Annotated in this window: 49 protein-coding genes, 1 riboswitch and 1 other annotated feature (1 of these 51 only partly in view); of the genes, 37 read left to right on the top strand and 12 right to left on the bottom strand. The window is 40.4% G+C overall.

The window, feature by feature from the left end; translation table 11 throughout:
* The 4 genes from VEB00_09965 to VEB00_09950 all read right to left on the bottom strand — a co-directional run.
* Positions 1-291, bottom strand: partial view of an EamA family transporter gene (locus VEB00_09965; GenBank protein HYF83338.1) — the 5' portion only. Its footprint begins 60 nt before the window's first position; the window shows 291 of its 351 coding nt (coding positions 1-291); it begins with the start codon at positions 289-291; its stop codon lies off the left edge, out of view.
* 4 nt (positions 292-295) lie between these two features.
* Positions 296-1,027, bottom strand: coding sequence for a glycosyltransferase family 2 protein (locus VEB00_09960; protein ID HYF83337.1), 732 nt, complete (start codon positions 1,025-1,027; stop codon positions 296-298).
* Between the two features lie 24 nt (positions 1,028-1,051).
* The gene (locus tag VEB00_09955) at positions 1,052-2,494 is read right to left on the bottom strand and encodes a glycosyltransferase family 39 protein (GenBank protein ID HYF83336.1); all 1,443 of its coding nucleotides are present in this window, start codon (positions 2,492-2,494) and stop codon (positions 1,052-1,054) included.
* A 145-nt stretch (positions 2,495-2,639) separates the two neighbouring features.
* Positions 2,640-2,879, bottom strand: coding sequence for a hypothetical protein (locus tag VEB00_09950; GenBank protein ID HYF83335.1), 240 nt, complete (start codon positions 2,877-2,879; stop codon positions 2,640-2,642).
* Between the two features lie 157 nt (positions 2,880-3,036).
* Here VEB00_09950 and VEB00_09945 point away from each other — a divergent pair, with 157 nt between their 5' ends.
* The 9 genes from VEB00_09945 (at position 3,037) to VEB00_09905 (ending at position 11,106) form a co-directional block, all read left to right on the top strand.
* On the top strand, positions 3,037-3,267 hold the full coding sequence (locus tag VEB00_09945) for a DUF3892 domain-containing protein (GenBank protein HYF83334.1): 231 nt from the start codon (positions 3,037-3,039) through the stop codon (positions 3,265-3,267).
* Positions 3,268-3,296: 29 nt separating this feature from the next.
* Positions 3,297-3,566 carry a hypothetical protein gene (locus VEB00_09940; GenBank protein ID HYF83333.1) on the top strand — a complete coding sequence of 90 codons (270 nt, stop codon included), beginning with the start codon at positions 3,297-3,299 and terminating at the stop codon, positions 3,564-3,566.
* Positions 3,567-3,669: 103 nt separating this feature from the next.
* Positions 3,670-4,107 (top strand): transcriptional repressor, encoded by a 438-nt coding sequence (locus VEB00_09935; GenBank protein HYF83332.1) that lies wholly within the window; start codon positions 3,670-3,672, stop codon positions 4,105-4,107.
* Positions 4,108-4,326: 219 nt separating this feature from the next.
* Positions 4,327-5,505, top strand: coding sequence for an endonuclease Q family protein (locus tag VEB00_09930; GenBank protein HYF83331.1), 1,179 nt, complete (start codon positions 4,327-4,329; stop codon positions 5,503-5,505).
* Between the two features lie 5 nt (positions 5,506-5,510).
* On the top strand, positions 5,511-6,899 hold the full coding sequence (locus VEB00_09925) for a [Fe-Fe] hydrogenase large subunit C-terminal domain-containing protein (GenBank protein ID HYF83330.1): 1,389 nt from the start codon (positions 5,511-5,513) through the stop codon (positions 6,897-6,899).
* A 111-nt stretch (positions 6,900-7,010) separates the two neighbouring features.
* On the top strand, positions 7,011-8,141 hold the full coding sequence (locus VEB00_09920; GenBank protein ID HYF83329.1) for a zinc-dependent alcohol dehydrogenase: 1,131 nt from the start codon (positions 7,011-7,013) through the stop codon (positions 8,139-8,141).
* 138 nt (positions 8,142-8,279) lie between these two features.
* A complete protein-coding gene (locus tag VEB00_09915) occupies positions 8,280-9,740 on the top strand; it encodes an aminoacyl-histidine dipeptidase (GenBank protein ID HYF83328.1) in 1,461 nt (486 codons plus the stop codon).
* 20 nt (positions 9,741-9,760) lie between these two features.
* The gene (gene rarD, locus VEB00_09910; protein HYF83327.1) at positions 9,761-10,687 is read left to right on the top strand and encodes an EamA family transporter RarD; all 927 of its coding nucleotides are present in this window, start codon (positions 9,761-9,763) and stop codon (positions 10,685-10,687) included.
* Positions 10,688-10,848: 161 nt separating this feature from the next.
* The gene (locus tag VEB00_09905; GenBank protein HYF83326.1) at positions 10,849-11,106 is read left to right on the top strand and encodes a hypothetical protein; all 258 of its coding nucleotides are present in this window, start codon (positions 10,849-10,851) and stop codon (positions 11,104-11,106) included.
* Between the two features lie 24 nt (positions 11,107-11,130).
* Here the strand turns inward: VEB00_09905 and VEB00_09900 are convergent, their stop codons facing one another.
* Positions 11,131-12,243 (bottom strand): DUF3810 domain-containing protein, encoded by a 1,113-nt coding sequence (locus VEB00_09900; GenBank protein HYF83325.1) that lies wholly within the window; start codon positions 12,241-12,243, stop codon positions 11,131-11,133.
* 408 nt (positions 12,244-12,651) lie between these two features.
* Positions 12,652-12,891, top strand: a binding site (T-box leader).
* A 59-nt stretch (positions 12,892-12,950) separates the two neighbouring features.
* On the opposite strand from VEB00_09900, the gene VEB00_09895 reads away from it, so the two are divergent.
* From VEB00_09895 to VEB00_09880, 4 genes are all read left to right on the top strand, one after another.
* Entirely contained in the window at positions 12,951-13,961 is a 1,011-nt protein-coding gene (locus tag VEB00_09895) for a TIGR00300 family protein (GenBank protein HYF83324.1), read from the top strand.
* Between the two features lie 405 nt (positions 13,962-14,366).
* Positions 14,367-15,506 (top strand): acyl-CoA dehydrogenase, encoded by a 1,140-nt coding sequence (locus tag VEB00_09890; protein ID HYF83323.1) that lies wholly within the window; start codon positions 14,367-14,369, stop codon positions 15,504-15,506.
* Positions 15,507-15,524: 18 nt separating this feature from the next.
* Entirely contained in the window at positions 15,525-16,313 is a 789-nt protein-coding gene (locus VEB00_09885) for an electron transfer flavoprotein subunit beta/FixA family protein (GenBank protein ID HYF83322.1), read from the top strand.
* Positions 16,314-16,329: 16 nt separating this feature from the next.
* On the top strand, positions 16,330-17,523 hold the full coding sequence (locus VEB00_09880; GenBank protein HYF83321.1) for an electron transfer flavoprotein subunit alpha: 1,194 nt from the start codon (positions 16,330-16,332) through the stop codon (positions 17,521-17,523).
* A 54-nt stretch (positions 17,524-17,577) separates the two neighbouring features.
* Here VEB00_09880 and VEB00_09875 read toward each other — a convergent pair whose 3' ends face one another.
* A complete protein-coding gene (locus VEB00_09875; protein HYF83320.1) occupies positions 17,578-19,491 on the bottom strand; it encodes a beta-L-arabinofuranosidase domain-containing protein in 1,914 nt (637 codons plus the stop codon).
* 528 nt (positions 19,492-20,019) lie between these two features.
* Between VEB00_09875 and VEB00_09870 the strand changes: the two genes are divergently transcribed.
* From VEB00_09870 to VEB00_09795, 16 genes are all read left to right on the top strand, one after another.
* Positions 20,020-21,984 carry a beta-L-arabinofuranosidase domain-containing protein gene (locus VEB00_09870; GenBank protein ID HYF83319.1) on the top strand — a complete coding sequence of 655 codons (1,965 nt, stop codon included), beginning with the start codon at positions 20,020-20,022 and terminating at the stop codon, positions 21,982-21,984.
* A gap of 62 nt (positions 21,985-22,046) precedes the next feature.
* On the top strand, positions 22,047-23,420 hold the full coding sequence (locus tag VEB00_09865) for a sugar ABC transporter substrate-binding protein (protein HYF83318.1): 1,374 nt from the start codon (positions 22,047-22,049) through the stop codon (positions 23,418-23,420).
* A 68-nt stretch (positions 23,421-23,488) separates the two neighbouring features.
* Positions 23,489-24,391: a sugar ABC transporter permease gene (locus tag VEB00_09860; protein ID HYF83317.1), complete on the top strand. Its 903-nt coding sequence runs from the start codon at positions 23,489-23,491 to the stop codon at positions 24,389-24,391.
* Positions 24,391-25,251, top strand: a complete 861-nt coding sequence (locus VEB00_09855; GenBank protein ID HYF83316.1) for a carbohydrate ABC transporter permease — start codon at positions 24,391-24,393, stop codon at positions 25,249-25,251. Before VEB00_09860 ends, VEB00_09855 begins: the two co-directional genes overlap by 1 nt.
* Before the next feature lie 296 nt (positions 25,252-25,547).
* Positions 25,548-26,216, top strand: coding sequence for a FadR/GntR family transcriptional regulator (locus VEB00_09850; GenBank protein HYF83315.1), 669 nt, complete (start codon positions 25,548-25,550; stop codon positions 26,214-26,216).
* A 360-nt stretch (positions 26,217-26,576) separates the two neighbouring features.
* Positions 26,577-27,317, top strand: a complete 741-nt coding sequence (locus VEB00_09845; protein ID HYF83314.1) for a class I SAM-dependent methyltransferase — start codon at positions 26,577-26,579, stop codon at positions 27,315-27,317.
* Between the two features lie 255 nt (positions 27,318-27,572).
* On the top strand, positions 27,573-28,712 hold the full coding sequence (locus VEB00_09840; GenBank protein HYF83313.1) for a glycerate kinase: 1,140 nt from the start codon (positions 27,573-27,575) through the stop codon (positions 28,710-28,712).
* A gap of 47 nt (positions 28,713-28,759) precedes the next feature.
* A complete protein-coding gene (locus VEB00_09835; protein ID HYF83312.1) occupies positions 28,760-30,115 on the top strand; it encodes a GntP family permease in 1,356 nt (451 codons plus the stop codon).
* A 141-nt stretch (positions 30,116-30,256) separates the two neighbouring features.
* Positions 30,257-34,345, top strand: a complete 4,089-nt coding sequence (locus VEB00_09830) for a PEP/pyruvate-binding domain-containing protein (protein HYF83311.1) — start codon at positions 30,257-30,259, stop codon at positions 34,343-34,345.
* 474 nt (positions 34,346-34,819) lie between these two features.
* Positions 34,820-36,073 (top strand): glyceraldehyde 3-phosphate dehydrogenase NAD-binding domain-containing protein, encoded by a 1,254-nt coding sequence (locus tag VEB00_09825; GenBank protein ID HYF83310.1) that lies wholly within the window; start codon positions 34,820-34,822, stop codon positions 36,071-36,073.
* A 293-nt stretch (positions 36,074-36,366) separates the two neighbouring features.
* Complete coding sequence (locus VEB00_09820; protein ID HYF83309.1) at positions 36,367-36,798, top strand: MarR family transcriptional regulator; 432 nt, start codon at positions 36,367-36,369, stop codon at positions 36,796-36,798.
* 39 nt (positions 36,799-36,837) lie between these two features.
* The gene (locus VEB00_09815) at positions 36,838-38,112 is read left to right on the top strand and encodes an MFS transporter (GenBank protein ID HYF83308.1); all 1,275 of its coding nucleotides are present in this window, start codon (positions 36,838-36,840) and stop codon (positions 38,110-38,112) included.
* 158 nt (positions 38,113-38,270) lie between these two features.
* Positions 38,271-39,110, top strand: coding sequence for a phosphatase PAP2 family protein (locus VEB00_09810; protein HYF83307.1), 840 nt, complete (start codon positions 38,271-38,273; stop codon positions 39,108-39,110).
* A gap of 101 nt (positions 39,111-39,211) precedes the next feature.
* On the top strand, positions 39,212-40,489 hold the full coding sequence (locus VEB00_09805; GenBank protein ID HYF83306.1) for a LysM peptidoglycan-binding domain-containing protein: 1,278 nt from the start codon (positions 39,212-39,214) through the stop codon (positions 40,487-40,489).
* Between the two features lie 271 nt (positions 40,490-40,760).
* Complete coding sequence (locus VEB00_09800; protein HYF83305.1) at positions 40,761-41,474, top strand: hypothetical protein; 714 nt, start codon at positions 40,761-40,763, stop codon at positions 41,472-41,474.
* 235 nt (positions 41,475-41,709) lie between these two features.
* A complete protein-coding gene (locus VEB00_09795) occupies positions 41,710-42,090 on the top strand; it encodes a YkvA family protein (GenBank protein ID HYF83304.1) in 381 nt (126 codons plus the stop codon).
* 23 nt (positions 42,091-42,113) lie between these two features.
* Here VEB00_09795 and VEB00_09790 read toward each other — a convergent pair whose 3' ends face one another.
* Positions 42,114-43,073, bottom strand: coding sequence for an NlpC/P60 family protein (locus tag VEB00_09790; protein ID HYF83303.1), 960 nt, complete (start codon positions 43,071-43,073; stop codon positions 42,114-42,116).
* A 239-nt stretch (positions 43,074-43,312) separates the two neighbouring features.
* Here VEB00_09790 and VEB00_09785 point away from each other — a divergent pair, with 239 nt between their 5' ends.
* The 5 genes from VEB00_09785 (at position 43,313) to VEB00_09765 (ending at position 49,149) form a co-directional block, all read left to right on the top strand.
* Entirely contained in the window at positions 43,313-44,611 is a 1,299-nt protein-coding gene (locus tag VEB00_09785; protein HYF83302.1) for a sensor histidine kinase, read from the top strand.
* Positions 44,604-45,497, top strand: a complete 894-nt coding sequence (locus VEB00_09780; protein HYF83301.1) for a response regulator — start codon at positions 44,604-44,606, stop codon at positions 45,495-45,497. Before VEB00_09785 ends, VEB00_09780 begins: the two co-directional genes overlap by 8 nt.
* A 124-nt stretch (positions 45,498-45,621) precedes the next feature.
* Positions 45,622-46,578: a TAXI family TRAP transporter solute-binding subunit gene (locus VEB00_09775; GenBank protein ID HYF83300.1), complete on the top strand. Its 957-nt coding sequence runs from the start codon at positions 45,622-45,624 to the stop codon at positions 46,576-46,578.
* An 86-nt stretch (positions 46,579-46,664) separates the two neighbouring features.
* Positions 46,665-47,141, top strand: coding sequence for a DUF1850 domain-containing protein (locus tag VEB00_09770; protein HYF83299.1), 477 nt, complete (start codon positions 46,665-46,667; stop codon positions 47,139-47,141).
* Positions 47,142-47,196: 55 nt separating this feature from the next.
* Positions 47,197-49,149, top strand: a complete 1,953-nt coding sequence (locus tag VEB00_09765; protein ID HYF83298.1) for a TRAP transporter permease — start codon at positions 47,197-47,199, stop codon at positions 49,147-49,149.
* Positions 49,150-49,181: 32 nt separating this feature from the next.
* Here the strand turns inward: VEB00_09765 and VEB00_09760 are convergent, their stop codons facing one another.
* Complete coding sequence (locus VEB00_09760) at positions 49,182-49,613, bottom strand: DUF6762 family protein (GenBank protein HYF83297.1); 432 nt, start codon at positions 49,611-49,613, stop codon at positions 49,182-49,184.
* Positions 49,614-49,829: 216 nt separating this feature from the next.
* Here VEB00_09760 and sfsA point away from each other — a divergent pair, with 216 nt between their 5' ends.
* Positions 49,830-50,534, top strand: a complete 705-nt coding sequence (sfsA, locus tag VEB00_09755) for a DNA/RNA nuclease SfsA (protein HYF83296.1) — start codon at positions 49,830-49,832, stop codon at positions 50,532-50,534.
* Between the two features lie 178 nt (positions 50,535-50,712).
* A riboswitch (M-box (ykoK) riboswitch) is annotated at positions 50,713-50,881 on the top strand.
* A 204-nt stretch (positions 50,882-51,085) separates the two neighbouring features.
* A complete protein-coding gene (mgtE, locus tag VEB00_09750; GenBank protein HYF83295.1) occupies positions 51,086-52,420 on the top strand; it encodes a magnesium transporter in 1,335 nt (444 codons plus the stop codon).
* Positions 52,421-52,484: 64 nt separating this feature from the next.
* On the opposite strand, the gene VEB00_09745 is transcribed toward mgtE, so the two are convergent.
* Positions 52,485-53,867 carry a penicillin-binding transpeptidase domain-containing protein gene (locus VEB00_09745; GenBank protein ID HYF83294.1) on the bottom strand — a complete coding sequence of 461 codons (1,383 nt, stop codon included), beginning with the start codon at positions 53,865-53,867 and terminating at the stop codon, positions 52,485-52,487.
* Positions 53,860-55,197, bottom strand: a complete 1,338-nt coding sequence (locus tag VEB00_09740; GenBank protein HYF83293.1) for an FtsW/RodA/SpoVE family cell cycle protein — start codon at positions 55,195-55,197, stop codon at positions 53,860-53,862. Before VEB00_09740 ends, VEB00_09745 begins: the two co-directional genes overlap by 8 nt.
* 174 nt (positions 55,198-55,371) lie before the next feature.
* On the opposite strand from VEB00_09740, the gene ppaX reads away from it, so the two are divergent.
* Positions 55,372-56,010: a pyrophosphatase PpaX gene (gene ppaX / locus VEB00_09735; protein ID HYF83292.1), complete on the top strand. Its 639-nt coding sequence runs from the start codon at positions 55,372-55,374 to the stop codon at positions 56,008-56,010.
* 21 nt (positions 56,011-56,031) lie between these two features.
* Here the strand turns inward: ppaX and VEB00_09730 are convergent, their stop codons facing one another.
* Both VEB00_09730 and VEB00_09725 read right to left on the bottom strand, forming a co-directional pair.
* Complete coding sequence (locus VEB00_09730; GenBank protein HYF83291.1) at positions 56,032-56,859, bottom strand: ABC transporter permease; 828 nt, start codon at positions 56,857-56,859, stop codon at positions 56,032-56,034.
* On the bottom strand, positions 56,846-57,616 hold the full coding sequence (locus VEB00_09725) for an ABC transporter ATP-binding protein (protein ID HYF83290.1): 771 nt from the start codon (positions 57,614-57,616) through the stop codon (positions 56,846-56,848). The genes VEB00_09730 and VEB00_09725 overlap by 14 nt, the downstream gene beginning before the upstream one ends.
* Between the last annotated feature and the right edge of the window lie 55 nt (positions 57,617-57,671).

Genomic DNA, 57,671 nt, shown 5'->3' with positions numbered 1-57,671 from the left:
CAACCGCAGCGGTTCGTTTAGGAATAGAAATGCAAGAGTCATTGTGATGATATAGCCCAGGCTGACCATTGGATAGGCAATGCTAAGCTCCAGTCTTTTAAGCACCAATACCCAAATTATCATGCTTGAGAAGAAGCAGAATAGACTTATTACAATATTGAGATTAAGTATGAAGGACAGAGCGGCAGTCACAAGCCCTCTGTCTAATTTTACATCAGCAGAGCCAAGCTTTAGGAGGAATTGTCCTACAGAGCCCAGAACTATGGAGATAAGAGCTATTATATAAATCATTGAACTATCTTACCTTATTGAGCAGAGAAAAATAGCCTCTTACAGTATTGGCTACATTCATCTTGCTTTTCCCTTTCTTATAGTCATATCTTAGCACCAGAGGGACTTCACCGGCACGAATATTCATCCTGCTGAATTTGGCGGCTATTTCAGCCATACACTCGAAGCCGCTTGTGGTAACGAGGCCATTCCATTTGTTGTAGGCTTCCCGCAAGGTTTTCATTCTATAAGCGCGGTAGCCGGAGGAGTAATCATTGAGGTTTTCTATTGGGAAGAACAATTTGAAATAATACATAGCCCCCCTGCTGTATAGCTTGCGCATATTGCTTAGCCCGATTTCCATGCTGCCATCGATAAAGCGGGAGGCAACCACAAGATCAAGCTGGTTTAAGATTAATGTATCTGTCATGTCTTCTATTAGCATTGGAGTATGGGTATTATCTGCATCGAGGGTTACAAGTATATCATCATCACCTAGAATATCCACTGCATAATGAAGTATGGTCTTGACAGCTTCTCCCAGCCCCCTATTGATATCATGGTTTATCAGAGTTATGAAATCCCTGCCTAAGGACAGGTTATGTACAATATTTGCAGTCTCATCAGTACTGCCGTCATTTACAACCAAGACTTCCATGCTGTACTTGCTAAGCTCTCGGAGCTTAATTATATCTCCCAGCACTGAGGCGATTCCGGGTTCTTCATTGTATGCGGGCAATGCTATTAACACTTTCATTTTAAAATCCCCTTCTGTTGGATATTAATGCAGTTTATATATTGTATAGCCCTTTTCAGCTTCTATCCTTTCATAGTTCATATCCAAGTATTCCTGTATTTCGCCATTTTCATCCTTATATATCCTTCCCTGGATGGGGACGAAATATTTCGCTCCGTTTTTAATATAATAGTTCAATTCCTCAAGGTCATCCTTAGGTATATTTGAATATATCCCGACATTGAATCTCCAGCCTCTTCTGTCAGAGAGACTCAAAAGACAGGGGTCCAATGAACCTATTATTAGCAAATCCTCCTTGCCGGTATACTCCTGAACTATTCTTACTTGGGTTTGCATGGTCGTATTTACAGAATACATAGGTTTTGCAAATGCATAGCTGTTGAGTAAAAAAAGCATTAGCAGGATAATGGAGAAGGCTTTGGTTTGCAGCTTGCCATACAGATAAGCCAGTCCCTGACCTATAAGAATGCTGCAAGGAACTGAGAAGAAGATAAAGTAATAATTGATGCGAATCGAAGTAACTACTAAAACCAGTTCCAGTGACATAGCAGCAAACCATACGAGTATGACTGATTGCTGCCGATTGAAGCTTAACAGCCCTAAAAACGCAAGAGCAATGCCTGCAGGAGTAAGAAGAATTATGAGCTTTTTGCCTATGAAGGAATAAGCCTCCAAATCAGTAATTGCTGTGGGAAGCTTCTTAAAGAGCACATTCTGTGCGAGACCTTGGGAGAATTTATAGTCAGCAATGGGTATACTGACAGAATAGTAGGTAAATGCGAGTCCTAGCGCCAGAAAAGCAAAGAGCCACAGCTCTTTTTTTAACAGCCACCCCCACTTATATTGCCTGACTAGCATGTAAAACATCGGTATTGTGATAAAAACTGTCATAGGCTTAGTCATAATAGCCAAGGCAGTAAAAATTGAGCTTAGGAACAGCACTTCAAGCCTCTTTGATGTTATCCAGCAGTCAAAACAGTAGAGGCTGCCAATGAAAAACATCAGCCCTGCAGCTTCCGGCATTATAGCCCTTGAGTAATATACATTTATAGGGAGTGTGCCATATACGATAAGGCTGAATATTGCTCCTGTCTGGCCAAGGTGTTTTTTTGCAAAGAAGTAGAGCAGGATGGCAGATATCATAAAGAAGCATATAGGAACCAGGCGTGCCCATAGGAAGCTGAAGCCGAAAAGCTTGTATAATATTGCGATTGCAAAGGTTGTAATCTGAAATTCCAGGGCGGGGACATTGGGAAAAGGTCCATCATAATTGAAGTTGGGATATAGTATATTGAACTTGTATTGAACAAAGTTTCTTGCAATTGATTCAGTATCAGCCTGTCTCCAGCTTTCCTCTACCTCTAAAGGGGCTATATCTATGTGGTAGAGCCTTATTATAATCAGGGCAGCTATAATAAGCAGGAATGCAATAGTATCGCGTTTTAAGGTTATGCGTTTATTTCCCATATTGATTGTCCTTTATAACCTCATTATATAGAGGCTTTCAGGAGCTATTATTGCCAACAACCTTCATGAAATATTCCACTGTTGAGTCAAAAACGTTTAAAGCCCACCAGGGAGACAGGTGGGCTTAAAGTGGTCTGAAGGACTTTTAATATACTGGTGGGCCAGCGAAGCCGAAAGTTCTTCCAAAACCACCAAATGCGATAATCGCAAGTATGATGATGAAGAAGAAGTTATTGTCTATACCCCAAGACGGACCTGCTGCAAGAAGTATGAACAACAGGAGCAGAAGCAGGAAGCCGTTGTTGTGGCAAAGACCTGCTAAAGGTGATACTGCTGGTCCGGGTAGGCAGCCAGCTGCTGCTACGCCAGGATTAACGTTTGCCATAATTCCACCTCCTTTCAGAAATACAGGTTGGTTACCCTTTCCTCAATAACATACTATGTACATGCATGAAATTTGTTACAATACATACTAATATATTTTTTTCTATTGCAGATAATTAAGAGGTATAAGTATTTCTAATTTTCAAGGAGGTATTGATATGCAAGAAAAGGCCAGAATTATAAAGGTCAAGAAGAACCCAGACGGGGATATAACAGATGTAATGCTTCAAAATGGAAATGTATATTCAATTAACGAAGCATTAACAATGGCCAAGGATGGGCTGATTTCAGGCGTAAATGCAGCACATGCAAAAAACGGAAGAGAATATTTAAGAAGCAGCCCTAATGACATACAGGGGGACAATCTTGACAGTATTCCTACTTTTTAAATACTTAGCATAGAAAGGAAGTAATAACAATGACAAAGGACAGCAATATTGTAAGCCGGATAATTGGTATAGAGTGCCCTACTGATATGGTGACAGACAGAGTTATAGGGGTACTGGAGGAATATAATCCGGACGGTCAGTATCAGATAACCTCTAGGACTGATGAGGACTATGACGAAACAAGGCTGAAATACTACAGGGCTTTTTCAGAAACTGAAGACAATCCTGATTTGGTTATGGTTGTTAAGGAAGGCAAAGATGATTATGTAGCAAAGATAGTGGATGCTTATACTGAATAAAAACCGCAAATTACAAAGTACTTGATATTTCTTTAACAAAAAGGTAAAATATAATTGTTAAATATTGAACAAAGTTGATATTTTAGGAAATAGGGTGAGCGGATTGTGTGAGGACATTGCATGTATCAAGAGAATGCTGGAGGAGCACGGTATAGCTCACACCCAGCAGAGAGAAGAAATATTGAGCTTATTTATTGTAGAACCAAGGCACTACAAGCCCGATGAAATTTTTAAGCTTCTTAGGTGCAAGGGCATTGGGATAGCAACGGTATACAGAACACTGGAAATGCTGAGGGAATATGAAATCGTCAAGGAAATAAGTGTTGGGAAAGAAAGATTCTTTGAATTGAAAAGGCCTGAGAGCAAGTGTGTCTATGTGCATTTCAAGTGTGACAAGTGCGGGAGCTTCTATGATTATTATGATGTTGAAGCAGCGCATGAATTTGCCACAACGGTTGATTCAGTGGAAAATAAGATGAATGTGAATGTTAGAGACGTGAATATTACGGTAAACGGTTCGTGCAGCAAATGTAAGGAATAATACTCATTTAATGCAACCTGGGACGAAAGTCTCAGGTTGTTTCTTTTTTGGATTTTTTCCCGAATTCTTGGAATACTGAGATATATTAATCAAGTGCTTTATAACACAACAAATTTACAGCTATTCAAGTGTTATAAATGCACATCCATAATGTTGTGCCTCTACAGGATTAGGAATACTTTCTGTAAAGAGGCACCTGTAAATGAAGGCAGGATTGTAATGAAGGAATATTATGTGGATTTACATGTTCATGTAGGGCGGTCTTCTAAAGGCGAGGAAGTAAAAAAGGCAACTGCAGCAAACCTCACTTTTGAAAACATAGCATTTGAATCCTATCACAGGAAGGGAATTGATGTGATAGGTGTAGTGGATTGTGCATGTCCGTACATTATAGAAGATATTGAGGAATTGCTGGATAAGGGGGAGATAAAAGAAAAAGAGGGTGGTGGAATGGACTATAAGGGAGGACAGACCCTAATCCTTGGCGCCGAAATAGAAACCCATGAAATCGCTGGATGCAGCGCTCACTCCTTGTGCTTCTTTCCAAAATTGAAGCTTTTAAAAGCTTTCTCTGATGAATTGTCAAAGCATGTGAAGAATATGAGGCACTTCAGTTCTATGAGCCATCTAAGAGGTCAGGAGCTTTTTGATATAGTAGACAGCCTTGGAGGGGTATATATACCTGCCCATGTGTTCTCACCCCATAAAAGCTTTTACGGAAATTGCTGCAGCTCACTGCATGAAATATTCAATGAAGCCGCCTTTGACAGGATAACTGCAGTTGAGCTCGGGCTGAGCGCTGATGCAGCGATGGCAAGCTTGCTTAGCGAACTTGACGGTAAGACTTTTATCAGCAATTCTGATGCACATTCTCTTATTAAAATGGGCAGAGAATATAACATCTTTGAAATGGAGGAGCCCAGCTTTTATGAACTGGTGAAAGCGCTGAAAGAGATCGGCGGAAGGAGAGTAAAGGCCAATTATGGTTTGAACCCTAAGCTAGGCAAGTATCATAGAAGCTTCTGCATTGTCTGTGACTCTATAATTTCCGGTGAGCCTCCGGTTCTTAAGTGTCCTGTATCAGAGAAGCATGACCTTGTTGTAGGGGTAAGGGACAGAATAGAAGTGATAAAGGATAGAAATATGCCCGAAGCTTCAAAAAGGGCACAGTACCATTATCAAGTCCCGCTGGAGTTCCTGCCAAAGGTAGGCCCCAAGACCATTGACAAGCTTATTAATCACTTCGGGAATGAAATGAATATTTTACACCAGGCTACTCTGGAGGAATTGAAAAAAGTAGTGAAGGATGATATAGCAGAAAACATAATTCTCGCAAGAGAAGGCAGAATAGGAATAGATGCGGGAGGCGGAGGTATATACGGAAGAGTGGAGGCTTAGAATTTATGGAAAAAAAGGGAAGAGATTTTTACCAAAAAAGAAGGATGGAATTATTCAGGGAGATAGTAAGAGTACTGTGGAATGGCGGATCTGCCAAGGAAATCAACGAGCTTGCAGCGAGACTTATAAAAAGTGGAAGATACAAAGAGTCGGAAGAAGTTATATTGAAAAAACAGATAGATATCTCTCTTGGCCTGGATCCTAAGGGAATGAATATGGAAATGTCCGCGGACATTGATGCTGCATTTAATCTAAGAAGAGTTGAAAGACCATTAGTTTCTGTTTTGGATGAGATATGTGATATATGCAGAAAAGAAAATGAAGAAAAGCCGTGCAGCGGAAGCTGCGGACATGGGGCAACGGACTACAGCGGAAAGCGAGGCATAAAGATTGACAATGACAAATGCCTTACCTGTGGTTCCTGCATTCCGAACTGTCCTTTGGATGCTATTGCTGATAAGATTGAATTCGTCCCTATCATTAGGCATCTGAAGGAGAAAAAGCGGCATGTGTATGCCATTGTGGCTCCTGCTTTTATTGGCCAGTTTGGACAAGATATTAAAGCCGGGCAGATAAGGAGTGCGCTTAAGTATATGGGCTTCAGGGATATGATAGAGGTTGCGCTGCTGGCGGATCTGTTAACACTTAGGGAGGCATATGAATTTGAGAGGCTGGTGCATGAAAAGGAAGATTATCTGATAACCAGCTGCTGCTGTCCTATATGGATGAATATGGTACAAAAGGGGTATCCGGAGCTGCTTGAGCATTTTTCTCCGGCTGTATCACCGATGATTGCTACCGGCAGAGTGCTGAAGGAGCTTGGTGAGGATACTGTTGTAGTATTCTTGGGTCCTTGTATTGCTAAAAAAAACGAGGCTAAGGATAAGGACCTTGAAGGTGCAGTGGACTTTGTACTTACCTTCAGGGAGATGGAGGAGATCTTTAAGGCTCTGGATATTAATCTCAACAATATGCTTGACGACCATAAGGAGCAGTCTTCACTTGGAGGAAGAATCTACGGGAGAACAGGCGGAGTGAGCAGGTCAGTTGAAATGGTAGTCAAGCGGCTTGTAGGAGAAAATGTTGATTTTCGTGCGGTTCAAGCAGACGGAGTAAAAGCGTGCAAGGAAGTACTAGATAAACTAAAGACAAATACTCTGGAGGCAAATTTTGTTGAAGGTATGGGCTGCAAGGGAGGCTGTGCAGGGGGGCCCAGGTCGATACTTAATATCGAAAGTGCGTCAGAAGCGCTGGGTAAATATGGTGAAGAAGCAGTATTCAAAAATCCGATTGACAACGAAAGAATCGCTGCAATAATGGAGCGAACTGGAATCAAGGATGCTGAAGACATAATTGAAGGCAAGGGTTATATACTTTTGGGGAGGGATATATAGACTGGTTCGAGGTGCGAGGTTCGGGGTGTAGGGAACGCATTGCATGCGTTCTGTAGTAGGGGCGAACAGTGTTCGCCTTTTGCGTGAGACTGAATATTCAGGAGGTACAATATGAGAGCTATAACGTATCAAGGAGTAAAGGATGTTAAGGTAAAAAAAGTTGGAGATCCGGAGATAATGAAGGATGATGATATAATAGTAAAGGTCACATCCACAGCTATATGCGGCTCTGATCTGCATTTGATTCACGGAATGGTTCCAAATATGCCCAAGGGGTCCATATTGGGCCATGAGACTATGGGCATTGTGGAAGAAGTAGGAAAGGAAGTCACCCGAGTAAAGAAAGGTGATAGAGTAATAGTGCCTTTCCCAATTTCCTGCGGGCACTGCTGGTTCTGTGAGCATGACCTCTGGAGCCAGTGCGACAACTCCAATGCAAACGGCGAGGTAGGCGGCATATTCGGCTACAGCAAGACCTATGGGGGCTATGATGGAGGTCAGGCGGAATATCTCAGAGTGCCTTACGCCAATGTAGGCCCGTTTAAGGTGCCGGAAGAATTGACAGATGAGCAGGTGATTTTTCTTACGGATATATTGCCTACATCATACTGGGGAGCAGAGACAGGCGGAGTCAAAAAAGGAGACACGGTAGCAGTGCTTGGCTGTGGGCCTGTGGGACTGCTGACGCAGAAATGGGCTGCGTATATGGGCGCAGAAAGAGTTATTGCTGTTGATTATATAGATTACAGGCTTGAGCATGCGAGGAAATACAATAAAGTTGAAGCATTGAATTTTAACGATTATGACAATACAGGAGAATATGTAAAGGAAATAACCCATGGTGGAGCGGATGTCGTAATTGACTGCGTAGGAATGGACGGCAAGATGACAGTAGTTGAGATGGTGGAATCTGCCTTGAAGCTGCAGGGTGGCTCCAAATCAGCCATCGAAATAGCAACTCAGGCTGTGCGGAAAGGTGGCACTGTTTCTCTTGTAGGTGTGTATGGGGCCAGGTACAATGCATTTCCATTGGGAGATTTTTTCGCAAGGAATATAACCTTGAAGATGGGGCAATGTCCCGCACATACTTATGTGGAGCGGATACTTAAGCTGATACAGGACGGAAGCTTTGATGCAACTGATATAATAACCCACAAGCTTTCCTTGGATCAGGGGGAGCACGCATATGAGATATTCGATGAGAAGAAGGATAATTGCATAAAGGTAATTTTAAAGCCGTAGTGATATCACTACAGTTTTGTAGTGAACATAAGGGCTTTATTGATTTTATATGAATATAACTCTATAATAATATTTGTAGGTAATATGGAAATAGATACTATATATAATTGGAATTTGTTAATAGGAGAGGGTGTTAACATGGATAAACTTAAGAATTCAAAGTACACTGAGATTTTTAGATATTTTGAAGAAATATCTGCGATTCCGAGATGTTCAGGTAATGAAAAGCAAATAAGCGACTATATGGTCGAGTTTGCCAGAAAACATAGTCTGGAGGTTATTCAGGACGATGCTTTAAACATAATAATTAAAAAGCCTGCGTCACATGGGTATGAAAATGCTCCTACTGTTATACTCCAAGGACATATGGATATGGTTTGTGAAAAGAACAAAGGCACAGTTCATGACTTTGATAGGGATCCGATAAAGTTTAAGGTTGTTGAGGATATGATATATGCTCAAGGCACTACGCTGGGAGCCGACAATGGAATTGCTCTAGCTTACGCATTGGTACTCTTAGCGTCAAAGGATATACCACATCCAAGTCTTGAAGTTCTGTTCACTTCCGATGAGGAAAATACAATGAGTGGAGCACCAGCCTTAGATGCAGGAAAGCTCAAAGGCAAGCTGCTTATAAATTTGGACTCTGAGGAAGAGGGAAGGCTATTGGTCAGCAGTGCAGGAGGTTTGAAAGCAAAGCTGATTATTCCGATAAAGTGGGAAAAAGCCCCTCAAAATCTGACTGTATATAGATTAAGTATCGGAGGACTCAAGGGCGGGCACTCAGGAATGGAGATAGACAAAGGCAGAGGAAATGCCAACAAACTAATGGGAAGGCTTCTAAACAGTATTAATAAGGAATGCGAAATACATATAGCAGAAATCAACGGAGGTCTCAAATCCAACGCGATACCAAGGGAAGCAGAGGTGCTGCTGCTCACCAAGGCTGATAACCAGTTAAAGCTGGAAACAGCAATAAAAGGACTGGAGTCTGTATTCAGGGGTGAAATGAGGGCGGCAGACCCGGATTCTTATGTAAGATTTGAAAACGCTGATGATAAGGTGGAGAAGGTCTTTTCAAAAGAAATGGCAGAGAGGGTTATATCCTCCATTGTACTTTTGCCCAACGGCATTCAAAGTATGAGTATGGAAATACCAGGGCTTGTAGAGAGCTCCACCAACCTTGGCGTTGTGACTACAAAAGATAATGAGATTTGGTTGGTAAATGAGATACGAAGCTCTGTAAAAAGTCTGAAGAGAAATACTTTTAGTCAGGTTGAAGTTTTGGCGGCTTCTATGGGAGGCAGCGTAAAGGTGGAATCTGAATATCCTGAATGGGAGTACAACCCCGAATCAAAGCTCAGACCTTTGTTTATCAAGGTGTATAAGGAAAAATACCAGACTGAGCCTGAGATAATTGCAATACATGCAGGGTTGGAGTGCGGGGTTTTCATGAATAAAATCAATGGACTGGATGCAATATCCTTAGGACCGAACATGTATGATGTGCATACTCCTAATGAGCATTTAAGCATACAATCCACTGAAAGGGTATGGGAGTTCCTATTGGAAGCACTTAAGGAAATGAAGAATATATAAGCCTCATAAAGGAGAAATTAATGGAAAAGAAAACCGAAGCACAGGATAGAAACGGTTTAGTTGGTGTATTTTACGGAGCAATTGGTTTTGTCGCATGGGGACTTCTTCCGCTGTACTGGAAGCTTCTGAAGGAAATACCAGCAGATGAGATTTTGGCTCATAGAATATTCTGGTCCTTCCTATTTGTAGGAGGAATACTCCTATATAGAAATGGAATGGGAGTACTGAAGGAAACCTTAAAGGACAGGAAAAACGTAAGAAACGTACTTTTATGTGCATTCTTTATAACGATTAACTGGGGTACATATATATGGGCTGTAAACTCAGGCAATATTCTTGAGTCGAGTATGGGCTACTATATAAACCCCCTTATGGTAGTGCTGCTTGGAATGTCAGTGCTGAAAGAAAAGCTCAATGTTTTTCAGTATATATCTATAGGCTTTGCGGCTGTGGGAGTCACTATTATAGCCACACAATATGGCAGAGTTCCTTGGATTGCACTCTTACTTGCATCATCCTTTGCACTATATGGCTTATTCAAGAAGCTTCTCAAAGCGGAGGCTTTGGTAGGAATGGCGCTTGAGACAACAGCGCTGATGCCACTGGCATTGGGCTATATACTTTATAAGCTTTTCAGCGGACAAAGTGCACTGTATTCAGTTTCCTTGTCTACCCTTGCAATATTGCTCTTTTCAGGGGTTGCTACTGCCACTCCGCTGCTTTGGTATGCTATGGGTTCTGCAAGGGTGAAGCTTTCAACGATGGGGTTTCTTCAATATATATCTCCGACTATCAGCCTCTTTCTTGGAGTATTCGTCTATGGGGAGAAATTCACCAGCACCCACTTATTGAGTTTCGGCTTTATTTGGATAGGATTGCTTATATATTCCTTTTCAAACATGAAGATATTGAGCGGTTCAAGAGCTAGCAGACAGAATGCTGCTTAAGCTAAAGAAAGCTGATGCATCACATAGTTTTTGATAAACAGGCAAGAATAAGTGTGGGTACGAGGTTCGAGGTGCGGGGTTCGAGGTTTGAACAAGTGCTTCGAAGTTCTGGCTGTGTCTTGAGCCTTAAGTCAAAGACTATGTAAGGATAGGTGAAAGCAATGGGAATTGAATTGAATGATATGAATATGCACCAGCTGGAGGACGTATTATTTGAGACATCGAGATTCAATGATAAGGATTTTCAAACCTTCAAGGAAGCTCTGCTGGATATGTATGGAGGCATAAACACCCAGAACCTGAAGAGAATCATAGACTATGTGGAAAGTGAGCTTGGATTGAAATCTGATGCGGATTTGACTCATTTGGACACTAATCAAAAGGAAAAAATACTTGAGTATGCTACTAAATTGCAATAACAAAATATGTATAAAGCCCACTGCTTAATAGCTGTGGGCTTTATGTGTTTGCCTGTGCTCTGCAATAAGCAGGTCAACCATCCTACCGTAGCTTTTGACACCATCCTTCTGATTATTGGCTTTAAGGTAGGTATTATTAATTCTGTTTGAGGTACGTTCCACCGGCCCTTCGTACTTATCCCAAAACTCATTAAGTGCTTTTAGGTCTCGGAGGACTTCTTTGCTGTAATTCTTAGATATTTCTAAATATAAATCCGGATCGCTTTGATGAAGAGCGTTCATAGAGTTTGCCAATGCCAGCAGTATTCCGGAATATTTGAAGTTCACATCTGGGTGGGCGGTACATGCCAGATAGGAAATATAGTTGGCTTCATCCTCCCTGGAAAAGCCTCTCTGATGAGCCATCTCATGAGATGCCGAAGAGGGGAGTGATGAATCGGGTATTGAGACATTCACATTTGCTTCTCCGGTAAAAGGAAAATATATGCCACATATACCGGTATAATTCATCAATTCCGAAAGCAGAATTGGCTTCGGATTCCCGTAGCTGCCTGCTAATGCCGGATATTTAGGGGCTAACACTTCATAACCTTTATAGCAATTATTTAAAATATCACGGCTGCTGCCAGGTATATCCATGTTGCCGACTGAATCTGTGCTAACTGAGATTCTAAGTGCATTTGCCCTTTCAATAAGAGACTGGCACAAACTCTCCAACTCTTTGACAGAAGCTGGTCTGACCTCAAGACCTGCAATACTTGCAAAGGGCATTCGGTAATAATTGAGTCCCCATATGCCTACAAAGCTGAAAAACCCAATGCTGATTATAAGTAGAATATTTACTGCATATTCAATCAGCAGCATGAAGCTGTTGGCTCGCCCAGAAAAAAACTTTATCAGAACAATTATGGTATAAACAATAAAAGCAGCAGGAACAAGTATGAAAATAAGCTCAGCAGCAGAAAAAGGAAGTATGCCCGTAACTTTACTGAGCATACGGCCTAAAGGCGGATACACTTCTTCTGAGTAGAGTCTCTCAACCAGGTCTGGCCTTTTTGCAGAAATATAAATAAGTACCATGCCTAAAGGAAGTAGTAAAGATATTGCAAGCTTTCTAATTATTATTTGGTTTCTCATTTTATGTTCCAGCTTTCCATATAAAATCACAATAAATAAATGATGCGACGAAGAAACCGAAGAAACGGGAACCACTGAACACACGGATGTTCCACGGATTCCTACGGAATAACACGGTTATTTAATATTATATATTGCAATGCTAGAGAATTTTGATACTTACTTCATTATCGATTATTACTAATACTTCAGAGAATTTTTCACCGTGTATTCAGTGGGTTTCAGTGTTTTTCCGAAGGAAATCCGTGGTACCCGTTCCCCATTTACTACTTCGCATTATTCTACAAGTATGTACTAAATTACTATTTACTAATACTATATTATAGCAAGGATTTGAAAATTTGAAAATTAGGAAAAATGATGCTTGACATAACTCTCCCGTCAGTGTAGAATTAAACAAATTTACATTTTACGGCGATGAAGAGGATCAGTAGAGAAGAAGATTCTAAAAGAGAGGAAAACTCACCGGCTGAAAGGTTTTCTGAGATTATTTTTCTTGAACCCGCCCTTAAAGCTGCAGATGAAAAGTCTTGCCGCAGACCTGCGTTATGGGCGTTCAAGAGGATTATATATTTGAACTCTTTTCTAGAGAGGGTTTTTTATGTATATTCAAATTGGGTGGTACCGCGAATAGCCTTCGTCCCTTTTATTAGGGATGGAGGTTTTTTATTTTGCTGATTTATATTTTTATATTGGAGGTATTTTATATGAAGAATAATGATGATTACACAGCTTCGGTAATACTTAAAGAAGCGATTATGGATAAATATGTACCCGATGATTTTTACTCAACAACCAATCATACTACAATGATATTCAGTGGTGGAAGCTGGATAACGGTTCAAAACCAGAGGATGGATGCAATAATAGTTGTGAATGGGAGTGGAGCATGCTGCAAGAAGCTGCGTGACATAAAAAAAGGAGATTGGCTGGTCTGCGGAGATGCAGGAGTTAGGGTGTTGGATCAGGTGGACGGCGGAGATAAGGAGAGTTTTGGTTTCATGAACAATTGTGTTTCGTCGGAGAGAAGAAACGAGCTGATTATTAGCGAGCTTGCAGAAAGCATTATCAATAACAATAAGAAGGTCATACTTGTATTAGGCCCTGTTGTGGTACATACAGGAGGAGATGCATATCTTAGGGAGCTTATTCGGGAGGGGTATGTCTCGAGCATACTTGCGGGTAATGCTGTTGCAGTACATGATATTGAAAAGAGTCTTTACGGAACTTCCCTTGGAGTATGTGCGAAATCCGGCAGATCAGTGCAGCAGGGTTACCGCAATCATATGAGGGCTATTAATCAGGTGAACAGGTATGGAAGCATAAAAGGAGCAGTAGATGCAGGGGAAATAAACTCGGGCATCATGTATGAATGTGTTAAGCACAGCATTCCGTTTGTTTTGGCAGGCAGCCTAAGGGATGACGGACCGCTGCCGGATACCATAACAGACATGATAAAGGCACAGGAAGCTTATTCAAAGCATCTTATAAACTCGGACATAGTAATAGTACTAGGCAGCATGCTGCATGGCATAGCTTCCGGAAATATGCTTCCTGCAAGTGTAGAAATGGTATGTGTAGATATAAATCCTGCGGTTGTGACCAAGCTGAGCGACAGAGGCAGCAGTCAGGCTGCCGGAATAGTTACGGATGTCGGGTTGTTTTTAAACCTGTTGGTTAAAGAACTAAAAGAAAAACAGCTGCTGCAAGTTGTTTAATATTAATTTAAAAGACTGCCTAAAATTAGTGCCCAAAGTTTTGCACATGTCAAAAAGCTTGAAAATGCTTTACTAATGCCAGCTTGATAGCTTAGCAAAAATTAAGTAGACTGAACACAATTACATTAAATGTTAAATATATATCAATCGGTGCCGGTTATCCGGCACTCTTGCATTTTTTGTCGTTTTGCAGGTTTTATTGTATAGGCGCAAGGATGCTTTGAGGCGTTGAAATTCATGATAATATTTTGACAAAGAAATATAATAGACGTTGCTGTAAAAGCTGGCACGATAATTGCTAAATATTTAACAATGAAAGCTATTGCTTCAGAATACTATTTATAGCTGATAAAAAGTTTTTATAAAAGGGAAATTGCATGTCCCGAAATGAAGGAGGAAGCATTTATGAACTTTAGCCTGACTAAAGAACAGGAAATGGTTAGGAAGCTTTTAAAGGAGTTCAGTGAAAAGGTCGTGAAGCCGCTGGCGGCAGAAATCGATGCAACTGAAAGATTCCCGCGAGAGACAGTGGAAAAGATGGCACGCTTTGATATGATGGGAATTCCATTCCCTAAAAAGTATGGCGGTGCTGGTGGAGATAATCTGACCTACGCAATTGCGGTTGAAGAGCTGTCAAAGGTATGCGGAACAACCGGTGTAATACTCTCAGCGCATACTTCACTTGGAGCTCAACCAATATATCAGTATGGAACAGAAGAGCAGAAAATGAAATACCTTGTACCCCTTGCCAAGGGTGAAAAGGTTGGTGCGTTTGGTCTTACAGAGCCTAATGCCGGTACTGACTCTTCAGCCCAGCAGACAGTTGCTGTATTGGACGGAGACAACTATATATTGAACGGTTCAAAGGTATTCATAACTAACGGAGGAGAAGCGGATATATATATAGTATTCGCAATGACTGACAAATCAAAAGGAAACAAAGGCATTAGTGCTTTTATAGTAGAAAAGGATTTTATAGGCTTCAGTATAGGCAAAAAGGAAGAAAAGCTTGGCATCAGAGGTTCAAGCACGACAGAGCTTATATTTGAAAACTGTATAGTTCCTAAAGAAAACCTTCTGGGACAAGAAAACAAGGGCTTCGGGATAGCGATGCAGACACTTGATGGCGGAAGAATAGGTATTGCGGCGCAGGCGTTAGGAATTGCTGAAGGTGCTTTAGATGAAGCTGTTAAGTATATGAAGGAAAGAAAGCAATTCGGCATGCCGCTTTCATCCTTCCAGGGCTTGCAGTGGATGATAGCGGATATGGCAACAAGAGTAGAAGCTGCCAGATTCCTTGTATATAATGCTGCTGATAAGAAGGACAAAAAGCTGACCTTCTCCACAGAGGCTGCAATGGCGAAGCTGTTTGCCGCAGAGACTGCAATGGACGTTACTACAAAAGCAGTGCAGATTTTTGGCGGTTATGGATATACAAGAGATTATCCGGTAGAGCGAATGATGAGGGATGCAAAAATAACTGAAATATACGAAGGTACTTCACAGGTACAGAAGATGGTCATTGCTGCGAAGGTACTGAAGTAACCATAGGAGGTTGTAAATATGAAAATAATTGTTTGCATAAAGCAGGTTCCGGATACAAATGAAGTTAAGCTGGATCCTAAAACTGGAACGCTTATAAGGGATGGAGTTCCAAGCATAATAAACCACGATGACATGAATGCATTGGAAGGGGCTCTTGAGCTTAAAGACAGATATAAGGATGTAGAGATAACGCTGCTTACAATGGGCCCACCTCAGGCAGATGTGGCGCTTAGGGAAGCTCTTGCGATGGGGGCGGACAGGGCGATACTCGTATCAGACAGGGCATTTGCAGGCGCTGACACATGGGCTACCTCAAATACTCTTACAGCTGCAATAAAGAAGATAGGCAGCTTTGATATGATATTCTGCGGGAGACAGGCAATAGACGGAGATACAGCTCAGGTTGGACCGCAGGTAGCGGAAAAGCTTGACCTGCCTCAGGTCACATACGTTCAGAAAATTGAAGTAACCGGGGATAAAGTAACTGTGCAGAGAGCACTGGAAGACGGCTATGAGGTAATTGAGGTCAAAATGCCCTGCGTGCTTACCACAATAAAAGAGCTTAACACACCAAGGTATGCAAGCGTCAAAGGTATATTTGAAGCGTACAGGGAAAAGACAGTTGAAAATTGGACTGCAAAAGATATTGAGATAGACCCTGAGATTATAGGTCTGAATGGTTCCCCTACAAATGTCAGGAAGACTTTTACACCTGAGCCTAAGGGTAAGGGGACAATGCTGCCTGGTTGTGATAAGGATACAGTATGTGACCTTTTCGGCAGACTCAAAGAAAAATATATAATATAAGATTGGAGGGCAAAAAATGAGTGTTAAGATATTATCGGATAAATGTTTAGGCTGCAAGCTTTGTATGAAGTCCTGTCCCTTCAATGCTATTGAGATAAAGGACGGCAAGGCTGTTTTAAATGATAATTGTACAGGCTGCGGAGCCTGTGAAACCTCTTGCAAATTTAAGGCTATAGAAGTTGAAAAAGTAGAGAAGCCGGTAAAGGATTTGTCTGCATACAAGGGGGTCTGGGTATTTGCTGAGCAAAGGAACGGCAAACTGATGGGCACAGCCTTTGAACTCTTAGGTGAAGGAAGAAAGCTTGCTGACAAATTGGGAGTCGAATTATCGGCACTTCTTCTTGGAAGCAATGTAGCCGGCCTGACGGACGAGCTGATTCACCACGGAGCAGACAGGGTAATACTTGCAGATCATCCTGAGCTTAAGCTTTACACTACCGATGGCTATACAAAGGTTATAACTGAACTTGTAAACAGCAAGAAGCCTGAGATAATACTGATAGGAGCAACCAACATAGGAAGAGACTTAGGCCCAAGGATTGCTGCCAGGCTTGACACAGGGCTTACAGCTGACTGCACAAAGCTTGAGATTGATGATGAGCAGAAGATCCTGCTTCAGACAAGACCTGCCTTTGGCGGAAACATAATGGCGACAATCATAACGCCTAAGCACAGACCTCAGATGTCCACCGTAAGACCCGGAGTTATGAAGAAGATGGTACCTGACAGCAATAGGAAGGGCATAGTGGAGAAGGTTGAAGTAAAGCTTGAAAAGAAGGATATAAGAACAATAGTAAAAGAAGTGGTCAAATCTGCAAAGCAGGCAGTTAATCTTATAGATGCCGATATTATAGTATCAGGGGGAAGAGGACTTGGCGGACCTGACGGTTTCAAGCTCGTGGAAGAGCTTGCAAAGGAGCTGGGCGGGGTAGTTGGCTCATCCCGTGCTGCAGTTGACAGCGGTTGGATATCCCAAGACCACCAGGTAGGACAGACTGGAAAGACTGTAAGGCCAAAAATATATGTTGCCTGTGGAATATCGGGAGCTATACAGCACCTGGCAGGAATGCAGGGCAGTGATTGTATAATAGCAGTAAACAAGAATCCGGATGCTCCGATATTTGATGTGGCTGATTATGGCATAGTAGGTGACCTTCATAAGGTAATACCGATGATGGTTGAAGAAGTAAAGAAGGTAAAAGAAGCTTAAAAATAATGTTATAAAAATCACCATGTACTAGTTGACATGGTGATTTTTATAACATTATTTGTTGTATATAATAGCGGATCGGGAATTATCTATTTCCTCATCAACAAATACCCTCATGGCACCTGGTTCGCGATTATCCCAGGTATAATAAGGAATAGCCAGCCATTGTTTTCCATCTGTACTGACCTTCAGTTTCATGATTCCTCCAAGCATTTGAGAATCCCAGATTGTATCAAATCGAGTGAATCGTGTTATATAAATATCATCAATTCCAAGAGGGTTATCTGCTTTCTCAAAAGCATATATTACCGGTCCTCTCTGGAGTGCTGTCTTGCCAGAATCTTCTATAACACGAGGATCCATATGTGTCTTTCTGACTGTCATAACAAAGTCGATACTTAGTGTGCTGTTTTTTTCTAATATTACATCCATGCAGACATAACCCTTTTGCATATGAATTGATGGACCAGTTTTGCCGCTATACTTATATGAGTACTCTTCGCACCAATCAGGTACTCTGAAGCATAAAGTCGGACTGACATTTTCTTCGGCGGAGAAATTTATTTCTATTTTGCCATTCCATGGATAATCAGTTTTCTGAGTTATGTTGACATTAATGTCGTTGATTCTGATATTTCCTGTTGAACTGATATATTGGTTTATATATAACTGCCCGTGATCTTCTGCATATATATATTCTGAAATGCAGGGTATGAATCGGGCGATATTGGTGGGACAGCAGGAGGTTTTGTACCATTCCTGACGTCTTTTATGTTCACCCTCCAGGAAGGCTTGACCGGTTACCTCCAAAGGGTTGGCATAGAAAAATCTGTCTCCGCTCAAAGACACTCCTGCCAAGATACCGTTATACAATTCCTTTTCGATTATGTGGGCGTATTTGGCATCTTTATGGAGAAGATTCATACGATGATTGAAAAAAACCATGCCGATTGCCGCACAGGTCTCTGCATAAGCTGAAGCATTGGGTAAATCAAAATCATCTGAAAAGCCCTCATTTTCCGAGCTTGATCCGATTCCTCCGGTTATATACATGTTGCGATGCACAGTATTCTCCCAGATTTTCTCTAGAGCAGCGATATAATCCTTTTTATTGAAATACTTTGCGACGTCGGCCATTCCTGAATACATATACATTGCTCGTACAGCATGTCCGCATACAAAGGATTGTTTTTCGACTGGGAGATGATCCTGTGCGTATTCACTTTTATAAAACAGTTCTTTTTTATCGTCAATATAAGGACGTGTGGAACTTATATAATGTCCGGAACCCCTTTCTGAAAGCAGCCAGAGTGAAAAATTCAGATACCTTCTATCACCTGTGAGTTCATATAGCTTCACTAATGCCAGCTCCGGCTCTTGATGCCCTTCAACCCAGTGATTTTTATCCGACCCGAAAATGCTAATCCAGTGCTCAACCATTCTAATAGCCACATTAAGCAGTTTGTTTTTGCCTGTTGCACGATAATATGCGATTGCTGCTTCAATCAAATGTCCACCGTTATACATTTCATGTCGGTCCATGTCAGTCCAGCGTCGGCTTTTATTTTGAGGATCTATGGTATAAAAGGTCATTAGGTATCCGTCTGCCCATTGAGCAGAAGAAACTGAGTCAATTATTTCATCAAGCTTTTCTTCCAATTCAATGTCGGCATACTGCAGCAAGCTATAGGATGCTCCTTCAATTGCCTTGTATACATCTGAATCATCATAAAAGCGACCTTCGAATTCCAACTCTTTTGGTAAAGGCTTTTCCAGGCCTATTTGCAGGTACTTTTCTGCCTTAATGAAGTTCTCTACTCGCTTTGATTCAAAACAGCGATTGATAACCGTACGAATAGTTACTTCATGATGTGTCTTCAAAATTCGGTCCCAGAACAGCGAGTGGATTTTCACATCGGTAAAGGACACTGCTCTGCATACACTTCTGGAATTTTCATAGTCCCCCATTAATGTCGCACCTTCTTCATAAATGTAAAATGAGTATTTACATTTTTATTTTAATTATGAAAAATACTAAATACTATTTTAAATCTGAAATTATTAAATGTCTATGAAAATTATTGAGATTTGTTAATGAGGAGATATGAAAAGGAGGGTATAAGGAGGGTAGGTTAGAAGTATGCGTATTTATTTTTTGACATTCCGAATACGGAATCTGCCATAAGTAAAAGGGCTCGATGCCCCCGAATTTTTATTTTTGGAGGGGAAAGTGAACTTGCTTAGACTGCGTTGTGTTAAAACCGCTAGAGCATGAAGTAATGCAATTGTAAGGTTTCGCAAAGTTCTGTATTAATATTTTCAAAATAATATTATTTTTGCTAAAGTTAGAAGGATTTTATAAAAACATATAGAACTATATTAGTTGAGCTATCATACAGGTATACAGTAGTACATTAATATCGCGAAATATATAACAGATTTTATACCGTCAGTTAAAACGCATGTGACAATTTTATGAAAGAGGATTGGTAAAAAATGAATGAAAATCTGAATATTAACAGACCTCCATTGTCTAAGAATAAATTTGCGAAACTACCACTTACATCCGTCAAGCCAAAAGGCTGGCTGCTCCATCAGCTTGAGCTTCAAGCAGACGGATTCACAGGACATATTGAAGAAGAGTGGGAGGATGTAGGGAAAAACAACGGCTGGCTGGGTGGCTCGGCAGAGAGCTGGGAGAGGGGACCTTATTATTGTGATGGATTAATTCCACTGGCTTATCTTACAGGAGATCCGAGTCTTATGGAAAAGAGCATGAAGTGGGTGGAATGGGCACTTCATAGTCAGAATGAGGATGGTTTCTTCGGACCCAAAGGGAATAGAGATTGGTGGCCGAGAATGATAATGATAAAGGCACTTATCCAATATTATGAAGTAACAGAAGATGAAAGAGTGATTACCTTTTTAAGGAAGTTTTTCAACTACCAGCTAAAAAATCTGGAGAATGACCCTTTGATGATGTGGGGAAAAATGAGAGGAGCCGAAAACCTATTGGAAATATACTGGCTCTATAACCTGACTGGTGACCGTTTTTTACTCGAGTGTGCTGGTAAGGTTCGAAGTCAGGCCTTTGAATGGAACAACTTTTTCAAAGAGTTTCCTTATAGGGAGTCTACCAGCAATTATCTGGATTTTCAGTATTTCATGAAATATGCATGGGATGATATATTGAATCCTACTGAATTGTCCAAGGCTGAAGCCGAAAAACTTTTTAAGACTTTTCATACAAGCCATGTTGTTAATGTTGCCATGGGTATAAAAGCTCCCTTAATGGACTATGTACTTACGGGAGATAAGAAGTATTTTGATAGTGCAAGAGAAAGTATTTATCAAGTAATGAAATATCATGGAACTGCTAATGGTATGTTTACCGGTGATGAGCATTTGAGCGGCCTTAGCCCATCTCAGGGCACAGAGTTGTGTGCGGTTGTTGAATATATGTTCAGTCTAGAGAACATTATCTGCATTACTGGTGACGGCTCTTATGGAGATATTCTTGAGGGGCTGGCCTTCAATGCACTGCCAGCTACGTTAAGTCCGGACCTTCGCAGTCACCAGTATGTCCAACAGGCCAATCAGGTGATATGCAATGTTGCTGAGCGGAAATGGTACAACAATGAGGAAGATTCAAATATTTTCGGACTGGAGCCTAACTTTGGCTGCTGCACCGCAAATATGCATCAGGGTTGGCCTAAATTCTGCCAAAATCTTTGGCTGAAGGATGTTGACGGGGGACTTGTATGCATTTCTTATGCACCCTGCGAGGTCTCTTATAAAACAGAATCCGGAGAGATGATTATCTTAAGCGTAGACACAAATTATCCATTTGAGGAAAATGTAACGATAAAGATATCTGCAGACAGTCCGCAAAAGCTTGATATCCGCTTCAGGATACCTGAGTGGTGCAGCATGCCGGAAGCAAGAATAAACGGAGAAGAACTCAGTATTGAAGCAAAGAGCTTTTTCTGCGTAGATAGGATTTGGAATGACAGAGATATTATAGAAATCAAGCTTCCAATGAAAATCAGCATTAAAAAGTACTACCGGAATTCCATCTCAGTAGAAAGAGGTCCGCTCATATACTCTCTTGGCCTGGGAGAACAGTGGAATGTGATTGAAAGGAGGAAATGGCTTTCAGACTATGAAGTACTTCCGACTACTGACTGGAATTATGGGCTTGATATTGACTTCAAGGACGTGGAAGGCTCTTTTGAGGTTGTAAAGTATGATATGGAATATCAGCCTTTTGAGCTGACCAATGCTCCTGTTAAGCTGATCTGTAAGGCAAAAAAGATACCAGAATGGACTCTAGAGTACAATTCTGCCGGAGAGCCTCCGTTTAGTCCGGTATTTTCATCAGAAGCTGAAGAAAACATTGAGCTTGTACCTTATGGAAGTGCACGGCTCAGAATTACGCAGTTTCCATATATTGCAAGATAAACAGTATGTAAAGTCTTTGAATACAAGCTCAAAGGCTTACAATAAAAAAAGGGGGAATATCGATGAGTAAAAAACTCAAAAGGACTATCTCATTAATACTCACATTAGTTATGCTCACCACTATTACAGCTGGCTGCGGTAGCAGTGAAACTTCAAAACCCGCAGAGGCAGAAAAGGAAAAGGTGACTTTGAAGTTCATGTATTTCGGATCTACCATTGAGAAGGATGTAATTGCAAATATGGTAAAAAAATATATGGACACACACCCCAATGTTATTATTGAGGCAATTCACGTTCCTGATGATAATTATGATACAAAAATGTCCACACTGGTAGCCAGCGATACAGCCCCGGACATAGCATACTGCAATGAGCAGCAGACCTTTGATTACGCCCAGCAGGGAAAAATTCTCGACCTGAATCCTTATTTTGAAAAGGACACAAGCATAAAGCCTGAAGACAGATTTGACCAAGGCAAATATTATATCGGCAGCAAGCTTATTGGTATGAATACAGCAATGGAATCTATAATGCTTTTCTACAACAAGGAAACTTTTGAAAAGGAAGGCATAGAGCTTCCTCCTGCTGAAGTCGGTAAAGCCTGGACCTGGGACAAATTTGTTGAAGTAGCAAAAAAACTTACAGTGGACAAGAATGGCAAGCATCCTGATGATCCCGGCTTTGATCCTGAAAATATAATACAGTACGGATGTACCGTCAGTACATATTGGACATACTTCTATCCCTTTGTTCTTAGTAATGGCGGCAGTGTTGCAAGTGAAGACGGCAAAACTCCTATGGTTGACAAGCCGGAGTTCTATGAAGCTGTGCAAAGGGTAGCAGATCTTATGAACAAATACCATGTGGCACCGAACCCTGCTCAGAGAAAAAGCATGCCCGGTACAGTTACTGCCCTTCAGACAGGTCAGGTAGCTATGGCTGTAGCTGGTCAATGGTCAATCCTTGATTTCAACGCATCCAAGGTGCCTTTTGGGATAGGTGTACTTCCAAAGATCAATAAGCCTGTTACTATCGGTTTTGGAGCACCTACGGTAATATTTGCATCTACCAAGCATCCTGAAGAGGCATGGGATTTCTACAAGTATCACAACTCGGTTGAAACAGCAACGGAATTGTTTGCAAACGGTCTTTGGATGCCGATGGAGAAGCAGTATTATGAGAAGCAAGAGCTTTTGGACAAGTGGGTGAAAAATGATGCACATCCCCAGGAATATAAAACTGCTGTTGTAGATGCATTTTTAAATTCATCAGAACAGCCTCCAGTATACTACCTGAAGAACTGGGGTAAGATTACCGAAACCATGTCAGCAGCACTTGATTCTGTCTGGATGGGTAAGGAATCTGCGCAAAGTGCCTGTCAAAAGCTTCAGGAGCAGCTTACCCCTATGATACAAGGAAGATATGACGAAAAATAACTCTTAAAGGTCGTTCTCCTTCAGCAGTATACTGCTGAAGGAGAGCTCAAAATATGGAGGAATGCTAGATGTCCAAAAATACGGCATACTACAACAAAAAAGAAGCAAGATGGGGCATAATTTTTGCTCTTCCTGCAATTCTGGGTTTTTTTCTATGGACTGCAGGACCTATGATTGCAAGCCTATTAATAAGCCTTACTGACTGGAAGATAGGCGGAACACCTAACTTTATAGGCATTGACAACTACATACATATGTTTACAAATGATCCGCTTTTTCCAAAGTCAATTTGGGCAACACTTTACTTCGCCTTGGGCAGTGTCCCGCTTATATTGATTTTTTCCTTTCTGGTAGCGATATTATTGAATCAGAAAGTAAGATTTATGCCGTTTTTCCGAACGGTTTTCTATATGCCTTCTATAGCTCCTGTTATCGCAAGCTCTGTCCTCTGGATGTGGCTTTTTAATCCTGATTTCGGATTGCTTAACAATGCTCTTCAAGCTGTGGGACTGCATAAGCTTATGTGGATATATGATGAAAACCAGGTCATACCCTCTCTCATAATGATGAACCTGTGGGGTATGGGAAATACCATGATAATATTTCTTGCAGGACTTCAGGGCATACCGGAATATCTGTATGAGGCTGTGGATATAGACGGCGGGAATTGGTGGGATAAGTTCAGAATAGTAACCATACCGATGATGAGTCCCACTATATTTTTCAACATGGTAATGCTTATAATCGATAATATGCAGGTGTTTAGCAAGGCTTATGTAATGACTGACGGAGGACCGAACAATTCCAGCCTTTTTTATGTGTTTTATCTCTACAGGACAGCGTTTACTCATTCTGAATTCGGATATGCAAGTGCACTTGCTTGGATACTATTTATTATTATTCTTATTCTTACCATTATTGTGTTCAAGACTTCAAATAAATGGATTTATTATGAGGGGGGAAGCAAATAGTGAGTTATAAAATGCACAATCAAACTATTTCAAAAACAAAATCCATTACGAAAACTATTTCATATATATTGCTTATTATTGGAAGCATGATTATGGCAGTGCCTTTTATCTGGCTTATCAGGAGCTCACTGATGGAGCCAAGGCAGATTTTTACCTTTCCTCCGGAATGGATCCCAAAGCCATTTGTGTGGTCAAACTATAAGAATGCCTTGAAAGCAGCACCGTTTCTTATCTATCTAAAAAATACAATGTTTATTGTGGTGTTCGTAATGGGGGGCACACTGCTAACCAGCGCTCTTTCTGCATACAGCTTTGCAAGATTCAATTGGCCGGGTAAAAAGCTGATGTTTTATCTATTGTTAAGTACTATGATGCTTCCTTATGCTGTTACACTGATTCCCAACTTCATACTGTGGCATTGGCTGGGTTTCACAAATACCCCTGTCCCGCTTATAGTTCCCGCCTGGTTTGGAGGAGGAGCCTTTAATATTTTCCTGTTAAGGCAGTTTTTTATGACCATACCCAAAGAACTTGATGAAGCAGCACTGATTGACGGCGCGAATTATTTCCAGATTTTCTTTTTGATATTGCTGCCTTTGATGAAACCCGCATTGGCAGTTGTAGCTATTTTTACATTTATGGGTACATGGAATGATTTCCTTGGACCGCTGATATATTTAGGCGATTCGAATAAATACACCCTTGCCATAGGTCTTGCACAGTTTAAGGGAAATTATGCAGCACAGTGGAATTACCTGATGGCAGCTTCCACAGTTGTGATTCTGCCGATAATAGTGCTTTTCTTTGTTTGTCAGAAATACTTCGTACAGGGAATAACTCTCACTGGTCTGAAGGATTGATATATAAGTACTGAGAATAATATACAGATGTAATATGTTTCGCGATAATCATACTACATTGTTTCTTTCAGAATATCGCAATATCACTTTCATTTGTATCGTTAAATGCTTTTACTCCATGAAAACTATTTGATGCGTTTAACATAGCCCTTGACTTATTTGCTGTTGCATTGATTATATTATATAATAATCATAATATAGGGGTTATGTGATAATAAGCATAAGTTCGGTTAAAGGATGACAATTGAAGTGAAAGCCAGATTCGACTATTACAAGATTATTAGAGAGGGCTGCAGATGATTAAAAGGATGACCTTGTGTGATTCTATTGTTGAGGAAATAAAGCTTTATATTCAGAAGAACAACTACAAACCCGGGGATAAGCTTCCCAATCAGCTAGAATTCTGTGAAATGCTTGGGGTAAGCAGGACATCTCTAAGAGAAGCCCTTAAAATACTCCAGGCTGTCAATGCTGTTGAAATAAAAAACGGCAAAGGCATTTATATGAAGAAAACCGAGAATTATAAGATTCAAGCTGATATAAGCATGGAGGATAAAAAAAGGTCACTGCTTGAAATGCTAGAGATGAGAAAAGGCATGGAAGGACTTGCCGTAAAGCTATCTGCTGAAAGGGCTACAAATGATGAAATCGCTGAGATAGAAAGGGTGCTGAAGATTATGTCTGAAAAGAGCTCTAGGGGGGAGAGCGACCCTGAAGAAGATAAGTCTTTCCATAAGGCAATATACTATTCCAGCAAGAACAGAATACTTATAGATATGTTGGACAACTTGTATGTCATTCTCGATATTATGTGGAACAATCCCCTGGGCATAGGAAGCGCAATGAATGAGTTCAAGCTTCATAAGAGGATGTTTGATCATATAAGGAATAGGGAGGGTGAGAAGGCTGAAAGAGTATTTTGGGAATTGATGGACTCTGAAATAATGATGATAAAATATGTTTAATGGATATACATCAGACCCAGTTACAGGACTAATTGGTTTTGAGCCTCTTGTTCGGTATGGAAAGCAACCTTGCGGAGACCTTGTACATGGACTCCAACAATACCAATTAGAATAACGAAATTCTATATTATAGAATTTCTCAGGCTGCTGACAAATAAAGTTTGTCAACAGCCTTTTTACATATAATTGCTAAGGAAAAATAGGAGCATTGTGTAGTAAAACGGAAGACCAGCCGCTGTTTTCTTAATGAGCATGTTCATTAAATGTTTATAGCATAAAATATTCCATAGCAACCTTGACGTGGAAATATTGATGGAATATAATTTGGACAGATGTAAGAATTAATGGAGGGGCAATGATATGAGCAAAATCAATTATGACAAGATATCGGAATTATATGATTCTGTGAGGTCGGGTGATCCTGAAGTTATAGCATATATACTAGAAAACAAGCTATTAGGTCATGAGTCAAAGGTTTTGGAAATAGGCTGTGGTTCGGGGAATAATACTGTACTTATGGCTGCTGCAACAGAAGCTGAGGTGCATGGTCTGGATCAATCAAGGGGAATGCTTGGCAAAGCGGAAAAGAAGAGTGAAAGGATACACTTTATTCAGGGGGATGCAGTAACCTTAGAGGGTATAAAGGATGAAAGCTTTGATGCAGTGTATATGGTGGATGTGATACATCATATTGGGGATATTGCAACGATGTTCAGAAATATATACCGAGTACTGAATAAGGAAGGAATGGTTTTTGTATTTACTGACACGCACGAAAAAATAAGAGATGAGCGTCTGACATGCAAATACTTCCCGGAGACAATAAAAGTGGAGCTTGAAAGATACCAGTCAACTGATCGGATTCTTGAAGCCATGAAAGAATGTGGGTTCAAGAATACGAAGCTTGAAAAGCTTAAGTGTGAAGAACGGCTTGATGCGGGGGACTATCTGATAAAGGTGGCAGAAACGAAGGGATATTCGGTGTTCCACCTGATATCTGATGATGCAATAGAAAGAGGCATACAAAGAATCAGGGAGGATTTGAAAAAAGGTCCGGTTGCTTATATGCCAAATACACCGGTATTTTCAGGGGCAAAATAAGTTATATGAATAACCTTCCCTGTCCATGCAGAAATACTGGATAATGCAATCTGGGAGGTTCCTTAATGAAAGATTTGGTACCTTGGACTGCTTCAAGTATCAACAGTCAAGAAGCAAAAAAACAATCCGGAATAGAGAAGCAAAAATCTGATATGGGATAGAGGGTATTATGCATGATGCGTTGTATTGTCTGCATATAGTAATTATATGGGAATTTATTTATAATATAGTTATAGAAGAAAGGATGATGTAGATATGAAGATTGTAATTGCACCTGATTCCTTCAAAGGCAGCTTGTCTGCCAGTGCGGTTTCGGTCAATATAGAAAAAGGCATAAGAAAAGTATTTGAATCTGCTGATATCTTGAGTATTCCAATGGCTGATGGCGGTGAAGGCACTGTTCAGTCCCTGGTAGACAGTACAAAGGGGGTAATAGTGAACACCAAGGTTAAAGGCCCTCTTTTAAAAGAGGTAGATGCTTTCTATGGAATATTAGGTGACGGAATAACAGCTGTTATAGAGATGGCAGCGGCATCAGGGCTTCCCTTGCTTCGCGGGGATGAAAGAAATCCTATGAAAACTACGACTTATGGTACTGGGGAGCTTATAAAGCATGCCTTAGACAAGGGCTGTAAAAAAATAATAGTCGGGATAGGCGGCAGTGCTACTAATGATGGCGGGGCCGGTATGATTAAAGCCTTAGGCGCTAAGCTTCTTGACAACGATGGAAATGATATAGGCTACGGTGGAGGATGCCTTGATAAAATTGAAGTCATAGATTTGAGCAGCATGGATGAAAGACTTAAAAGCTGCAAGATAGTTGCTGCTTGTGATGTGGATAACCCGCTAATTGGCCCTAGGGGAGCTTCTAACGTGTTTGGTCCTCAAAAGGGTGCTGATCCGGAAATGGTGAAAATATTGGATAAGAATCTTGAACATTACGCGGAAGTTGTTGAGAGGACTATAGGAATCTCAATTAAAGACTACCCGGGAGCCGGGGCGGCAGGGGGACTGGGAGGAGGACTGCTGGCATTTCTGGGTGCAGAGCTTAAGAGAGGTATCGATATTGTAATAGAGGCCACGGGTCTTGAAGAAAAAATAAAAGATGCAGACATAGTGATAACCGGTGAGGGAATGATGGACTACCAGACACAATATGGCAAGACACCCTATGGAGTGGCTCAGGTTGCAAGAAAATATAATATACCCGTATTAGCTATAGTCGGAAGCGTAGGGCAAAATGCAGAAGCACTGTACGATTTGGGCTTTAGTGGTATTTTCTCGATTATTAACAGGCCTATGACGCTTACAGAGGCTATGTCAGAATGTGCAGAACTTTTGGAGAAGACTTCCGAAAGCGTTATGAGGATAGTCAAAGCTTATTTGAAACCTTGAAATTAATGCAAGGTTCAGATTAATTATAATTTAAAGGGGGAATTGAAATGGCACAAGGTCCAATATTAGTAGTAATTCTTCTTGCTGCAATAATATTTATAGTATTGGGCACTTCCAAGCTAAAGATCAATGCTTTCCTGGTACTTCTGCTGGCAGCCTATGGCGTTGCTTTTGCATCCGGTTTAAAAGCTGCAGAAATCGGCGGTTTGGTTTCAAAGGGTTTTGGTGATACTCTAACAAGCATCGGAATTGTCATTGTCGCAGGTACTATCATTGGTACAATTCTGGAAAAGTCCGGTGCTGCGATAAAAATGGCAGAGGTTATACTGAAGCTGGTAGGAGATAAGCGTCCTACAATTGCAATGAGCATAATAGGCTACATCGTTTCAATCCCGGTTTTCTGCGACTCCGGCTTCGTAATCCTTTCATCACTAAACAAGACCTTGGCGAAGAAAACAAAAACATCATTGGTAGCAATGTCAATAGCACTTGCGACAGGATTGTATGCCACACACACCCTTGTACCACCTACACCAGGACCTATAGCAGCTGCAGCTAACCTGAAGCTTGACAATCTCCTGCTGGTAATTGTTGTAGGTATGATTGTAGCAATTCCGTCAGTGATTGTGGGTAATATCTTTGCAAATAAGGTTGCTTCAAAATATAAGTCCACTGAAGATGCAGAAAAAGACAGCAGAACCTATGAGGAGGAAATTGCAAGGTATGGCAAGCTTCCCTCTGCTTGGAAGGCTTTCTCGCCCATTGTAATGCCTATAGTATTTATGGCACTGGGTTCAATTGCTAAATTCCCGGGTAATCCTTTTGGTGAGGGTGCATTTAAGAATTTCCTCGTGTTTCTTGGTACACCGGTAAACGCTTTGCTGCTTGGTGTTGCATTTGCATTTTTATTGCTACCCAAGCTTAATGAAGAGACTTTAAATGGATGGATAAGCGAAGGACTGAAAAGCGCTGCTATAATACTGATTATTACTGGGGCAGGCGGCTCACTGGGCGGAGTTATTAAAGCAACTCCCATAGGAGCTTATATCGGCGAAAGCTTGCAAACTTTAAATGTCGGAATCTTCCTTCCCTTTATTATTGCTGCAGCTTTAAAGACTGCGCAGGGGTCATCTACAGTATCGCTTGTTACAACATCAGCCATAGTATTTCCACTGCTGCCATCAATGGGATTGGCTACTGATATAGGAAAAGTATTGGTAGTAATGGCCATAGGTGCAGGTTCAATGACTGTTTCTCATGCCAATGACAGTTACTTCTGGGTAGTATCGCAGTTCGGAGGTATGGATGTCAAGACAGCATACAAGACTCAAACGGTAGCAACACTATTTCAAGGGGTAGTGACCATACTAACTGTGTTTATACTTTCTTTGATATTATTATAAGCCGCAGTTTGTGTTGGAGAAACCTTCTGCCAGCTTTAGGATTATTGCATCGATGAATTTGTTACTAATTAAAGAACCATGATATAATATTAGAATATCATGGTTCTTTAATTACTATATAATATCTTGGAGGATGTCCAAATGGAGAAAAGTTTTTCATCTAAAGCTCTGGAGGTTAATCTTGCGCAGACCCGCGACAAGGAGATTGACATACCTCTGGAACACCAGTGGTTTGGTGAGCTTTCCAAGTCCTACTGGGGAATATATAAGCGCACACAGGAATTCATAAAAGAGCTTAACCACCACTATATCAACTATCAGTATGTGATTGAGAACCTGCATAATATAAGCCTGACTGACCTGTGGTTCTATAATTCTCTTGAAGAGTCTGAAAAGGCACTTACTGTACTTGTTAACATATTTAAGAAGCTTTTTGAAGCGAACCTTAAAGAGAGTCAGAGAGAGCTTCTTATAACAACACTAATAAAATTCATGGACAGACTTGCAAAGCTAAGGGATTTTCCCAAAAGCATTATTCACCAATGCATAGATATAATCAAAGCTGACATGGAGAAGCATGAGCTTCTATATATACGCAACTCAGGATACTTCAAAACTTATCTGAACAAAATAGCTGAGCTGCCGGAATACAACCAGACTATAGTGGATATGACGGGGGTATTGCTTGGGAAGTGCATTGATTATTGGGAAAGCACTTCAAATGTAGAAAAATGGTTCCAAGAAAAAAGCTCACTATTTCATTCAGAATACAATGACAAAATTATTCTTATAGGAAAACCATTCTTTGATGGACTTAGAGCACAGCTTGCAGACGCAACTCAATGGAAGGAGCTGTGCGAGCTGCTCTTTTTCAATGACATTTCCAATTACTTCCGCAGATTCAGCGAACAGTTTGATACTTCTCTTGAGAAGATATACTACATATTCTATCTGCTTCATTTGCCTGGGATGACACAGCTTAACAACCACTTGCTTTATGATATGAACAGGCTGCTCCGAAATGTACTGAAGGAGCTGGATGAAAATGATACGATGACTTTTCTTGCCAATATAATTGCACTTTTTGAAGAGCTGAAGGAACAGCATGCGGGGACGGTATTGGACTGCATTCAAACCTTGGGCAGAGAGGTCATAGATACAGGAGACCATGAGGTTATTTCTTATTTTGTAAATGGGCTTATAAGATTCGGCTTTATATATCCCGGTGAGCTTTCAGTTAACAATGATTGGCAAATACAGGTGGATACCAATCATGTCAAGAACATAAGGGTTTGGCTTGAGCTGGTAGAGTATTCGCCGGATGCCATGAGGGAGCTTTTGTCTGCGCTTATAGTAAATTTGAAGCTGGGTGGGATATTCATATCTGATACAGACCTTTTCCAGAGAGATGTCACAAAGCTTCTGAACTCAGACATAGCCCCTGTATATAAGCAAATGAAGCAGCTTGCCAGAATATTTCCCGTATATTTCAGGGAAATAGGCGCAGAAGGCAAGCTGAGGGAAGTAACTACAGCCGTAGATGAGCTATCCAGAAGAAAAGACAGGCTCATTCATTTTTTGAGGAAGCAGATACATACTGAGAGCAATAATACGCATATAGAGCTAACCAGGAAGATAGTGCAGTACTGGTATGACGGGAATATTGAGCCACTGAAGAAGGTTGTACCGGAAGATGTGATTGAACAGTTGGATATCAAGAGCGAATGGTATATACATGTCCATGATATCCTCGCGGAGCTTTGCTTAAGGAAGGAAACCACCCCAATGCATCTGCTGCTAATAGATGTAGATGAGCTTGAACAAACTATTTCTGCTATTTCTTCAAGCAACAGCCGGGATAAAAAGAGAGTCGGCTATATACTGGAGCTTCACTCGCTGCTGCTGGAAAAATATACATTGGAATCAGAAGATATAATATCAATGCTAAAGAGCTATAGATTTTTCAGCAACAAGGATATAGAAGGGCTGCAGGAGAATCTGGAGAGAAATGAAATAGGTGCAGCCCTTGGTCATGTCTATAAGCTGATGCAGCATCTGAAAAAGATAATCGTAGACCCTGATACAAGCGAAGCCTTGGAGAACATATATTATAAACGTCATATAGCGATAGGAATACCTTCGATGTATGGGCAGTATATTGAACCAAAGTTTGAAGCGCTGGGGTTGATGTTCAGACTTGAAAAGGCTGCATCAAAAATGATGGTAGAACTGCTGCAGTCTGTTAACTTGGAGTATATAACGGCGAAGACCTTCAGACATGTTTACGACGTATTGGAGCTTTTCAAGGAAGGACTTGAACTGGATGGCATATACAATCAGGGGTTTAATTCCAACTTCGAAATGTTCAAGTACAGCCTTACTTCCCCAAGCTTCTCACTGGATCAATATATAAATATATTCCAGTTTATGGCGCAAAATATCAAGCAGATAATAAGCGAATACTTTCTGGATGTTTATGAACGGCCGCTAAAAGAGGTTATACCTCAGGTGCTCACTTTTAAAGGGTCATTATCAGAGCCGGAGAATAAGCAGCTTTATCACATGGAATCTGAGAAATTCTTAAGAGAAGTCCTGTTTTCTGCTTTCTTAGTACAGGACCTGGATAATTTCATAACCAACATAATCAGCACCTTAAGAAATATGATAGACAGCTACTCCGGAGATATTATAAATAATATGATGACATATGACCCTGATTTGACTATTAGCCCTCTTTACAAGGAAACGGTTGAGATGGATAATCCCGTGTTTCTTGGAGCAAAGGCATACTTTTTAAAGAAGATGATTTCATATGATTTCCCTATACCTCCGGGCTTTGTACTCACAACGGAAGTATTCAGGCATAAGAACACTGTTTTGGAGCATCCGTTTATGGAGCAGGAGATGGACCAGTTTATACTCAATCATATTTGGGAGGTGGAGAAGGTTACCAGGCAGCAGTTCGGAAATCCCAAGAATCCGCTGCTGTTTTCGGTCCGATCAGGTACAGCCATCTCGATGCCCGGTGCTATGCGGACCTTCCTGAATGTGGGAATGAATGATGAAATAGCTGAGATTTTCAGCCAGAAGACTGATCACGCATGGACTGCCTGGGATTGCTACAGGCGTTTTATTCAGAGCTGGGGCATGGCTTATGGAATCGATAGAGATATATTTGACAGTGTGATACTTCAGCATAAGGAAAGGTACGGAGTGGAGCAGAAAATACAGTTCACTCCTGAGCAGATGAGGAATATAGCTTATTCTTACAAGAAGGTGCTGGGGGATTATGGAGTCATAATTGAAAAAGATCCATTTAAGCAGCTAAAGCAGGCTATACACAACGTAATTGAGTCATGGTCCTCCCGAAGGGCGATATATTATAGAGAGCATCTGCAGATTGCAGATGAATGGGGCACAGCGGTCATAGTTCAAAAAATGGCTCTGGGGAATTTATCTTCCGGCTCTGGAACTGGAGTATTATTTACCCATAACCCATTGAACGATAAGTCGGGCATAAACCTATACGGTGATTTTACACTGTGCAGTCAGGGCGAGGATATAGTGTCGGGGCTTGTGCATACTCTGCCTATCTCTGAAAGCCAGCGCAGGGAGTTTTACAGCGACTGCAGCTTATCACTCCAGTCAGCTTTCCCCAACATTTACAAGGCTTTGCTGGATTTGTCCACACGGCTCATTGAAAGATATGGTTTTGTGCACCAGGAGATTGAATTCACATTCGAGTCCGACAATCCTGATGATTTATACATCCTTCAGACAAGGAACCAGAAGCTCAAAAAGCAAAAGACCATTGCCACATTTGTACCGGCCCCGGATGAAATGAAGCTGGTGGGACGTGGAATTGGAATTGGCGGGGGTGCGATGACCGGGGTTCTGTCCTTTGACATGGATGATTTGATGGAGTCCATTAGGAAGAATCCTGATGAAAAACGTATATTGGTAAGGCCGGACACAGTTCCTGACGATATACCGATGATATTCAACTGTGATGGGCTTGTTACCGGCAAGGGGGGAGCTACCTCCCATGCTGCAGTTACTGCGGCAAGCCTGGGAAAAGTATGTGTAGTGAACTGCAAGGGATTGCTGGTCAATGAAGCAGAAAAAAGGTGTACTATTAATGGAGTAAGCTTCAGCTCTGGTGATAAGATATCCGTGGACGGCAATCTTGGAAATGTATATGCAGGTGCATACGAAATTCAATATGAATAATATCTATGCAAAATAACTGCATTAACTTTGTATATCGACTCACACAGTATAAGCTTTGGACAGAATTAGAGCTCGATACTTGTAAAATCCTAACGCACATAAACCCAACGTCCAAAGCTTTTGCATAAGCAAAAGGTTACATCTAGTAGTGGGCGTAGCCCACATCATGGTATGTGCTAGGTTTACATCACGTAAACCTTACGGATTTTCCTACGTATCAAGCTCTATTCTGTTACCCAAAGACTTATAAGTGTTCGCTGATATACAAAGTTAATGCTTTATCCCAATTGATATTTATACCATACAGTATTAATTCAATGATATAGCACAATAAGCGGTAATAAGGGAATGATATGCATAAATTGGGTTTTGAAAAGCAATGTGCTATATGATAGAATTAATGTGATAATTGATTAACGGTATTTTGAAAAATGGATGTTTTAATTTCAAATTCACCTAGTAAGGAGTGGTTATATGAATGTACCTTTAAAAAGCAAAAGATTGCTTGGTATAAACGGAGTAGGCAGAATAGGTAAGCTTACACTATGGAATCATCTTAATTTAAGGCATTTTGACGGAATAGTAATAAATGCCGGACGTGAAGTAGGCCGGAAGGTTGAAGACATTATTCGTTATCTTACTACAGATTCCACCTACGGTTCTCTTGATCGGTTTCTGTATGGATACACAGGTAACTCCTGTGATGTTAAGGTATTGGATGAAGCTGAATGTATTCTTGAAATGAATGGTATTACTGTTAAGATACTAAAAAAGGAACGAAATCCAAGGAATATAGATTGGGCAAAAGAAGGAGTAAGATTGGTTGTAGATTGCACCGGCGTATTTTTAGACCCGGCACAGCCTGCTGATAACCCAAGGGGAAGCATCAGAGGCCATTTGGAGGCAGGGGCTGAGAAAGTAATTGCAAGTGCTCCTTTTAAGATAAAGGATTCCTCACAAAAGATGCCTGATGACAGTGCATTGTTTGTATACGGTGTAAACCATGCGAGCTATGACCCGGCAAAGCATCACATTTTGTCAGCGGCAAGCTGTACTACAACAGGGTTGGCGCATATGATCAAGCCCCTTTTGGAGACAGAAGAGACTTCGAAGATAATAACTGCATCAATGTCTACAGTGCATTCTGCTACAAACAATCAAAACATACTGGATGCGGCTCCTGAAGCAGGCACCAAGGATCTTAGGCGAAACAGGTCAGTATTCAACAATATTATTCCTACAACAACAGGCGCTGCCATTGCTTTGGAAGAGATACTCCCCGAAATCAAGAAGGTAGGGTTTATGGCTGACTCGGTAAGGGTGCCTACAAGTACGGTATCACTTATTTCGTTAAACATAACCTTTCAGACCGACTTGAACGAAACCGGAGATCCGAAGATAAACAGAGAGTTTATTAATAGTATTTATAGGAAGGCAGCAGCAGGCGCCCAGAAAGACCTTCTTATATTCAGCGAAGAGCAGAATGTATCCTCTGATTTGATAGGATGCCAGGCAGCAGCTATTATCGAGGGGCATGAAACACATACAAGAACGGGATTTTTGCCGCTTTATGCAGAGACCTTAAGGGAGTATGGCATAGATACTACACAGGACATCAATTTGCCTGTCACACACGCAAAGATATTTGGGTGGTATGACAACGAGTTCGGCAACTATGTCAACTGTCTTGGGAAACTAACTGTATATGTAGATAAGAATATGATATAGGTGCGGGGTACGTGGTTCGAGGTTCGAGGATTATAGAAGGGCTTCGAAGGACTTATATAAGCACGATATTAATGTAATAGAAGCTTCGGTAGAGATACTGGAGCTTCTATTATACAAATGACTTTTCTTCAAAGGCATGCTTAACCACGAGCCACGTGCCTCGAGCCCAAAAACATACTCCCCGCACCTCGCACCTCGCACCTCGTACCTATTGCCTATTGCCACAAAAAGTCATATAATACTTAGAGGCACGAAATATAAGAGAGTAGAAAGATGTGAGGGGCGAAATAGTAATGGACCGAACAAGTGAAATAAATATTGAGAAAATGGAAATTCTACTCCGCACTATATGTTTCAACATAAAGAAAAAAGGCAGGGAAATACTTCAGGACTTTAATATAACTCCGCCGCAGTTTGATGCGCTTCAGGTCCTTGAGGATGAAGGCGAACTTACAATTGGAGACCTTAGCAGCAAGCTTTTCCTGGCTCCAAGTACTATTACATATCTAGTGGACAGGATGGAGAAGAATTGTCTGGTAACCAGGATAAGGGATAACAAGGATAGACGGTCGATTAAGATTAAAGTGGAGGATAAGGGATTTAAACTTATCGGCGAAGTCATAGCAAGGCGTTGTACATATCTCGAAGAGGTTACCAAAGAAATGAAGGCAGATGATAAGATAAAGCTTACTGCATATCTGGAAATGATGAGCAGCAAGTTGTAGCGGATACGCAGATTTTTTTGCAGTTAGGGGGTAAGTAGTTTGAAGGAACGTCATCAGAGCATCAAAGGCAGGGTTGCAGGAGATAAACTGTTGGCGAACAATATTAAATATTATGTATTAAATGGGGTATTGTTCACTATAGTAACTAATATGTATAAACCCTTTGCACAAAAATTCATATTCAGATTAAATGGATCAGAGTTTCATGTATCGTTATTTAATGCTCTTCCGGGAATGGTTGCGGTATTTGCTATCATACCTGGCATAGTATTCATGAGCAGAGCTGTTAGCAAGAAGAAGGTCACCGGTATATTCTTTTTCTTGAGCAGACTTTTTATTTTAAGCTTTGCGTTTGTACCCTTTATTCCTGATCAATATAAGCCTTTGGCATTTGTACTGCTAGCAGGTTTTATGAATTTTCCTGAGTCTGTTTCTACTACAGCATTGCAGAATTTTGCCGCAGAAGCTTTTAAGGAGAAGGACAGAGCTTTTGCAATAGCATCAAAGAATAAATATTCTGCTCTTGTGAGCTTCATTTCATTACTGATTCTGGGACAAGTAATAGAACGACTGGGAAGTACTGATTCCAAAGCGATTGTAATATACCAGGTATTCTTTGTGGCTGCCTTCCTGTTAGGAATTTATGAAATAGCAGCTCTGATGAAAATCAAGGAAAACAATACGGTAGAAACAGAAAAGATTGATGTTAAGAGCTCACTGCAAGAGATTTTCAAGAATAAAGGATTTGTGTTATTCCTATCCTGTTCTATGCTGTTTCATTTTGGCTGGCAGATGGGATGGCCGCTTTTCAGTATTTATCAGATTAAGTATCTGGGGGCTTCAGAGGCGTGGATAACTATATCAAATGTATCCTCGGGTATTGCAATGTTCATGAGCTATGGATACTGGGAAAGGCTTATCACAAAGAAGGGCAACTGTTATGCAATCGCCCTGGCTACTACAGGAATGGCTGCAACTCCGATAATGTATGCGTGGTCACCCAATCTGTATGTGCTGACGGTAGCAGGTATAATAATGGGCTTTTTTACATCGGGTACTACAACTACTATTTTAAGTTCGCTGCTTGAAGCAGCCCCGGATAAGAACAGGCTCATGTATGTAGCGGTTCATGCAACTATGACCAGCGTAACCCTTTCAGTAGCACCGCTGTTTGGAGATTTTATGCTTAGGCATTCAAATATATACATATCACTTTATGTGGTAGCTGTTGCAAGGTTCGCAGGAAGCTCTGCGTTTTTTGTACGGGAGAGGTGCAACAGGAGGGTAGTTAATCAAATAAACAAAGCTATGTAAAATCCGGTATAAGCCGGATTTCTTTATTGCTAGTGTAATTAAATGAAAATAAGTACCAAATATAAGGTACCGGTTGATGTGGCAGGAGAAGTATTGTAGAATCTTCATATACATTAGAAACAATTATTTTGATTTTATTTAGGGCGGGGGAGTGGGATATGGAGCTAATTAAGCTGATTCAGTCTTTTTCAAATCCTTTCTTGGACATTGTTTTTCAATTGATTACTATGATGGGGGAAGACATTTTCTTTATGTTTATCACAGCAGTAATCTATTGGTGCATAGATAAAGAGCTGGGCTATAAGCTTGGTTTTCTAACACTGACAAGTGCTACTGTCAATTGTGGGGTTAAGGATCTTTTGAAGATTCCAAGGCCTATAGGAGAACCTGGTATCAGGTCACTTAGAGTTCAAACGGCGGAAGGGTATTCTTTCCCAAGCGGACACACACAGAATACTACAACACTCTGGTTTTTTTTCATGCTGCAGTTCAGGCGTGCTTGGCTGTACATGATAGGGATATTGATAATAGTACTTGTAGGTATATCAAGACTCTATCTTGGAGTACATACTCCTTTGGATGTGGCAGGGGGCATGATAATTGGTGTGGTTTGGGTAATTGTCTGGAGCTCTGTCTATGAGATATCAAGGAAGCAAAAGAATAAAAGCATACTAATAATCGCAGTTGCATTAGCACTAATAGGATTGCTTGAATTTAAAGATGCCAATTATTACAAAGTAGTCGGAGCTCTAACCGGACTGCTCATAGGCTATCTAATAGAACCGCGCTTTATTAAATTCGAGGAGAAAGCGAGCTTTCTTCAGCAGATATTCAAGGTATCTTTTGGTTTAGCTGTAGCCTATGCTTTAAGACTGGCTTTGAAGAGTGCTTTGCCTGAGATTCTAATTTCTGATTTTTTTAGATACCTTATACTGCTGCTCTGGATTACTATAGCAGCTCCGCTGCTTTTTAAGACTTTAAAAGTGAACGAAAAATAATATGCCTCACAGTAACAATTCCATATAATGGAACATATACTATAACGAATACTATGTTCGAATATGTGTTTTATATTATATGGTTGAGAGGTGTATGGCATTTGGTTATTCATGTTGTGAAAGCGGGAGACAGCTTATACTCAATTTCAAGGCGATATGGGGTACCAGTGGCGAAAATTGCTTCGGACAATGAGATAGACATCACCAAAAGCCTGGTAATAGGCCAAACCATTGTTGTCATGGTGGGGACAAGGCAACATACTGTCAAGGCAGGAGAGTCGCTGTATTCAATAGCGAGACAGTATGGGACGACAGTGGCTGCTATACAGGCGGCGAATAGAATCACCAATCCAGCGGCAATCAGTATTGGAATGGTACTGACAATACCATCCGGCATAGAGAAGCTGGGTACTATTGAAGTGAATGGATATACATTCCCGAACATTAATATGGATGTATTGAGAAAAACACTGCCCTACCTTACTTATGTAAGTATTTTCAGTTATGAGGTCAGGCCCGACGGGAGCATAGGGACACTTAATGATGTGCCTATTATTACGGCAGCAAGAGCAGCAAGGGTTGCCCCGCTAATGGTTATTACAAATCTTCGGGCGGGCGGCGGGTTTGACAGCGACCTGGCAAGGACAATACTGACTAATGAACAGGTTCAGAATACATTAATTACTAATGTAATAAACAATATGAGAACAAAAAATTATTCGGGTTTGGATGTGGACTTTGAATATATTTATCCTGAAAACAGAGAAGACTATAACAATTTCCTAAGAAAACTCAAGAGTCGTTTGGATCCTCTTGGGTATTCACTTACTACGGCAGTAGCACCCAAAACCTCAGCAGAGCAGAAGGGATTGCTTTATGAAGCTCATGATTATCCCGTGCATGGGGCGCTTACAGACCATGTGATTCTTATGACGTATGAATGGGGTTATACCTTTGGACCGCCTTTGGCGGTAGCACCAATTACAGAAGTGAGAAAAGTCCTTAACTATGCGGTGACAGCTATTCCGAGGCAGAAGATTTTTATGGGCATACCGAATTACGGCTACGATTGGGTAATACCTTATGTGCCAGGGAGCAGGGCAGCAACTATTTCAAATGTTGCAGCTGTGGAACTGGCAAGGAGGGAAGGGGCAATAATTCAGTACGATATGAGATCCCAAGCACCATTCTTCAACTATTTTGATAATAATGGCAAGCAACATGTTGTATGGTTTGACGATGCACGCAGCATAGAAGCAAAAATGAGACTGCTGAATCAGTACAATTTAGGCGGGGCAAGCTACTGGACCATTGGCCGTTACTTCCCACAGAACTGGCTTGTGCTTAGTTCCTTGTATGATGTTAGAAAAATATTATAAAGGCAAGGAGGAGATAGCTGTATTCCGGATATCTCCTTTTTTTCATGCATGCATTAAATTTTTTTATTAACATAGGCTTTACTTAAAGGATATTTTAATTATTTATAGAATACAGAATTAGTAAATACACTCTGGGTTTGCATAATCCGCAAATCTCTGAACCATATGTCCCTTCCAGGCAAGGTATTGCCTGTCAGCAATGAAGCTGCGCTTCATCGAATGGACAAATTAATGTATGCTTTAATGCATAAAAGCTAGGGGGGGAAGAAAAATGAATCTTATAGAGTATCTCAAACAGCAAAAGGTGCTTCCACAGGCTAAAGCCGACAAGTTCATGGAGCTCTTAGTCACTTATGAAGAGAACGATGTACTGTATGATAAATCCATAGAGCAGTTGGACCTTACAAATGAAGAGCATGACAGGTTATTTTCCGAATTAGAGAAGGAAAACTTTGTTGACAGAATATATATTATTGTATGCCCATACTGCGACAGCTTAGGCAACACCTATGTTGAGAAATTCGATATACCTGAGGCTGAACAGTGCAGATTCTGTCACAATGATTTCAACTATCAGGAAAATTATATGGAAGCGTACCGCTTGTATTTTAATTACCACAAGAACATTGACATATTGACCGAGCTTAGCCAGAAAATAAATTATAATCAGGACAGGATTTTTGAGATAGCTGAAGAGATAAAGGAAATGGAGTCAAAAAGGAAATCACTTCAGGGAGAAAATATCAAGTTTGTAACACTTCGCAACGAACTTATGTATGACAAGAATGAAAGTAAGGCATATGATAGGGTTGTTGACAAGTATAAAGGAAGCAAAGTTAAGTACATTGGGACTCTTCTGTATATGAAAAAGTGTGTGGTAAAATGCAGCAAATGCAACGAAGCTTTTGAACTTTTCAATGTGAATGACAGTTTTATTGGGGTATGCCCAAGTTGTGACACTCAAATTGAGCTTCTGATGAAGTAAATATTTAAAAATAAAAACCTATCCATCACTGGATAGGTTTTTTGTTCTTTTTCTTTTCTTTATACATTCGTGCGTCAGCAAGTCTCACAAGCTCTTCATATTCTACGGTCTCTGCAGGAAACTCGGTAACTCCATATTCAAAGCTAATAATTGTTACTTATTTATATTAGCTCTTTGTACTATAATAGTAGTTGCATATTAGTGATATGAATACTTTTTGGAGGGAGATTAAAAGTTGAAGTATATAGATGAACTTAAAGCAAAGGCTAAAGTGTTAGAAAGGGATATAATGGCTATATATATCGCTTGCAGAAGACCTGAAACGCCATGGCATGTAAAGCTCCTTGCGGCTGTAATTATCGGCTATGCGCTTAGCCCTATTGATTTTATACCGGATTTTATACCTGTATTGGGATATATTGATGATTTAGTATTGCTGCCTTTGGGCATAGGACTTATGGTAAAGCTCATTCCTGGTGAAGTTCTAGAGGAGTGCAGAAAGGAGGCTGAGGAAAAATACGAGGGGAAGAGGCCTGACAATTGGATTTCGGGAATAGTAATTATAATGATCTGGGCAGCGGTAATATGGCTGCTGTTATTGAAAATATGGGCATAATAAAAGGATAGCATTTGCTATCCTTATTTACTGTCTGTTAAATTATATCTTCTGGCTCCCAAGTATCTTTTCTTATAGTAACTCATATTCAAATCGTTAATAGTTACACGGTCAACTCCGGAGCTTGCATGTATGAACTTATTGTCACCTATGTACATTCCCACATGGCTGGGGCCTTTTTTGTAGGTAGTAAAGAATACTAAATCCCCTGCTTGAAGGTCGTCTCTGTCAACCTTCGTTCCACTATTAAACTGGCTTGATGCAGTTCGCTCCAGATTAACATTGAATCTTTTCATTATATATACTACATAACCGGAGCAATCAAAAGCTTTTCCAGAAGATGCACCCCATTTGTAAGGGACGCCCAGATAATTCTTGGCATAAGCAACTGCTTTAGCATTTACCAGTCTGCGGCTTGCGCTTGCTCTATCAGCTATCTTTTTATCAGCAACAGTATTAAGCTTAATAAGTGTGGCACTATCTACAATGCCAGTCTGAGGAAGTGCATTCGCCTTTTGAAAATCTAATACGGCAGCTACTGCAGCCTTGTCATAAGTGGAGTTGATTTCAGCTTTATATATATCAAGATTCTTCAATTTTTTCTTTAATTCAACTACCTTATCCCCACTGTCTCCCTCTTTGATAGGTTCAAAGTTCTCAGGGATAATTTCGGTCTGCTTGATTCTTACAGTGAGAAGTCTAAAGGTTTCTTTGCCTGCAATAGCATCCGGATTAAGTCCGACATCCTTCTGGAAGGCTTTAAGAGCCGCTTCTGTTTTGTCCCCAAAGGAATCTATAAACTCTTCTTCATCGAAATAGCCTAGAATATTCAGCTTTTCCTGAAGTGCCGCAACGTCAGGGTGCTTCATGCCTTTCTTGAGAGTAGTGTCGCCGATATCGGCATATACTGCAGTTGTCAGCATGAATAATATGGAAGATACTAATATTAATGTTAGTGAGAAGCTTCTAATTTTACTTTTCAACGTATCTACCTCCTATATTCGTGCTAAATAATATAGATGTAACACATCTGTAACAATTATATAACAATTTGTCCAAAAAAGAAAGACAAAAATCCAATTTGGGCAGAATTTACAACTTCATACAATAATATTCGTATTTTATTCTCTATACCATATTATGATATAATTACTATAAAATCATGCATTTTGGAGCTAAAATTATCTAAATGCAACAAAAAAAGGATAATGAGGTTGTTTCTTTGAAGATTAGATATAATGAAATGTTGATGGTCGGCTTATTTACCGCTTTTATGGGACAGGTAAATTTCTACCCTTTTGGTACAGATTTCAGAATCACTGTAGGGGTTGTAATTTTCACTTTTCTGCTATTGTATTTCCACTCGCTGCCAATTGTTGCCACATCAATAGCAACTGGAATTTCGGTTTTAGTTGTAAGGGTCGGCATAGATGTGTTTGCTAATGCAGTGAGCTTTGAGGCAGCAGCTTATAAGCATATACCTGCTCTTATGTATTATATTTCCTATGGCATTATAATTGAGGGAGCAGGTTTTAGGAAGCTGTTCGAAAAGCCCATATATTTCATTGTTGCGTTAACAACTGCAGATATAGTCTCGAATTTATTTGAGCTGATAATTAGAAATCAGTTCAATACTAAGTCCTTTGATGTTATTTTTTCCATGATCATGTTGGCTGCAGTAATCAGGAGCTGCCTTGTATTGGCACTGTTCTGGATAATTAAATATTATAGTTTGTTTATAACTAAGGAGGAACACCAGAGGAGGTATAAGGAACTATTGCTGCTAACCGCAAAGTTAAAATCTGAAATTTTCTTTCTTAAAAAGTCAATGCAGGATATTGAGGGTGCAATGGCCAAGAGCTATTCTATCTATAATACAATTAAGGAAAACAGCCCCATGGGCGAGGGTGAACTGAACAAGATAACAGTAGACTGTCTGAATTTATCTATTGATATACATGAAATAAAAAAGGATTACAATAGAATTGTGATAAGCATGGAAAAGCTCATGCCCGCAAGTGACGTTTCCAAAACAATGAGAATGAGTGAAATATTTGAGACTATAGGCGATATATTTAATAGATACTTGGAAGTGATAAACAAGGATGTAAAGCTTGTTTTAGACCTTGAAAAGGATTTTAGAACAAGTGAGTATTTCATTATAATGTCCATACTTAATAATATGATTCAAAACTCAATTGAAGCATGCTTTAGGAGCGATTCTTATGTGAAGGTCAGATGCTATCTGCGTGATAATATGGCAGTTTTCTGTATTGAGGACAATGGGAAGGGCATAAAGAACACGGAACGGGAATTGATTTTTGAGCCGGGATATACCACAAAGTTCAACCCAGAGACAGGACAAGTTTCAACAGGCCTTGGGCTGACACACATTAAGATGCTTTCAGAGCATTTAAGGGGAAAAGTCAGTTTAAATAATGGCACGAGTGGTATTACTGATTTCAGATTGGAGTATCCGGCAGATTCAGTAATTTGTGAGGAGGAAGATAGGGATGTCTAGCTTTATAGTTATTGATGATGATATAACGGTCAGGCGTGTACTTACAAGCATAATAGAGCAGTACAACCTTGGAGTTGTGTGCGCTGAAGCTGATAATGGACTTTTGGGTGAGGAGATTATTCTCAGGCACAAACCGGATATTGTGATGATAGACCTATTGCTGCCACTTCAGGATGGCATATCTATAATAAAAAAGGTCAAATCCTTGAATGCAAGAAGCATTTTTATTATGATCTCACAGGTCAGTGACAAGGACATGATAGCAAAGGCCTATGAGTATGGAATTGAGTTTTTTATCAGCAAGCCTATAAATGTTATTGAGGTAGTGAATGTAATAAAAAAAGTCAAGGAATACGTTGCATTGAAAAAGACCTTTAAAGCTATTGAGTCTACAGTTATGAATCTGGGAATAAGCAGTGGCGAGAACTGTGATAAAAAGGCGGATACTGCAAAAAGGGCGTTGAATCAGATAATGGCAGACCTTGGCATATTGGGCGACCTGGGGAGCAGAGACATAATGAAAATCTGCACCATATTATCTGAAGATGCTGAGCTGGAGGAAGCACTGGAAGAGACACAGCTCAGCGAGCTTTTGAAGCTGCTGCAGAGTAAATATTCGACCGAAGGCAGAGGTTCTGCAAGTGACTTCAAAGCAATTGAGATGAGAATGAGGAGAACAGTTGGCAAAGCTATGAAGAATATTGCAGCCATGGGGATAGAAGATTTCAGTAATGACAAGTTCATTCTATACAGCTCATCATTGTTTGATTATGCGGATGTGAAGGCTGAAATGGACTACATAAGAGGAAAGGCAAAGTATAGCGGCAAAATAAATATTAAATCATTTCTAAAAAGACTGTTGGTAATGCTGGAACAGAATGCATGATTGATATTGCGCGGCATCAATTATCTAAATTTTCAATTCTATTTTTGTATATTTGTGTATTTTCCTGTTATTATTTGTTAGTATGATTATAAAATTAATATAATAAATAGTAGGAGGGGATTCCATGAAAAAATACATAGTACTGGCACTAGTTGTAGTATTCATATGTTCAGTAGCTTTGACAGGCTGTGCTCCGCAAAAGACTAATCTTATATTGGCAACTGGAGGTACATCCGGCACTTATTATCCATTTGGCGGCGCTATAGCGCAGATATTCAATACAAAGGTAGCCAATATGAATGTGACAGCACAGGCAACAGGCGCTTCTGTTGAGAACCTTAAGCTTATAGGCAAGAAGGAAGCAGAACTTGCTATAGTTCAGAATGACACTACAGATTATGCTTATAAGGGCTTGGAAAATTTCAAGGATGGCAAGGTCGAAAATGTAAGGGCTATTGCTACTCTCTATCCAGAAGTAATACAGATAGTTGCATCTGTAGACAGCGGAATAAACGCACTTACTGATATCAAGTCGAAAAAATTCTCAGTTGGTGCCCCGGGCAGCGGTGTTGAAGCAAATGCAAGACAGATATTTGAAACTTTAGGTATGACATACAACGATTTTACAGCAAATTATCTTTCCTTTGCAGAGTCTTCAGATTCATACAAAGACAAGCATATTGACGGCTTCCTGTTCACATCTGGAATACCTAATGCTGCTATACAAGATATCACGGCAACAAGCGAACTTAAATTCGTATCGATTTCAGACGATACAATAAAGAAGCTTATTGAAAAATATCCTTTCTATACAGAATACGTAATACCTGCTGGAACATATAAAGGGCAGGATGCGGATGTAAAGACTGTTGCGGTTAATGCTACATTAGTAGTTGGCTCAGAAGTATCAGAAAAAGTTGTATATGAGCTTACAAAGGCTTTATTTGATAATCAAGCAGAATTAGCATCGGCACATGCAAAAGGAAAGGCATTAAGCCTTGAATCAGCAGTAACAGGTATATCAGTTCCTTTCCATCCAGGAGCAGAGAAATATTACAAAGAAAAGGGCGCTATAAAATAACTGACTTGAAACCATAAGGAGGATAGCCGGGCTGGATATTTCCGGTCCGGCTTCTTTAAATGAGAAATAGGATTATTAGCTTATTTTTGATTATTGTATTGGCAGCAGCGGGTAGCATGCCGCTATTTGAACGGTTTACAATAACAAATGAAAAATCCGGTTCTTTAGTTTTTCAGGATAGGGTGGAAAAGTATAGAGAGTTTCATACCAGCTTCACCCACTCTGTAAACAGGACACCCGTTAATGAATATTATAGAATATCAGAGGGTAAGCTTGTATTGCAAAAAGCGACCTTCTATTCTTATGGGGCGGGAATGCCAGAAGCAGGGGAGTACGGGAGTAGTAAGCCAAGCATTATAAATGGCATGGTACAAATAGACAATATTAATAAAGTGTTCCCGAAATTCACAATATTTGCTGGAATCAATGCCAATCATAGCTTGAATACCAATGATAGCGAGATATTTTTTTCGCAATTTGTGAAACCTCAAACACCGGTAACATTTGAAGTTAAAAAAGTATCACTTATTACACTAATAAGGTCTTATTGGAGCAAAAAATAAGATCCAATCGAGGTGGATATTAAAACACTGAGATTTAATCAGAGGAGGTGCGTTTATGAATGAAGATAAAATTCTAAAAGAACAAGTTCAAGAAATAGATATTAATGAAATAATGGCAAAATATGATAAAGAGTCAGCGTTCAGAAGACTTAGCGGCTTTCAGATGAGATTAGTCTCTTCAATTGCAATACTTTTTTCTTTATTCCAAATTTATACGGGCTTAATGGGAATTCTGCCTGCGCAGCTGCAGAGATCAATACATTTAACATTTGTATTTGTACTGGTATATCTTCTTTATCCTTCAAGCAGCAAAATGAGGAGGGACAGCTTCCATTGGATTGACATTGCTCTTGCAGTGCTAGGTGGAGCATGTGCCTTGTATATAACTCTTAATTATGAATCATTGATTTACAGGGCTGGGGATTATGTAACCCTCGATCTTTTCATAGGAGGAATCGCAATACTCTTAGTACTTGAAGGTGCTAGAAGAGTTGTTGGACTTCCAATTGCAATAATAGCTTCAGTTTTTCTTTTATATGCAAAGGTTGGCCCTTATATGCCGGGATTCCTAAACCATAGGGGTTATTCCATTGAGCGAATTATAAGCCATATGTATTATACAACAGAGGGGGTACTTGGTGTACCCTTAGGCGTAGCAGCAACCTTCATTTTCCTTTTCATATTGTTTGGAGCTTTTCTGGAGAAGACGGGGATAGGAAGATTCTTCATAGATCTGGCAAACTCTGTTGCAGGCCATGCAGCAGGGGGGCCTGCCAAGGTTGCTGTCCTGACAAGTGCTCTTGAAGGCACTATATCGGGAAGCTCAGTTGCTAATACTGTAGGCTCTGGAAGTTTCACAATACCGCTTATGAAGAGCCTGGGATACAAGCCTGAGTTTGCAGCTGCAGTTGAGGCTGCTGCTTCTACTGGAGGACAGATAATGCCTCCTGTAATGGGTGCTGCGGCATTCTTGATGGCAGAATTTATTGGTATGCCATACATGGATATCGCTAAAGCTGCAGCAATTCCGGCGCTGCTTTATTTTACAGGTATATGGATTATGGTGCATTTTGAGGCAAAGAAGCTAGGAATGAAGGGCCTTAGCAAGGATGAACTGCCAAAGCTCTCTAAGGTAATGAAGGAGAGGGGATATCTATTCCTTCCACTTATAGGTATAATATACTTCCTTGTTGAAGGATCAACTCCAATCAAGGCAGCTTTGTACGGCTTGGGTCTTGCTATATTAGCCAGCTTTATAAGAAAAGACACAAGACTTTCATTCAAGGACTTCCTTGAAGCGCTCGAAACCGGAGCAAGGAATGCCCTTGGAGTTTCAGTAGCTTGTGCATGTGCGGGAATTATAGTAGGTACTATAACTCTGACTGGTTTGGGTTTGAAGCTCGGAAATGGACTTATAGGCCTTTCTGGTGGAAACCTTATACTTACACTAATATTTACAATGATTTCATCCTTGATTCTTGGTATGGGAGCACCTACAACAGCTAACTATATAATAACTTCAACAATAGCTGCCCCTGCCATAGTAATGCTTGGGGTACCTGTGCTCGCAGCACACATGTTCACTTTCTACTTTGGAATTATAGCGGATATTACACCACCAGTAGCACTTGCAGCCTTCGCAGGCTCTGCAATAGCAAAGAGCGACCCGCTGAAAACAGGTATACAAGCAAGCAAACTAGCAATTGCGGCATTCATAATACCATATGTATTTGTATTTAATCCAGCTCTGCTGCTTATAAATACTACACCCCTTCAGGTAGTACAGATAATAATAACCTCTATCTTGGGAATGGTTGGTATTGGTGCAGCAATGGAGGGTTACTTCATTACACATGCAAATAAGCTTGAAAGAGTGGCATTCCTTATAGGCGGTCTGATGCTTGTAGATCCCGGTGCAATGACAGATGTCATTGGTTTAGTTATTCTAGGTTTATTGTTTGTGTATCAGAAGAAAAAAGCAGCAAAGCAGAATATCGGAACAATATAATATTGTGTATAAAGAAACGGAAGAGTTAAATGCTACTCTTCCGTTTCTACTTCTTCCATATACTTTTGCTTGTCAGCTTCCACTAAAGGAAGTATTCTTTCAAGTTCAGCTTTATGTATATCAACCAGTTCGTTAATAAGCCTTTCCATTTCACTTCGTTCTTCCAGGTATTTCATTTTAACAATCCATCTAGGGTTATACTCACCGGAACCGTCCAATAATTCAACACCTAAGCTGTCGAAAATTTCCTCGTTGTATAAGTCATATATGCCATAGTACTGGTACTCTTCGATATCGGCAGTAGTTAAGGTAAGGTATATGAAATATTCCTCATCCTCTTCGGATAGATAGGCATTTTCTATGAGCTCAATACCCACTCCTATTTTGTAAGAATCCACAGTTTGAGTAAAGAAGCCTGTTTCCTTATCTTTTTGCATAAGTACCATTATGTTATATTTGTCCATGTTTTTACCTCCTAAAAAAGTTACGGGTTACGAGTTTCGAGTTACGAGTGTGAAAGTATGGCTTCGAAGACTTTGCCATAGCCGCGAAACGCGAAACACGAAACGCGCAACCATACCAATATCAATACATACATAAAGTATGATATAATTCATACAAAGTAAATATGTATAATGATATTTTAACCATAATAATGGCAAACTTACAAGGAGAATAAAATGAAAATCACCAATAAGATTATAAAAGGCAGTTTTATAAAGCGATTGAACCGATTTGAAGGAGTAGTAGAGATAGATGGAAGGGAAGAGCTGGTACATATACCCAATACAGGACGCTGCAGAGAGCTGCTTGTTATGGGAGCCAGAGTTCTTCTGGAAATAAGGGAGAGCAAGACAAGAAAGACCCCATACGAATTGATAATGGTATATAAGGGTGACATGCTGATATCTATGGATTCTCAAGCTCCGAACCGGATAGTGGAGGAAGCTGTAAAAGCGGGCTTCACAAAAGAGATTGGGGATTATGGATATGTTAAAAGAGAAGTATTTTACCAAAGCAGCAGATTTGATTTGTTTTTGAAAAAGACAGAGCAAAGCGGAAAGGAGGATTCCTGTTATATAGAAGTAAAAGGAGTCACACTGGAGGTTGATGGTAATGCAATGTTTCCGGATGCTCCAACAGAAAGAGGCGCCCGGCATTTGAAGGAATTGGCTGATGCACACAGGGAAGGCTATAGAGCTGTGATAGTATTTCTTATTCAAATGGAGAATGTAAAACAGTTTGCACCCAACACACCTATGGATCCACAATTCGCAGAGGCTTTAACGGCTGCTCACGACGATGGGGTAGAAGTGCTTGCTTATAATTGCAGGGTGGAGGAGAACGAGATAGTATTGAATGAAAGGATACCTGTGTTCTTATGAAGCGTTCAATAAAAAGCTAAGAATACGAGCAAATATGAAGTAGACCGAAATATGGACAAATATACAGCGATAAATCCTCTAATATACAAAATTTAATATAATACGAACTATTTTTGTCATTTTTCATATTATAAGTATTGAAAAGAAAAAAATATTGGACTATAATAATAGACGACAAGTTAATCTTCGTTAGGTGAGGCTCCTATATGGATACACGCTGCTACCCGGAAACATCGAGAGATGCCAATGGGTCAACAGGTATTACCGAAGTAAGGTTCTACTTAATGTAGCTGGATGTATGTGGTCCAAAGCTGTATAGTGCCAAAGCTCTGCGAGTGAAGATGAAAATAGTAATTACGTTACTGTTTATTTCCCTTTCACTCAAGTGAAAGGTTTTTTTGTTTTCCAAGATTAAATTTATTGAAATAGAGGTGATTTAAATGGACTCAGGGCCCAGTAATTATTACAGTAGAATATGGATAAAATATTGGGGAAAGTCTGTTTATTTCACAGGAAGACAGCTGCTTTCCCCATAGTTGGGAGGAAAGATTATGGAAAACCTTATTAAGGGTTATATTGAAGTGAAGGATTACTCTGCAATAAAAAAGGAGCTGGAGGATATCCAGCCAGCCGATATTGCAGAACTCCTGGAAGAGTTGGATACTAAGAACAGCCTTCTTGTATTCAGAATGCTGCACAAGGACGCTGCAGTTGAAGTGTTCTCACATCTCTCTGTAAAACAGCAGACAAACTTCTCCCTTATGATAAAGGAGAATGAGTTAAAGGAGATTTTGGAGGAGCTGTACTTTGACGATAAAATCGACTATCTTGAGGAAATGCCCTCAAGCGTTGTAAAGAAGATATTGCAGTATTCTCCAGAAACAGAGCGAAAGCTGATTAACCAGTTTTTGAACTACCCTGACAATTCAGCAGGTAGTCTGATGACAATAGAGCTGGTGGACCTTAAAAAGGAGTTTTCAATAGATGAAGCACTCCTTCACATTAGGCGAACAGCTATAGATAAAGAAACAATATATACTTGCTATGTGACGGACGGCAACAGGAAGCTGGAGGGTATAGTCTCCCTGAAGGATTTAGTGACATCTGCTGTAAATAAGACTGTAGAAGATATTATGGAGACAGACCCTATATCAGTAATGACCATTGATGACCAGGAAGAAGTAGCAAACTTATTTAAAAAGTATGACCTTTTGTCCATACCCGTTGTGGATCAAGAAGACAGGTTAGTCGGAATTATAACTATAGATGATATCGTGGATGTAATTGAGGAAGAGGCGTCAGAGGATATTCAGATCATGCATGGTTTGGCGCCTAGCGAAGAGGAATACCTAAAAGCAGATATATTCTCACTGGCAAAGCAAAGAATTTTCTGGCTGCTTTTCCTGATGCTTTCTGCAACTATCACAGGAAGTATTATCGAAAGCTTTCAAGGCAGTCTGGAGAAAGCGGTTGGGCTTGCGGTATTCATACCTATGCTTATGGGCACAGGCGGTAATGCGGGAACTCAATCTTCGACACTTGTAATAAGAGGTATTGCCCTTGGAGAAGTGGAAATAAATGACGTGTTTAAGGTAATATGGAGAGAGCTTCGAATAAGCCTTATGGTAGGGACATCACTGGCACTTGTTAACTTCGTAAGGGTATACTTCCTGGGAGGCAATTCTCTATTGGTATCCGTGGTTGTCAGTGTAACGCTTATTATAACAATTATGCTTGCCAAAGTGATAGGAGGAATACTTCCGCTGTTTGCAAAGGCAATTAATCTTGATCCTGCAATAATGGCAAGTCCATTGATATCTACTATGGTGGATGCGCTTTCATTGCTGTCTTACTTTAAAATTGCAGAAATAATTATGGGAATATAGAAGGATTATGAGGTTTCGAGGAGTAGGGGCGAACACTGTTCGCCCGTACAATCTTTGAAGCCTTTTATTTTATACTAAGTGCTTTCTTTAGTACTTTTGAGGCTATTGGTGCTGCTGTACTGCCGCCACCACCGCCATTTTCTATCATTACTGCAATTGCAACCCTTGGTTGGTCTGCAGGGGCAAAACCTACAAACCACGCATGGGACCTCTGATCTCCACTGACCTCGGCGGTGCCGGTTTTACCTGCTACCAAGACCTTGCTGACTTTTGCCTTTGTTCCGGTTCCAGATTTCACAACCTCTACCATAAGATCTTTTATTATCACTGCAGTTTTTTCGTCCATTACCTGGCCTAACTGCTTAGGATTGTAATACTTTAATGTTTTCCCTTCGCTATCTGTTATGCTGCTCACAACATAAGGCTGCATCATAATACCTTTGTTTGCTATAGCAGCGGCCATCAATGAGGCATGCATCGGGGTCATGAGAACTTCACCCTGCCCGATGGATTGCTGTGCAACATTCTTATTGTCATTCTTGTTTGGGAAAACACTTTCTGAGATTTTAATATCTGTCGGTATACTCTTATTTAGCTTGAATCTTGTTGCTTCATTGTTCATATTGCTATATCCAAGTTGGAGTCCCTGCTTTATGAAGTAGGAGTTACAGGAGTGCTTCAGAGCATCTTTTAGTTTTATTTTTCCGTGGACTTCATTGTCATTATCTTTTATTATATAACCGCCAATATTAACTTCACCGGTGCACTCTATTTCTCTATCCTGCAGATTGTTTTTCAGTATGGCGGAAGTGACTACAAGCTTGAATATTGAACCGGGAGCATATAAACCTTCTGCAGCTCTATTCAAGAGTGGGCTTTTTTTATCCTTTATAAGGCTTTCCCAGTCGTTTTGAATATTTGAAGGATCAAAATCTGATTTGCTGACCATTGCGAGCACTTCACCCGTATCAGGCCGCAGCACCACTATAGCTCCCCGTTTGCCTCGCAATTGCTCGGAAGCATATACCTGAAGTGAACGGTCCAGCGTTAGTTTTATGTTATTGCCGCTGATATAGTAATCATTTATTTTACTCCGCAAGGCTTCAATAGTGTCACTGGAACTCATAAGCTCCTTGTTGTATAGGGCCTCAAGTCCGGAAGAGCCGAGGTTCTTGCTGGAATATCCTATTACATGCGAAAAGGACCTTGGGTATATATATTTGCGTTTTACTCCAGATTTGTACTTTGTACTCTTTACAAGCACTTCTCCATTCTTGTCCTGTATGCTGCCTCTGATTATGTTTTCGCTTGATTCCCGGAGCCTTCTGTTATATGAATTTGATGATATCACTCTGGATTCAAACAGATTGAAATAAAGCAGATACAAGCATATCAAAGCAAATAATGATAAGTAAATATATTTAATTATTTTAACTCTGTTATTCATAAGAATTACCTCGTACTGGGCGAACACTGTTCGCCCCTACTTCCTGTTTCCTCGACCCAATATAATACAGCAATCCAATGTTCAGAAACTGTGAAAGCAGTGAGCTGCCGCCGTAGCTGATAAAGGGAAGGGTTACTCCAGTTATGGGAATGATATTCAAAACACCACAGACAATTATAAGTGTCTGAATCACACTAAGTGAAGTAAGACCCAATGCTGCCGTGGAATATATGGGGCTGCTGCATTTTGAGCTAATATCCATGCCAATTACACTCAGCAGGGAGTAAATGGTCAGTAAGAATATACCGCCAAGCACACCGGTTTCCTCACAGATTGCAGAAAATATGAAATCTGTATGAACAGCGGGTATGAACTTAGGATCACCAAGGAATATACCTGTACCAATAAGTCCACCAGTGGCAACTGCAAACAATGATTGCGTTATCTGATAGGATTTGCCCGATACATATTTCCAGGGGTTAACCCAGGCAAGAACACGGAACTTGATGTAGGAAAAAGCAAAATAGCTTATGAAGGCTCCGCCAATTGCCGCGCCAGCTGAAGCTGCAGTATAGTAACCCTTTATATCTTTAGTGAAAAGCATCATAAGAAATACTGTAAAGAATATAAAAGCAGAGCCCATATCCCGCTGCATGACGAAAAATACTACAATTATGAGCATTGATGCAGCTATTATTACAAACCTCCTGAGATTTAATTCTTCATTCAGCAGACAAGCCATGAAGAAAACAAATATCAGCTTTATGAATTCTGAGGGCTGTACATTTGCGAAGGGGAGCTCTATCCAGTTCTTTGAGCCGTTAATCTCAGTACCCCATATTTGGGTAACCATGAGAAGCGCAAGGATTAAACCGCCAAGCAGCAAATGATGCTTATAATGTATTTCAAATCTTTTCATAAGTATAATGACTGCAAAGAACGCAATTATCCCGACAGGTATAAAATATGCCTGTTTAGTGCCGTAGTCGGGGCTCAGCCGATACAGAATGCTGAGGCCAATGGAAAGCAGGTTGAAGACCATGTCGATTATCAAGTGATTATCAGGCTTCAAAAGCTTTCCAAGCAGCAGTCTGGAGACTATATAGGAAACTGCCAGACCACCGCCTATGTATAAGGCTTTGTAATCCAGCGGCTCATAATAATATGAAATCAAAGAAAAATTTAATGCAATAAGAATGACATTCAAAAATGGAGCTAGGTATTGGCATATACGCTTGTTCTTGTAGTATGCAAGGTAGCAGGAAACTGAAAAGCCTGCAGCAATGAAAATATATATGAATCTATAGCTCCAAGAAAGCACTTCAAACATTGTATCACCAACTTCTAATTAATATTCCGCAATTACCAGTATTACTATATTATACATTACTATAGGGTAAAATTCACTATTAAGTGGATGTAAAACCTTATACATGATTTATATAGACGTAAATATATGATAGAATATTTCAGAAGAACAATTTTTATAAAAAAGGAGCATTTTATGGCATATAAATATGTACTATTCGATCTTGACGGAACACTTATTAATACCAACAGGCTAATTATTGATTCATTCAAATATACATATAAGACCTGTCTGGGGCTGGATGTAAGCGAACAGGATATACTCAAGTACTTTGGAGAGCCTCTTATAGTCACGTTGAAAAGATACTCAGAAGAGAAGGGCGATGAGATGTATCAGACATATATTGATTACAATGAATCGCGACATGACGATACAGTGACAATATTTGAAGGGGTTCAGGAACTACTGAAGGAGCTTTCAAAGCAGGGCTTCACTTTAGCTCTGGTAACCTCCAAGAGGAGAAAGGCAGCCTTAATGGGACTTGATCTTTTTGATATTAAGAAATATTTCGATGCTTTCATAGCACTTGAGGATACAGAGCTGCATAAGCCCAATCCTGCTCCGGTTATAAAAGCCCTGGAGCTGCTGAATGCACATCCGAGTGATGCAATAATGGTAGGAGACAGTGTATTCGATATACACTGCGCCCACGGGGCTGGAGTCAAGGCAGTACTCGTAAAATGGAGTGTAGCACAAGGCTTCCAGGGGGATGATGCCTCGGCGGATTATGTAGCGCATGACACAGAGGAGTTATTGAGGGTTATAAAAGGATAAAAAGCGGCGAATGCCGCTTTTTTATCGCATTTTCATAAACTTTTTTTCCACCCATGTCACCGATAAATACATCAGCGCTGCGGCCACAGCTAATATTATGATGCTGGTCATTACAAGGTCCATCTTGAAGACCTGACCTCCATATATTATCAGATAGCCTAAGCCTGCCTTTGATACGAGAAACTCACCCACAATAACGCCCACCAGAGATAGCCCCACATTTATTTTGAGAGTGGATATCATCTCGGGAATGCTGGATGGAAGTACAACCTTTCTAAGTATTTGAAGCTTTGTTGCACCGAAGGTTTTTAGCAGCTTGATTTTATCCTCGTCACAGCTCTTAAACGCCTGATAAACGTTAAGTATGGTAACAACGATGGACAGAAGTAGAGCCATAACTATTATTGAACCTGTGGTTCCGCCAACCCAAACGAGTATTATTGGTCCTAAAGCTGTCTTGGGCAGAGCATTAAGCACTACAAGATAAGGATCCAGGACTTTTGCAGTAAAGTCTGACCACCAAAGGACAATGGCTATCAGAGTACCCAGAATTGTGCCTGACAGAAAGCCAATAATAGTTTCATATATTGTAACCCCTGTATGAAGGAACAAGGAGCCGTCCTTTGAGAGATTAACCATAGTCTTTATAACTCTGGTAGGCTGGCTCATGATGAAGGGGTCTATCCATTTCAGCCTGGCTGCAATTTCCCACAATGCAAATAAAGCGACCAATATAACCACTCTGGATAGAAACACAGCACTTTTTGCTGCCTTCTCTTTTCTTATGAATTCCACATGCTCTTTTGAGTGTTGGAAAGCCGATGAGGCATATCCTTCAGACATGAACATCCAGCTCCTTCCATATCTTATTAAAATACAGCCTGAATTCAGGAGCTTCTCTGCAGGTTATTGGAGTCTTACATTCACAGGTTGTCAGAGCTATATCATGCTCGGACTTTACTTCACCGGGCCTTTGGGTAAGTACAATCACCCTGTCCGACATTGAAACCGCTTCTGCAATATCATGAGTAACGAGAATTGCCGTCTTTTTTTCTTTTTTTATTATTACCCATATTTCTTCTGAAATAGCTAGCCTCGTCTGATAGTCAAGAGCGGAAAATGGTTCATCCAGAAGTAGTATTTCCGGACTGGCCGCTAATGTTCGTATCAGGGCAGCCCTCTGACGCATACCTCCCGAAAGCTGCTTTGGATAGTAATACTTGAATTCACCCAGCCCATATTCCTCAAGAAGCCTTTCTGCGTTTTTCAAAGTATCCTTATTCAGCTTATTTTGGATTTCAAGCCCCAAGGTTGTGTTTTTTAGTATTGTACGCCACTCGAATAGGTGGTCTCTTTGCGGCATATAGCCGACATTGCTTGATGTTCCGGTTACAGGCTCATTATCTATAAAAATCTTACCTGAGGAAGGTTTTAGAAGCCCTGAAATAAGCGAAAGCAAGGTTGACTTGCCGCAGCCGCTTGGGCCTACAATGCTCACGAACTCTCCCCTTCTTACGTCTAGTGATAAGTTTTTAATGGCCTGGGTTTCACCGTCAAGTGTATGGTAGCTCATAGTCACGTTTTTTAGCTCTACTACCTTGTCCACTGCCACACCCCCAGTAAGTTCTTATAACTCCATAATATTCATAAGTTGAGGTATA

It is taken from the genome of Clostridia bacterium, from assembly GCA_035628995.1.
Taxonomy (GTDB): Bacteria; Bacillota; Clostridia; order Lutisporales; family Lutisporaceae; genus BRH-c25.
This window is presented reverse-complemented; position numbering and strand designations above follow the sequence as displayed.

Bases quoted from the DNA above. Each gene is read 5' to 3' on its own strand.
- VEB00_09930 (HYF83331.1), top strand. From the start codon at position 4,327: ATGAAGGAATATTATGTGGATTTACATGTTCATGTAGGGCGGTCTTCT.
- VEB00_09945 (HYF83334.1), top strand. From the start codon at position 3,037: ATGCAAGAAAAGGCCAGAATTATAAAGGTCAAGAAGAACCCAGACGGG.
- VEB00_09850 (HYF83315.1), top strand. From the start codon at position 25,548: ATGATTAAAAGGATGACCTTGTGTGATTCTATTGTTGAGGAAATAAAG.
- sfsA (HYF83296.1), top strand. From the start codon at position 49,830: ATGAAAATCACCAATAAGATTATAAAAGGCAGTTTTATAAAGCGATTG.
- VEB00_09830 (HYF83311.1), top strand. From the start codon at position 30,257: ATGGAGAAAAGTTTTTCATCTAAAGCTCTGGAGGTTAATCTTGCGCAG.
- VEB00_09875 (HYF83320.1), bottom strand. From the start codon at position 19,491: ATGGGGGACTATGAAAATTCCAGAAGTGTATGCAGAGCAGTGTCCTTT.
- VEB00_09745 (HYF83294.1), bottom strand. From the start codon at position 53,867: ATGAATAACAGAGTTAAAATAATTAAATATATTTACTTATCATTATTT.
- VEB00_09890 (HYF83323.1), top strand. From the start codon at position 14,367: ATGAACTTTAGCCTGACTAAAGAACAGGAAATGGTTAGGAAGCTTTTA.
- VEB00_09835 (HYF83312.1), top strand. From the start codon at position 28,760: ATGGCACAAGGTCCAATATTAGTAGTAATTCTTCTTGCTGCAATAATA.
- VEB00_09760 (HYF83297.1), bottom strand. From the start codon at position 49,613: ATGGACAAATATAACATAATGGTACTTATGCAAAAAGATAAGGAAACA.
- VEB00_09900 (HYF83325.1), bottom strand. From the start codon at position 12,243: ATGAGAAACCAAATAATAATTAGAAAGCTTGCAATATCTTTACTACTT.
- VEB00_09925 (HYF83330.1), top strand. From the start codon at position 5,511: ATGGAAAAAAAGGGAAGAGATTTTTACCAAAAAAGAAGGATGGAATTA.
- VEB00_09960 (HYF83337.1), bottom strand. From the start codon at position 1,027: ATGAAAGTGTTAATAGCATTGCCCGCATACAATGAAGAACCCGGAATC.
- VEB00_09825 (HYF83310.1), top strand. From the start codon at position 34,820: ATGAATGTACCTTTAAAAAGCAAAAGATTGCTTGGTATAAACGGAGTA.
- mgtE (HYF83295.1), top strand. From the start codon at position 51,086: ATGGAAAACCTTATTAAGGGTTATATTGAAGTGAAGGATTACTCTGCA.
- VEB00_09775 (HYF83300.1), top strand. From the start codon at position 45,622: ATGAAAAAATACATAGTACTGGCACTAGTTGTAGTATTCATATGTTCA.
- VEB00_09950 (HYF83335.1), bottom strand. From the start codon at position 2,879: ATGGCAAACGTTAATCCTGGCGTAGCAGCAGCTGGCTGCCTACCCGGA.
- VEB00_09920 (HYF83329.1), top strand. From the start codon at position 7,011: ATGAGAGCTATAACGTATCAAGGAGTAAAGGATGTTAAGGTAAAAAAA.
- VEB00_09870 (HYF83319.1), top strand. From the start codon at position 20,020: ATGAATGAAAATCTGAATATTAACAGACCTCCATTGTCTAAGAATAAA.
- VEB00_09740 (HYF83293.1), bottom strand. From the start codon at position 55,197: ATGTTTGAAGTGCTTTCTTGGAGCTATAGATTCATATATATTTTCATT.
- VEB00_09955 (HYF83336.1), bottom strand. From the start codon at position 2,494: ATGGGAAATAAACGCATAACCTTAAAACGCGATACTATTGCATTCCTG.
- VEB00_09880 (HYF83321.1), top strand. From the start codon at position 16,330: ATGAGTGTTAAGATATTATCGGATAAATGTTTAGGCTGCAAGCTTTGT.
- VEB00_09905 (HYF83326.1), top strand. From the start codon at position 10,849: ATGGGAATTGAATTGAATGATATGAATATGCACCAGCTGGAGGACGTA.
- rarD (HYF83327.1), top strand. From the start codon at position 9,761: ATGGAAAAGAAAACCGAAGCACAGGATAGAAACGGTTTAGTTGGTGTA.
- VEB00_09810 (HYF83307.1), top strand. From the start codon at position 38,271: ATGGAGCTAATTAAGCTGATTCAGTCTTTTTCAAATCCTTTCTTGGAC.
- VEB00_09730 (HYF83291.1), bottom strand. From the start codon at position 56,859: ATGTTCATGTCTGAAGGATATGCCTCATCGGCTTTCCAACACTCAAAA.
- VEB00_09915 (HYF83328.1), top strand. From the start codon at position 8,280: ATGGATAAACTTAAGAATTCAAAGTACACTGAGATTTTTAGATATTTT.
- ppaX (HYF83292.1), top strand. From the start codon at position 55,372: ATGGCATATAAATATGTACTATTCGATCTTGACGGAACACTTATTAAT.
- VEB00_09765 (HYF83298.1), top strand. From the start codon at position 47,197: ATGAATGAAGATAAAATTCTAAAAGAACAAGTTCAAGAAATAGATATT.
- VEB00_09840 (HYF83313.1), top strand. From the start codon at position 27,573: ATGAAGATTGTAATTGCACCTGATTCCTTCAAAGGCAGCTTGTCTGCC.
- VEB00_09820 (HYF83309.1), top strand. From the start codon at position 36,367: ATGGACCGAACAAGTGAAATAAATATTGAGAAAATGGAAATTCTACTC.
- VEB00_09845 (HYF83314.1), top strand. From the start codon at position 26,577: ATGAGCAAAATCAATTATGACAAGATATCGGAATTATATGATTCTGTG.
- VEB00_09800 (HYF83305.1), top strand. From the start codon at position 40,761: ATGAATCTTATAGAGTATCTCAAACAGCAAAAGGTGCTTCCACAGGCT.
- VEB00_09860 (HYF83317.1), top strand. From the start codon at position 23,489: ATGTCCAAAAATACGGCATACTACAACAAAAAAGAAGCAAGATGGGGC.
- VEB00_09895 (HYF83324.1), top strand. From the start codon at position 12,951: ATGAAGAATAATGATGATTACACAGCTTCGGTAATACTTAAAGAAGCG.
- VEB00_09780 (HYF83301.1), top strand. From the start codon at position 44,604: ATGTCTAGCTTTATAGTTATTGATGATGATATAACGGTCAGGCGTGTA.
- VEB00_09885 (HYF83322.1), top strand. From the start codon at position 15,525: ATGAAAATAATTGTTTGCATAAAGCAGGTTCCGGATACAAATGAAGTT.
- VEB00_09940 (HYF83333.1), top strand. From the start codon at position 3,297: ATGACAAAGGACAGCAATATTGTAAGCCGGATAATTGGTATAGAGTGC.
- VEB00_09865 (HYF83318.1), top strand. From the start codon at position 22,047: ATGAGTAAAAAACTCAAAAGGACTATCTCATTAATACTCACATTAGTT.